Annotated in this window: 52 protein-coding genes (1 of these 52 running past the window's edge); 18 read left to right on the plus strand and 34 right to left on the minus strand. The window is 61.5% G+C overall.

Features of this window, described 5'->3' with window-relative positions:
* The 6 genes from ACFSM5_RS10720 to ACFSM5_RS10745 all read left to right on the plus strand — a co-directional run.
* Positions 1-821, plus strand: an 821-nt coding sequence (locus ACFSM5_RS10720; protein WP_379876362.1) for an ABC transporter permease, incomplete at its 5' end; no start/stop codon positions are given.
* Positions 818-1,696: an ABC transporter permease gene (locus ACFSM5_RS10725; protein ID WP_379876363.1), complete on the plus strand. Its 879-nt coding sequence runs from the start codon at positions 818-820 to the stop codon at positions 1,694-1,696. The genes ACFSM5_RS10720 and ACFSM5_RS10725, both read left to right, overlap by 4 nt.
* A 10-nt stretch (positions 1,697-1,706) precedes the next feature.
* The gene (locus tag ACFSM5_RS10730) at positions 1,707-2,690 is read left to right on the plus strand and encodes an ABC transporter ATP-binding protein (protein ID WP_379876364.1); all 984 of its coding nucleotides are present in this window, start codon (positions 1,707-1,709) and stop codon (positions 2,688-2,690) included.
* A complete protein-coding gene (locus tag ACFSM5_RS10735; RefSeq protein ID WP_379876365.1) occupies positions 2,687-3,703 on the plus strand; it encodes an ABC transporter ATP-binding protein in 1,017 nt (338 codons plus the stop codon). The genes ACFSM5_RS10730 and ACFSM5_RS10735 overlap by 4 nt, the downstream gene beginning before the upstream one ends.
* A 16-nt stretch (positions 3,704-3,719) precedes the next feature.
* The gene (locus ACFSM5_RS10740; protein WP_379876366.1) at positions 3,720-5,288 is read left to right on the plus strand and encodes an ABC transporter substrate-binding protein; all 1,569 of its coding nucleotides are present in this window, start codon (positions 3,720-3,722) and stop codon (positions 5,286-5,288) included.
* A gap of 99 nt (positions 5,289-5,387) precedes the next feature.
* A complete protein-coding gene (locus ACFSM5_RS10745) occupies positions 5,388-7,289 on the plus strand; it encodes a CocE/NonD family hydrolase (RefSeq protein ID WP_379876367.1) in 1,902 nt (633 codons plus the stop codon).
* A 119-nt stretch (positions 7,290-7,408) separates the two neighbouring features.
* Here the strand turns inward: ACFSM5_RS10745 and ACFSM5_RS10750 are convergent, their stop codons facing one another.
* Complete coding sequence (locus tag ACFSM5_RS10750) at positions 7,409-8,752, minus strand: hypothetical protein (RefSeq protein ID WP_379876368.1); 1,344 nt, start codon at positions 8,750-8,752, stop codon at positions 7,409-7,411.
* Positions 8,753-8,878: 126 nt separating this feature from the next.
* Here ACFSM5_RS10750 and ACFSM5_RS10755 point away from each other — a divergent pair, with 126 nt between their 5' ends.
* From ACFSM5_RS10755 to ACFSM5_RS10765, 3 genes are read left to right on the plus strand one after another with little or no spacing between them, the layout of a single operon-like run.
* The gene (locus ACFSM5_RS10755) at positions 8,879-9,940 is read left to right on the plus strand and encodes an ABC transporter substrate-binding protein (RefSeq protein ID WP_379876369.1); all 1,062 of its coding nucleotides are present in this window, start codon (positions 8,879-8,881) and stop codon (positions 9,938-9,940) included.
* Entirely contained in the window at positions 9,941-10,996 is a 1,056-nt protein-coding gene (locus ACFSM5_RS10760; protein WP_379876371.1) for a FecCD family ABC transporter permease, read from the plus strand.
* A complete protein-coding gene (locus ACFSM5_RS10765; RefSeq protein ID WP_379876372.1) occupies positions 10,989-11,729 on the plus strand; it encodes an ABC transporter ATP-binding protein in 741 nt (246 codons plus the stop codon). Before ACFSM5_RS10760 ends, ACFSM5_RS10765 begins: the two co-directional genes overlap by 8 nt.
* Here ACFSM5_RS10765 and ACFSM5_RS10770 read toward each other — a convergent pair.
* From ACFSM5_RS10770 to ACFSM5_RS10805, 8 genes are read right to left on the minus strand one after another with little or no spacing between them, the layout of a single operon-like run.
* Positions 11,726-12,670, minus strand: coding sequence for an ABC transporter ATP-binding protein (locus ACFSM5_RS10770; protein ID WP_379876373.1), 945 nt, complete (start codon positions 12,668-12,670; stop codon positions 11,726-11,728). The two genes, ACFSM5_RS10765 and ACFSM5_RS10770, sit on opposite strands and share 4 nt — an antisense overlap.
* Positions 12,667-13,674, minus strand: a complete 1,008-nt coding sequence (locus ACFSM5_RS10775; protein WP_379876374.1) for an ABC transporter ATP-binding protein — start codon at positions 13,672-13,674, stop codon at positions 12,667-12,669. Before ACFSM5_RS10775 ends, ACFSM5_RS10770 begins: the two co-directional genes overlap by 4 nt.
* Positions 13,671-15,143 (minus strand): amidohydrolase family protein, encoded by a 1,473-nt coding sequence (locus ACFSM5_RS10780; RefSeq protein ID WP_379876375.1) that lies wholly within the window; start codon positions 15,141-15,143, stop codon positions 13,671-13,673. Before ACFSM5_RS10780 ends, ACFSM5_RS10775 begins: the two co-directional genes overlap by 4 nt.
* Complete coding sequence (locus ACFSM5_RS10785; protein ID WP_379876376.1) at positions 15,143-16,327, minus strand: amidohydrolase family protein; 1,185 nt, start codon at positions 16,325-16,327, stop codon at positions 15,143-15,145. Before ACFSM5_RS10785 ends, ACFSM5_RS10780 begins: the two co-directional genes overlap by 1 nt.
* A gap of 8 nt (positions 16,328-16,335) precedes the next feature.
* Positions 16,336-17,250, minus strand: coding sequence for an ABC transporter permease (locus tag ACFSM5_RS10790; protein WP_379876377.1), 915 nt, complete (start codon positions 17,248-17,250; stop codon positions 16,336-16,338).
* On the minus strand, positions 17,243-18,229 hold the full coding sequence (locus tag ACFSM5_RS10795) for an ABC transporter permease (protein ID WP_379876378.1): 987 nt from the start codon (positions 18,227-18,229) through the stop codon (positions 17,243-17,245). The genes ACFSM5_RS10790 and ACFSM5_RS10795 overlap by 8 nt, the downstream gene beginning before the upstream one ends.
* A gap of 55 nt (positions 18,230-18,284) precedes the next feature.
* A complete protein-coding gene (locus ACFSM5_RS10800; protein ID WP_379876379.1) occupies positions 18,285-19,856 on the minus strand; it encodes an ABC transporter substrate-binding protein in 1,572 nt (523 codons plus the stop codon).
* Positions 19,857-19,873: 17 nt separating this feature from the next.
* Entirely contained in the window at positions 19,874-20,638 is a 765-nt protein-coding gene (locus ACFSM5_RS10805; protein WP_379876380.1) for an aspartate/glutamate racemase family protein, read from the minus strand.
* A gap of 315 nt (positions 20,639-20,953) precedes the next feature.
* On the opposite strand from ACFSM5_RS10805, the gene ACFSM5_RS10810 reads away from it, so the two are divergent.
* The 3 genes from ACFSM5_RS10810 to ACFSM5_RS10820 all read left to right on the plus strand — a co-directional run bounded on the left by ACFSM5_RS10810 (position 20,954) and on the right by ACFSM5_RS10820 (position 22,937).
* Entirely contained in the window at positions 20,954-21,643 is a 690-nt protein-coding gene (locus ACFSM5_RS10810) for a GntR family transcriptional regulator (RefSeq protein ID WP_379876381.1), read from the plus strand.
* 51 nt (positions 21,644-21,694) lie between these two features.
* Complete coding sequence (locus tag ACFSM5_RS10815; RefSeq protein ID WP_379876382.1) at positions 21,695-22,339, plus strand: flavin reductase family protein; 645 nt, start codon at positions 21,695-21,697, stop codon at positions 22,337-22,339.
* 73 nt (positions 22,340-22,412) lie between these two features.
* A complete protein-coding gene (locus ACFSM5_RS10820; RefSeq protein WP_379876383.1) occupies positions 22,413-22,937 on the plus strand; it encodes an SRPBCC family protein in 525 nt (174 codons plus the stop codon).
* 109 nt (positions 22,938-23,046) lie between these two features.
* Here ACFSM5_RS10820 and ACFSM5_RS10825 read toward each other — a convergent pair whose 3' ends face one another.
* Complete coding sequence (locus ACFSM5_RS10825) at positions 23,047-23,565, minus strand: Lrp/AsnC ligand binding domain-containing protein (RefSeq protein WP_465261242.1); 519 nt, start codon at positions 23,563-23,565, stop codon at positions 23,047-23,049.
* A gap of 68 nt (positions 23,566-23,633) precedes the next feature.
* Between ACFSM5_RS10825 and putA the strand changes: the two genes are divergently transcribed.
* A complete protein-coding gene (gene putA / locus ACFSM5_RS10830) occupies positions 23,634-27,293 on the plus strand; it encodes a trifunctional transcriptional regulator/proline dehydrogenase/L-glutamate gamma-semialdehyde dehydrogenase (RefSeq protein WP_379876384.1) in 3,660 nt (1,219 codons plus the stop codon).
* Positions 27,294-27,315: 22 nt separating this feature from the next.
* Here the strand turns inward: putA and ACFSM5_RS10835 are convergent, their stop codons facing one another.
* The 7 genes from ACFSM5_RS10835 to ACFSM5_RS10865 all read right to left on the minus strand — a co-directional run bounded on the left by ACFSM5_RS10835 (position 27,316) and on the right by ACFSM5_RS10865 (position 32,084).
* Positions 27,316-28,566 carry an RNA polymerase sigma factor gene (locus tag ACFSM5_RS10835; protein WP_379876385.1) on the minus strand — a complete coding sequence of 417 codons (1,251 nt, stop codon included), beginning with the start codon at positions 28,564-28,566 and terminating at the stop codon, positions 27,316-27,318.
* Entirely contained in the window at positions 28,563-28,976 is a 414-nt protein-coding gene (locus tag ACFSM5_RS10840; protein ID WP_379876386.1) for a YciI family protein, read from the minus strand. Before ACFSM5_RS10840 ends, ACFSM5_RS10835 begins: the two co-directional genes overlap by 4 nt.
* A 76-nt stretch (positions 28,977-29,052) precedes the next feature.
* On the minus strand, positions 29,053-29,229 hold the full coding sequence (locus ACFSM5_RS10845; RefSeq protein ID WP_379876388.1) for a hypothetical protein: 177 nt from the start codon (positions 29,227-29,229) through the stop codon (positions 29,053-29,055).
* 22 nt (positions 29,230-29,251) lie between these two features.
* A complete protein-coding gene (locus tag ACFSM5_RS10850) occupies positions 29,252-29,467 on the minus strand; it encodes a hypothetical protein (RefSeq protein WP_379876389.1) in 216 nt (71 codons plus the stop codon).
* 125 nt (positions 29,468-29,592) lie between these two features.
* Complete coding sequence (locus tag ACFSM5_RS10855; RefSeq protein ID WP_379876390.1) at positions 29,593-30,006, minus strand: anti-virulence regulator CigR family protein; 414 nt, start codon at positions 30,004-30,006, stop codon at positions 29,593-29,595.
* A gap of 69 nt (positions 30,007-30,075) precedes the next feature.
* Entirely contained in the window at positions 30,076-30,876 is an 801-nt protein-coding gene (locus tag ACFSM5_RS10860; RefSeq protein ID WP_379876391.1) for an aldo/keto reductase, read from the minus strand.
* A gap of 11 nt (positions 30,877-30,887) precedes the next feature.
* Positions 30,888-32,084, minus strand: a complete 1,197-nt coding sequence (locus ACFSM5_RS10865) for an MFS transporter (protein WP_379876392.1) — start codon at positions 32,082-32,084, stop codon at positions 30,888-30,890.
* Between the two features lie 112 nt (positions 32,085-32,196).
* On the opposite strand from ACFSM5_RS10865, the gene ACFSM5_RS10870 reads away from it, so the two are divergent.
* Entirely contained in the window at positions 32,197-33,117 is a 921-nt protein-coding gene (locus ACFSM5_RS10870; RefSeq protein ID WP_379876393.1) for a LysR family transcriptional regulator, read from the plus strand.
* A 54-nt stretch (positions 33,118-33,171) separates the two neighbouring features.
* Here ACFSM5_RS10870 and ACFSM5_RS10875 read toward each other — a convergent pair whose 3' ends face one another.
* The 16 genes from ACFSM5_RS10875 to ACFSM5_RS10950 all read right to left on the minus strand — a co-directional run bounded on the left by ACFSM5_RS10875 (position 33,172) and on the right by ACFSM5_RS10950 (position 50,143).
* Entirely contained in the window at positions 33,172-33,432 is a 261-nt protein-coding gene (locus tag ACFSM5_RS10875; RefSeq protein ID WP_379876394.1) for a DUF2934 domain-containing protein, read from the minus strand.
* Between the two features lie 56 nt (positions 33,433-33,488).
* The gene (locus ACFSM5_RS10880; RefSeq protein ID WP_379876395.1) at positions 33,489-35,099 is read right to left on the minus strand and encodes a sensor histidine kinase; all 1,611 of its coding nucleotides are present in this window, start codon (positions 35,097-35,099) and stop codon (positions 33,489-33,491) included.
* A gap of 157 nt (positions 35,100-35,256) precedes the next feature.
* Positions 35,257-36,000 (minus strand): SDR family NAD(P)-dependent oxidoreductase, encoded by a 744-nt coding sequence (locus ACFSM5_RS10885; RefSeq protein ID WP_379876396.1) that lies wholly within the window; start codon positions 35,998-36,000, stop codon positions 35,257-35,259.
* A complete protein-coding gene (gene manD, locus ACFSM5_RS10890; RefSeq protein ID WP_379876398.1) occupies positions 35,988-37,196 on the minus strand; it encodes a D-mannonate dehydratase ManD in 1,209 nt (402 codons plus the stop codon). Before manD ends, ACFSM5_RS10885 begins: the two co-directional genes overlap by 13 nt.
* A 71-nt stretch (positions 37,197-37,267) precedes the next feature.
* Positions 37,268-38,557, minus strand: coding sequence for an ABC transporter substrate-binding protein (locus ACFSM5_RS10895; RefSeq protein ID WP_379876399.1), 1,290 nt, complete (start codon positions 38,555-38,557; stop codon positions 37,268-37,270).
* A gap of 51 nt (positions 38,558-38,608) precedes the next feature.
* Positions 38,609-39,376, minus strand: a complete 768-nt coding sequence (locus ACFSM5_RS10900) for a FadR/GntR family transcriptional regulator (protein WP_379876400.1) — start codon at positions 39,374-39,376, stop codon at positions 38,609-38,611.
* 12 nt (positions 39,377-39,388) lie between these two features.
* On the minus strand, positions 39,389-40,456 hold the full coding sequence (locus ACFSM5_RS10905) for an ABC transporter ATP-binding protein (RefSeq protein ID WP_379876401.1): 1,068 nt from the start codon (positions 40,454-40,456) through the stop codon (positions 39,389-39,391).
* Between the two features lie 5 nt (positions 40,457-40,461).
* Positions 40,462-40,797, minus strand: coding sequence for a hypothetical protein (locus ACFSM5_RS10910; RefSeq protein ID WP_379876402.1), 336 nt, complete (start codon positions 40,795-40,797; stop codon positions 40,462-40,464).
* A 1-nt stretch (position 40,798) separates the two neighbouring features.
* Positions 40,799-41,653, minus strand: coding sequence for a DUF6772 family protein (locus tag ACFSM5_RS10915; protein WP_379876403.1), 855 nt, complete (start codon positions 41,651-41,653; stop codon positions 40,799-40,801).
* Positions 41,650-42,510 (minus strand): carbohydrate ABC transporter permease, encoded by an 861-nt coding sequence (locus tag ACFSM5_RS10920; protein ID WP_379876404.1) that lies wholly within the window; start codon positions 42,508-42,510, stop codon positions 41,650-41,652. The genes ACFSM5_RS10915 and ACFSM5_RS10920 overlap by 4 nt, the downstream gene beginning before the upstream one ends.
* A complete protein-coding gene (locus ACFSM5_RS10925; protein WP_379876406.1) occupies positions 42,500-43,387 on the minus strand; it encodes a carbohydrate ABC transporter permease in 888 nt (295 codons plus the stop codon). Before ACFSM5_RS10925 ends, ACFSM5_RS10920 begins: the two co-directional genes overlap by 11 nt.
* Positions 43,388-44,514: 1,127 nt before the next feature.
* Positions 44,515-45,492, minus strand: a complete 978-nt coding sequence (locus ACFSM5_RS10930; RefSeq protein ID WP_379876407.1) for a TniB family NTP-binding protein — start codon at positions 45,490-45,492, stop codon at positions 44,515-44,517.
* Between the two features lie 27 nt (positions 45,493-45,519).
* Complete coding sequence (locus ACFSM5_RS10935; RefSeq protein WP_379876408.1) at positions 45,520-47,523, minus strand: Mu transposase C-terminal domain-containing protein; 2,004 nt, start codon at positions 47,521-47,523, stop codon at positions 45,520-45,522.
* 11 nt (positions 47,524-47,534) lie between these two features.
* Complete coding sequence (locus ACFSM5_RS10940; protein WP_379876409.1) at positions 47,535-48,209, minus strand: hypothetical protein; 675 nt, start codon at positions 48,207-48,209, stop codon at positions 47,535-47,537.
* A gap of 11 nt (positions 48,210-48,220) precedes the next feature.
* Positions 48,221-49,567 carry an AAA family ATPase gene (locus tag ACFSM5_RS10945; RefSeq protein WP_379876410.1) on the minus strand — a complete coding sequence of 449 codons (1,347 nt, stop codon included), beginning with the start codon at positions 49,565-49,567 and terminating at the stop codon, positions 48,221-48,223.
* Positions 49,568-49,957: 390 nt separating this feature from the next.
* Positions 49,958-50,143 carry a hypothetical protein gene (locus ACFSM5_RS10950; RefSeq protein WP_379876411.1) on the minus strand — a complete coding sequence of 62 codons (186 nt, stop codon included), beginning with the start codon at positions 50,141-50,143 and terminating at the stop codon, positions 49,958-49,960.
* Positions 50,144-50,160: 17 nt separating this feature from the next.
* Here ACFSM5_RS10950 and ACFSM5_RS10955 point away from each other — a divergent pair, with 17 nt between their 5' ends.
* The gene (locus ACFSM5_RS10955; protein ID WP_379876413.1) at positions 50,161-51,465 is read left to right on the plus strand and encodes a Fic family protein; all 1,305 of its coding nucleotides are present in this window, start codon (positions 50,161-50,163) and stop codon (positions 51,463-51,465) included.
* Positions 51,466-51,480: 15 nt separating this feature from the next.
* Here ACFSM5_RS10955 and ACFSM5_RS10960 read toward each other — a convergent pair whose 3' ends face one another.
* Positions 51,481-51,870 (minus strand): helix-turn-helix domain-containing protein, encoded by a 390-nt coding sequence (locus ACFSM5_RS10960; protein WP_379876415.1) that lies wholly within the window; start codon positions 51,868-51,870, stop codon positions 51,481-51,483.
* Between the two features lie 304 nt (positions 51,871-52,174).
* Here ACFSM5_RS10960 and ACFSM5_RS10965 point away from each other — a divergent pair, with 304 nt between their 5' ends.
* From ACFSM5_RS10965 to ACFSM5_RS10975, 3 genes are all read left to right on the plus strand, one after another.
* Positions 52,175-52,855, plus strand: a complete 681-nt coding sequence (locus ACFSM5_RS10965; protein ID WP_379876416.1) for a hypothetical protein — start codon at positions 52,175-52,177, stop codon at positions 52,853-52,855.
* A gap of 59 nt (positions 52,856-52,914) precedes the next feature.
* Positions 52,915-53,343 carry a hypothetical protein gene (locus ACFSM5_RS10970; RefSeq protein WP_379876417.1) on the plus strand — a complete coding sequence of 143 codons (429 nt, stop codon included), beginning with the start codon at positions 52,915-52,917 and terminating at the stop codon, positions 53,341-53,343.
* A 272-nt stretch (positions 53,344-53,615) separates the two neighbouring features.
* Positions 53,616-57,671: the 5' portion of an AAA family ATPase gene (locus ACFSM5_RS10975; RefSeq protein WP_379876418.1), read on the plus strand. It continues 69 nt past the right edge of the window; 4,056 of the gene's 4,125 nt are visible here — the first part of the coding sequence; its start codon is at positions 53,616-53,618; its stop codon lies off the right edge, out of view.

Raw genomic sequence — 57,671 nt, forward strand, 5'->3', positions numbered from 1 at the left:
CGCTGGGGCTCGACAAGCCCTTGCACGAGCAGTTCCTGACGTTCCTTGGCAATGCTGCGCAAGGCGATCTCGGGACGTCCTTCGTGTTCAATCAGCCGTCGATCTCGCTGATCCTCAACCGACTGCCCGCGACGCTGGAACTTGCCATCGTTGCCGTGCTGATGGCGCTGGTGGTCGGCATTCCGCTGGGCATGCTGGCGGGCCTAAAGCCCGGCTCGCTGCTGGACGAAAGCGTCATGACGGGCTCGATCCTCGGCTTCTCGCTGCCGAACTTCTGGCAGGGGATCATGCTGATCATGATCTTCTCGGTCTGGTTGGGCTGGTTGCCTTCGACCGGACGCGGTCAGGTGGGCGAGATCTTCGGGATCCAGACGAGTTTTGCCACCTGGGACGGCATCCGGCATCTGCTGCTGCCCGCCCTTAATCTCTCGCTCTTCAAGCTCGCCCTTGTCATCCGCCTGACGCGAACTGGCGTGCGCGAAACCATGCCGCTGGACTTCGTGAAATTCGCCCGTGCCAAGGGGATATCCGAGCGCCGGATCGTCATGGTGCATGTCTTCAAGAACATCCTGATCCCGCTCGTCACCGTGGTGGGCCTCGAAATCGGCAGCCTCATTGCGTTCGGCGTGGTGACGGAGACGATCTTCGCCTGGCCGGGTATCGGCAAGTTGCTCATCGACTCGATCATGCGCCTCGACCGCCCGGTGGTGGTGGCCTACCTGCTGGTGATCGTCGCCCTGTTCATCTTCATCAATCTGGTGGTCGATATCCTCTATTCGATCCTCGATCCGCGCATTCGCCTGGGCGGAGGCGCACGATGAGCGACTCGATTTTCAAGAAGGCCGCGAGCGGCATTCTGCGCAGCCCCAAGGCCACTATCGGCGCCATCGTCTGCCTCTTCCTGCTGCTGGCGGCTTTGATTGGCCCCTGGCTGGTGCCGCAGGATCCCTATGATCTGGCTGTCCTGGATATCTTCGATGCCAAGATGAAGCCGGGCGAGGAAAGCCAGGCGGGTTTCACCTTCTGGCTGGGCTCCGATACTCAAGGCCGCGACATGCTGTCCGCCATGGTCTATGGGCTGCGGACCAGCCTTGCCGTCGGTGTGCTGGCGGGCCTCTGCGCGCTGCTGGTCGGGACCACGCTGGGGCTGGCAGCCGCCTACTTTGGTGGCCGGGTCGATGCGCTGATCATGCGCGCGGTCGATCTGATGTTGGGCTTCCCCACCATCCTCGTCGCTCTGATGTTGCTGGCGATGCTGGGGCAGGGGGTCTGGAAGGTGATCCTGGCGCTGATCCTGGTTCAATGGGCCATGTTCGCCCGTGCCGTGCGCTCGGCAGCCTTGGTGGAAAAGGGCAAGGATTATATCGAGGCGGCGAACATGTTAGGCCTCTCCAAGCCCCGCATTCTCTTTGGCCATCTGCTGCCCAACTGCCTGTCGCCGCTGATCGTCATAGGGACGTTGCAGGTGGCCAACGCCATCTCCGCCGAGGCGACCCTGTCCTTCCTGGGCATCGGTCTGCCGATCACCCAGCCGTCATTGGGGCTGCTGATCGCCAACGGCTATCAGGTCGTGATGTCGGGTCAGTACTGGATGAGCGTCTATCCCGGCCTGCTGCTGCTGGCGCTCGTCTTCTCCATCAACATCGTCGGCGACCGCCTGCGGGAGGTGTTCAACCCCCGCCTGGGCGAGCGTTAGGAGGCGGGCCATGGCTACGTTAGTCGTCGAAGACCTCCAGACCCACTTCTTCACCAAGAAGGGTGTCGTCAAATCGGTCGATGGTGTCAGCTTCACCGTCGATAAGGGCGAGATCCTGGGGCTTGTCGGGGAATCGGGATCGGGCAAGTCGATCACCGGCTTCTCGATCCTGGGTCTGCTGGATGATCCCGGCCGCGTGGTCGGGGGCAGGATCCTATTCCAGGGGCAGGACCTCGCGAAGCTGCCCGAAAAGGACATGCGGGCCTATCGCGGCAAGCGCATCGCGATGATCTTCCAAGACCCGATGATGACGCTGAACCCGGTGCTCTCCATCGAAACCCAGATGGTGGAGACGCTCCAGGCCCATGAAAACATCAGCCGCAAAGATGCCAAGGCCAGGGCGCGCGATACGCTGGGCATGGTCGGCATTCCGTCCCCCGACGAGCGGCTGGCGTCTTATCCGCACCAGTTCTCCGGCGGGATGCGTCAGCGCGTCGCCATCGCGATTGCCCTGTTGCATCGCCCGGAACTGATCATCGCGGACGAACCGACAACGGCGCTGGACGTCACCATCCAGTCGCAGATCCTTTACGAGATGCAGCGCCTGACCAAGGAATTCGGCATGGCGCTTATCTGGATCAGCCATGATCTGGGTGTCGTCGCGGGGCTCGCCGACAAGGTCGCGGTCATGTACGCAGGCTCTATCGTCGAAAGCGGCACGGTGGATGAGGTGCTGGACCGCCCGGTCCATCCCTATACCATCGGCCTGATGGGGGCGATCCCGGCCAATCTGCCCCGTGGTTCCCTGCTGCGGCCGATCCCCGGCATGGCGCCGCCGCCGCTGATGCGCCCGTCCGGTTGTTCTTTCCGCGAACGCTGCCCGGCGGCGACCGAGGTCTGCGCTTCTCCGCTGACGACGGATGCCCTCGGGACGCACACCTGGCGTTGCTTCCATCCGCAAAATGCCCATCCGGATAATGGGAGGGCAGCATGAGCGCCGTTCCGCTGATCGCGGCCAAGGGTCTGTCCCGCCGCTTCACCAAACATCTCGACTACGCGGAAAAGCTGGCGAACCTCGTCGGCGCGAAGATCCAGGAAGAAACGGTTCACGCCGTCACCGACGTGGATATCGAAGTCCATCAGGGCGAAGTCGTCGGCCTAGTGGGCGAATCGGGCTGCGGCAAGTCCACGCTGGGCCGCCTGCTGACCGGCATCCTGGCGCCTAGCGACGGCGATATCTTCTGGAAAGGCCGCTCGGTCCATAGCCTCTCGAAGGCCGAGAAGACCGATATGCGCCTTGCGGTGCAGATGATCTTCCAGGACCCGATGTCGTCGCTCAATCCCCGCAAGAAGGTCATCGACCTGATCGGGGAGGCGCCGCTGGTCCATGGGCTCACCACCCGCGCGGGCCTTGAGGATTATGTGGTGGAGATCATGGCCAAGGTCGGCCTCGATCCCTCCTACCGCGACCGCTATCCGCATCAATTCTCGGGCGGGCAGCGTCAACGTATCGGCATTGCCCGCGCGCTGGCGGTGAAGCCGCAGCTGATTGTATGCGACGAATCCGTCGCGGCCCTCGATGTTTCGATCCAGGCGCAGATCCTCAATCTGTTCATGGAGCTGAAGCAGGACTTCGGCCTGACGTACCTCTTTGTCAGCCATGACTTGGGCGTCGTGCAGCATATCTCGGACCGGGTGGTGATCATGTACCTGGGCCGGGTCATGGAAAGCGCGCCTGCGGGCGAATTCATGGAGCAGCCGAACCATCCCTATACCCAGGCGCTCTTAAGGGAACTGCCGAGTGTCACCCAGCGCCGCCGGGCCTTTACGCCGATCAAGGGCGAGATTCCCTCGCCGCTGCATCCCCCTTCGGGCTGCCTGTTCCATCCGCGCTGCCCATCTGCCTTTGAGCGCTGCGGGGCCGAGGTTCCGGCCCTCCGCGCCATCCACACCAGTCACGCAAGTGCCTGCCATCTCAATGATATTCCGGCAAAAGCCGCGAGCTAACCCAGGGGAACTCACGATGAAAACGATGACCTACGCCCTCGCACTTTCCGTCAGCTTGCTCGCCCTTGGCGCGAATGCCGCCGATCTGGTGATCGGTTCTTCGACCGAACCCTCGGCAATCGATCCGCAGTTCTCGCGTACCGGCAACAACCAGAATATCGCGATGCAGATCTTCGACCGTCTGGTGCAGCCGGACGCCAAGCTGGGCATCAGCCCCAGCCTTGCCGAAAGCTACAAGAATATCGACCCGACCACCTGGGTCGTGAAGCTGCGCGACGGCGTGAAGTTCCACGATGGCAAGCCCGTCACCTCCGAAGACGTCATCTATTCGATGACCCGCGCCAAGGATGTGCCGAACAGCCCGGCGCCCTTCTCCGGCAACGTCTCGGCTATTGCTTCGATGAAGGCCATCGACAGCCTGACCGTCGAATTCAAGACCAAGGCCCCGTCGCCCGATTTCATGGATCAGGTCGGCTTCGTCTACATCATGCAGAAGGCGATTTCCGACGGGAAGCCGATCACCGAATTCAACAATGGCAATGCCGCCATCGGCTCCGGCCCCTATAAGTTCAAGGAATGGGTCCCGGGCGGTCAGGTCGTGCTGGAAAAGAACGCGGCCTACTGGGGCAAGAAGCCTGAATTCGACAAGGTCACCATTAAGTTCATCTCCAACACGGCTGCCCGTGTCGCGGCCCTGCGCTCGGGCGCTGTCGACATCATCGACGCGGTGACCCCGGAAGATGCGGCGACTCTGTCTGCGGCTGGCGGGATCAAGCTGCATTCGATCCCCTCCGCCCGCCTGATCTATCTGGCGCTCGATATGGTGCGGGACGAAACCCCGTTCGTCACTGACGCAGCGGGCAAGCCGCTGACCCCGAACCCGCTGAAGAAGCTGGAAGTTCGTCAGGCGCTGGCCAAGATGGTCAATGCCCAGCTGATCGTCGACCGGATCGTCGGCGGCGCGGGGCAGGTGGCAGCTCAGTTGGCGCCGGTTGGTGTGGCCGGGTCCGATCCGACCCTGAAGCAGCTGCCCTATAACCTGAACGAAGCCAAGAAGATGCTGGCCGATGCCGGTTATCCGAACGGCTTCGGCATCACCATCCATTCGTCGAACGACCGCTTCCCCGGCGATGGCGATGTGGCGCAGGCCCTGGGTCAGATGTTTGCCCGCGGCGGCCTGAAGGTGAACGGCGTCGTCACCCAGCCCTATAACGTCTATGCGGGCAATGCCTCGAAACAGAGCTTCTCGGCCTTCGTCTTCTCCATCGGCACCACGACCCCGACCACCGGCAACAATCTGCGCAACGTCTTCATGACGGCAGACAAGGACGCCGGTACGGGTTCTTTCAACCGCATCAAATATTCGAACCCCGCCTATGATGCGAAGGTGAAGGAAGCCCTGTCGGAATTCGATACCGCCAAGCGCGATGCCCTGTTGCGCGAAGCCACCAAGATGGTCTTCAGCGACCTGCCGGTGATCCCGCTCTATTGGCCGACCGCCGTCTGGGCGTCGAAGGACACTATCGAGTATGAGGCGAACATGTCCGAAGACACCTCGGCGGCCCTTGCCTCGCTGAAGAAATAACGAGACCCCGGAGGAGCCCCGATCTCCCTCGAAAAAGGTGCTCCAGCACGGCTGGGCGGGCCGCTCCCTCGGCCCGCCCGCAACCAAAGGCTACCCATGATGAGCGAACCCTCTCTGCTGCCCGCAGGAGAGCAGATCTCCCCTGACGTCTATGTCTATAGCGATGTGATGGTCGTGATGCGCGACGGCGTGCGTCTGGCGACCGATATCTACTGGCCCGCCCAGGACGGCAAGCCGCTGCCGGGGCCTTTCCCGGTGGTGATGGAACGCACCCCCTACGGCAAGACCGAGAAGTCGCGCTCGGAAGTGGATGCCGGGATGACCACCCCGCGCGCCCGGGCCGAGCTTGGCAGCTATTTCGCCAGGGCGGGCTATATTGCGGTCTATCAGGACTGCCGGGGCCGCTATAAATCCGAAGGGGAGTTCGTCAAATATCTCTCCGATGGCGCGGACGGTTATGACACCTGCGCCTGGATCACGGCCCAGCCCTGGTGCAACGGCAAGATCGGCACCATGGGCCTGTCCTATGCCGCCCACACCCAGGCGGCGCTGGCGACCCTCAATGCGCCGGGCCTGACCTGCATGATCCTGGATAGCGGTGGCTTCTCCAACGCTTTCACCTGCGGCATCCGGCAGGGCGGGGCGTTCGAGCTGAAGCAGGCTACCTGGGCCTATAATCAGTCGCAGGAAGTCCAGAGCGATCCGCTGGTGATCGGCGCGCTGGAAGCCGAGGACATCAAGGCCTGGTTCCAGGTCATGCCCTGGTCGGAAGGCCGCTCGCCGGTGCGCTGGGTCCCGGAATATGAAGCCTATCTGCTGGATCAGTGGCGGGCGGGGACGTTCGACGAGCGCTGGAAACAGCCGGGCATCTATCTGGCGGGCGCCTATGACACCTTGCCGGATCATCTGGCGGTGACCGTGATGTCCTCCTGGTACGATGTCTATGTGCCGACGACCATGGAGAATTTCGCGGGCATCGGCCAGAACGGCCGCCGCCCGGTGAAACTGATCATGGGCGCTGCCCTGCATGGCAACCGCAATCACACCTATGCCGGTGACGTCTCCTTTGGCGATGAGGCGACGCTCGACGGTCATATCGCGGAAAACTGGCTGGCTTATCGCCGACGCTGGTTCGACCGCTGGCTGAAGGGCATCGATAATGGTGTCGATAGCGACGCGACGGCGCGCTTGTTCCTGATGGGCGGCGGGTCGGGGGGCAAGAACAAGGACGGACGTCTCGATCACGGTGGCCGCTGGATCCAGGGCACCGACTGGCCGCTGCCCGAAGCCGATCCGATGGTGCTGCACCTACATGCCGACGGACAGCTGTCGTCGGAGAAGCAGGCGCGTGGTGCTGCTCAGATCACCTATGACTTCGATCCTAACAATCCCGTTCCGACTATCGGCGGTTCGCTGACCTCGGGCCAGCCGGTATTCGAGGGTGGTGGTTTCGATCAGCGCGAGGCCGAGCAATTCTACGGCTGCAAGACGCCGGGCCTTCCGCTGTCGGCGCGTCCGGACGTACTGTCCTTCGAAAGCGCGCCCCTCGACGAAGACATGGCGGTGGTCGGGCCGGTGGAGGTCGATCTCTGGGTGTCGTCAGACATGCCGGATACCGACTTCACCATCAAGCTGGTCGATGTCTATCCGCCCTCCAAGGATTATCCAACGGGCTATAGCCTGATCATCAGCGACGGCATCTTCCGCTGCCGCTATCGCAAGTCGTTCGAAAAGCCCGAACTGCTGACACCGGGTGAGGTGTTCAAGATCACGGTGAAAGGCTTTGCCACGGCGAACCTCTTTGCCAAGGGTCACCGTATCCGCCTGGATGTGTCGTCGAGCAACTTCCCGAAGTTCGACGTCAATCCCAATACCGGCGCGCCGGAAGGCACGGGGCGGACGAAGAATGTCGCCCGCAACAGCGTCTATCTGAACGCGGACCAACCCTCGCACCTGCGGCTGTCGGTCGTTCCGAACGGCAAGCTGAAGTATCTGGATTAATCGGAGACCTCGTCATCCCGGACTTGATCCGGGATCTCCTGTGGCAGCACGCCCCCGCCCGTCCACACGAGACCCCGGGTCAAGCCCGGGGTGACGAGTTTTTTGGGAATTACAGGATTCTAGAAAGACGCCTGACGCTCCGGTTCCACCGTCAGCTTCGAGGGCAGGGCGCCGGCGCGCTTGGGTCCGCTGTCGCGGCCTAATTTCATCAGGCCCAGGCAGATATCCCGCACCAGACCCTGCTGATGGGGGCCATGGTCGGGATAGCGCACGAGATTGTCGCCCGCGTGCATGAAGACATAGCCGCCCATGCCGCTGGATGTGGGATATTGCCACAGCCAATCGGCGGGTTTCGGGTCTTCGGCCGATCCCACATCGGTCAGCCAGATCGCGCCGTCGGGCATTTCGGTCCAGCCACGGGCATATTGGCCGAAGATGCCCTGCCAGCCGTCGAAGTCCCGGTCCATGTTGGAGAAGAAACCGAAGCGGTCGTCCCGCACCCGGACTTTGATATTGGAAAAGGGGCGTGGCGGCACAGCCTGGAAGGGCGAGAGGAAGGGGAGCCAGCAGACGGCTGGCTGGCTGCAAAGAATGAGATGCCCGCCGCGCTCTAGGAAGCTCAGGAACTTCTTCTGCTGGGTTTCCAGGAAAATCTCGTCGGTATTCTGCGGCAGATAGATGATGTCGCTGGTGGCAAAGACCGCGTCGTTCAGTTCGTAGAGCGGATGGAAATTCACGCGTCCGCCGGTCCCTTCGAAGCTTTCCGCCAGCCCGTCCGGTTGCCATTCCTGCGGGCTGTCCATCGACTGCAGATAGGTCATGGTGAAATCGCTGCTATCCCGCTCAATCACCAGTTCCCGGTTCAGCCAAGGGTAAAACGCCTCCAGGAAGCGGGTGGTGGCAGGCATGAAGCGTTCGCCGTTATGGCAATGGGGATCGAGGGTCGTGACCAGGATCCGCCCACCGTTCGGCAGCTTGTCGAAATCCAGGAACAGGCTGTGGCTGTCGTCATCGAGATTAAGGATGGAGCGGGCGTTCGCACGATGCTCGTAGACGCCTTTCCAATGCCAACTCATGTCGGTCAGAGAGATGTTCTCGCACATCGGGTGCTTCGGTTCGGGCTGATGGATTTCCAGGTAAGGCCTGGGCTTGGTCCACCAGAGCCAATCCTTGGTATTGATCGGCTGCCATTTGAGATCGATGCCCTCGATCCAGTCGTCGATGCCCTGGGCGCAGAAGGCGATCAGGAAACCGCCCTGGGCCACATAGGCATTCAACTGGTCCGCGATCCGGCGCAGCGATGCCCCGTCGGAGGAATCCGGCAGCACGACAGCATCGTACTGCGAGAGATCGTAGGACTCGATTTCCCGCAGATAGATCATCTGGTCGAGATAGCGTGAAAAGTCGCGATAGCTGCGGATCTGCGATGAATTTCCCCAAGTGATATAGGCAATTTTCTTCATGGGGAACCTGTCCGGCAATTTTGTGGGTTTTGCATGCTTGAGCGAAGCTAAATGCCATTGACTTTGATAGTCAATCTCATTTGATATCTCGCCATTCTCAACTTAACGACAGAACTGGGGCTACTCATGAAACGCTTCCTTCACGCGGGGATCAGCGCGGTTGCGCTGCTGGCTGCTGCAAGCGGTGCCGGGGCGCATGAATTCAAAGATCAGGCCGGCAAGCTGATCCAGCTTGAAAAGCCGCCCCAGCGTCTGGTGACCATCGTGCGCGCCGCGCCCACCGTCTATTACGCAGCCGACCGCACCACCGATCATTTCGCAGCCGTGAACAACGACTCGATCAAGCAGATCGCGACCGGCATCCAGGGTGACCTGATCCCCGAACTGCTGAAGCTGAATGGTTCTGCTGCCCAGGATGGTTTTGCCCCGAATGTCGAGGCGATCCTGGCGGCAAAGCCCGATCTGGTGATCCAGGCGGGACATAACCCGAAGTTCATCGAGCCGCTGGAGCGCGTCGGCCTCAAGGTCGCGATCTGGGCCTGCTGCACCGAAGAGCAGCGCCGCGACTATATCACCCTGACCGGCGCCATCTCCGGCAATCCCGAACGCGCTGCGACCATCCGGGCGCTCGAAGATGCGTCCAACGCCAAGATGCAGAAGGCCTTTACGGGTCTGGCCGAGGGCAAATTCACCCGCATGATCGAAGTCGACCAGTTGGGCGATCAGATCCGGGTCGTCGCCAACAGCTCGCGCACCTATGCGCTCTCGGGTGCCAAGAACCTCGCGGCCGACACCAGCGGCGAGTGGTGGCGTACGGTCGACGCCGAACAGATCCTGGTCTGGAACCCGGAAGTCATCATCATTCCGGCCTCGGCCCTCGATCTCGATCCGTCGGCCTTCTATCGCCATCCGCTGCTGGCGGGTGTCGATGCGGTGAAGAACAAGCGGATCTACAAGATCCCGAAATTCAACCGCTCGCCGGATCTGCCGGAGGTGTATCTGACCGCCGTCTGGCTGGGCATGCTGGCCCATCCGGAAAGCGAGACCGCCAAGACCGCCTTCCGCGATCAGGTGCGCGACGCCTATGACACCATCTATGGCCGCAAGCCGACGCCGGACCAGATCAATAAGATCCTGGAAGTCGATCAGAACCAGGCCTCCAAGGCCTATGCTAAGCTGTTCCTCTAAATGACGGCTGCTGTCTCAGACGGGGCCGTGCGCCGCCGCAAAGGCGGACTGGCGATCTTGATCCTGCTGGCACTGCTGGTGGCGGGGGCGCTTGCCTCCGTCACCGTCGGCCGGTATGAGCTGACGATCCTCCAGGTCGCGCGGATCCTCTGGGACAATCTTGTGCCGGTGGCCAATCCCGATTGGACGGCGGCAGAGGAAAGCGTCGTCGAACTGATCCGGCTGCCACGCATCCTCGCCGCCATGATGGTCGGCGGCGGGTTGGCGGTGGCCGGGGCAGCCTTGCAGGGGCTATTCCGCAATCCGCTGGTCGATCCCAATATCATCGGGGTCACCACCGGCGCGGGCTTTGGCGGCACACTGGCCATCCTGGCGGGCTTGAGCGGTTATTGGCTGCTGGTGATGGCCTTTGCCTTTGGGCTGGGCAGCGTGGTGATCGTGAAGTGGCTGGCGAGCACCAAGGGCCGGACATCGATCCTGGCGCTGGTGCTGGCGGGTGTTATCGTCTCGGCCTTTTTTGCCGCCGCCATCTCCATCGCCAAGCTGCTGGCCGATCCGTTCCAGAAACTGCCCGCCATCACCTATTGGCTGATGGGCAGCCTTGCCTCCACCAGCTTTGCCGATGTCGCGCTGATGGCGGTTGCCATCGTTCCGGCCACGGCGGTGGTCTATGGGCTGCGGCACCAGATCAATGTCCTGTCGCTGGGCGAGGAGAAGGCCCGCGCGCTGGGCGTGCCTGTCGCGCTGCTGCAATGGACGATCCTGGGCGCAACCGCTGTCATCTCTGCTGGTGTGGTTGCCAATTGCGGCGTCATCGGTTGGGTCGGGCTGGTGATCCCCCATATCGCCCGCGCCATCTCCGGTCCCGATCACGGGCGCCTGCTGCCGGTCGCGATCATCCTGGGTGCGATCTATATGCTGCTGGTCGACACGCTGGCCCGCACCCTGACGACGGCGGAGATACCGGTGGGCATCATCACCTCGCTGATCGGGGTGCCGGTCTTTGCGATCCTGATGCGGCGCCTGCAGGCCAAGGGGGGCTGGCGGAATGATTGAGGTCAAACGGCTCTCGCTCGCCCTCTCGGGTAACCCCATTCTGGATGGCTATGATTTCACCCTGCCCAAGGGCGCGGTGCTGGCGATCCTTGGGGCCAACGGGATCGGCAAGACCAGCCTGATCAGCTGCATTGCGGGCTTGAAACGTCCCGATGCCGGTAGTGCCAAATGCGGCGGGCAGATCGGCTTTGTGCCGCAGCTGGTGGATGTCGCCTTCGATTATTCCGTGATCGACATGGTGCTGATGGGCCGCGCGCGGCACATGGGGCTGTTCGGATCGCCCAAGGCCGCCGATTTCCGCATCGCGCACGAAATGATGGAGCTTTTGTCCATCAGGCATCTGGCAGAGCGGTCGTTCAATGCCTTGAGCGGTGGGCAGCGGCAGTTGGCGACCATCGCCCAGGCGCTGGCCTCGGAATGCGAGGTGCTAATCCTGGACGAACCCTGTTCGGCCCTCGACTATCGCAATCAGGCCATCGTGATCGAGACGCTGGCCCGCCTGCGCCGTGACCACGGCATGACCATCGTCTTCACCAGCCATACGCCGCAGCATGCGCTGGAGATTGCGACGCACGTCCTGCTGATGCATAGCGGCACCAGCTTCGACTTCGGCCCCATGGCTGATGTCCTGACCGAGGATAACCTCTCGCGCCTCTATGGCGTGCCGGTCCGGCAGGCGCACTTCGAAGGAAGCGGCGCCTATACTTTCGCGCCGCTCCTGACCTCGCTTTAAGCCGCCGCCCGGTGGCAGGCCACCATGGCATTGTCCACCAGACGGGGCAGCGGAGTTGTGGCCTTGCAGCGTTCATCTGCCATCGGGCAGCGCGGATGGAAGGTGCAGCCCGGCGGCGGGTCGATGGGGTTCGGCACCTCGCCCGACATCGGCTGGCGGTCGCGGTTGGGGTTTTCCAGATCCGGGATCGTGTCCAGCAGCAGCTTGGTATAGGGGTGCTTGGGGTTGGCGTAGAGCTCGTCCGCCGGGGCCATCTCGACGATCCGGCCCAGATACATCACCGCCACGCTGTCCGACATATGCCGCACGACCGACAGATTGTGGCTGATGAAGACATAGGTCAGCCCCAGGTCACGTTGGAGATCGCGCATCAGATTGAGGATCTGCGCCTGGACCGAGACATCCAGCGCGCTGGTGGGCTCGTCACAGACCAGGAACTCTGCTTCGGTTGCGAGGGCGCGGGCAATGGAGATGCGCTGGCGCTGGCCGCCTGAAAACTCGTGGGGGTATTTTTCGCCATCGGCAGGGGCGAGACCAACGAGTGTCAGTAGTTCGCCCACCCGGTCGAGGGTCGGCTTGCCCTTTTCCCGTAGCTTCAGCGTGCGGATCGGCTCTGCCACGATATCGCGCACCCGCCAGCGCGGGTTCAGGCTGGAATAAGGGTCCTGGAAGATCATCTGGACGCGCACGCTCTTATCCAGCGTTACGGTCCCGCCGGACGGCGGCATCAGTCCCACGAGCAGACGGGCGACGGTTGACTTGCCGCAGCCGCTTTCCCCCACCAGCGAGACGGTCTTGCCCTTCGGGACCTGGAAGCTGACGCCATCGACAGCCTTCACCACCTTCTGATCGCCGCCATCGAGCAGGCGGGTCAGCAGGGGCGGGGTGAGGTCGAACCAGCGGGTGAGGTCTTTGACCTCCAGCATCATCTCGGCACTCATGCGCCGGTTCCTCCCTGGTGAAGCCAGCAGGCCGCTGATCCTTGGGTGCCTGCGACGGGCATGGGATCAGGACGCTCGGTCTTGCAACGTGGCCCGCTTGACGGGCAGCGTGGATGATAGGCGCAGCCATCGGGCATGCTGGCAAGGCGCGGCATGGCGCCGTCGATCTGGCTCAGGCGGTCCACCCGATGCTGAAGGGCGGGGATTGAGGCCATCAGGCCAGCCGTGTAAGGGTGGCTGGGGCGGCGGATGACATCCATCACCGGCCCGATTTCCACAAGGCGGCCTGCATACATGACGGCGACCCGGTCGGCGGTTTCCGCGATCACCCCCATATCGTGGGTGACCAGCATGACCGCCGTGCCTTTTTCCCGGCAGAGGCGTTTCAGCAGCGCCGTGATCTGCGCCTGGATCGACACGTCGAGAGCGGTGGTCGGCTCGTCCGCGATGATCAAGGTCGGATTGGCGGCGAGCGCCAGGGAGATGACGACGCGCTGACGCATGCCGCCGGAAAACTCGTGCGGGAACTGGTCGACGCGATGCTCAGGCGCTGGAATGCCGACCTGACGCAGCAGATCGATGGCGCGGGTGCGTGCGACCTGGGCCGAGCAGCCGTCGTGATAGCGGATCGTCTCAATCAGCTGCTGGCCGACGGTGAAGAGCGGATGCAGGCTGGTCAGTGGATCCTGGAAGATCGCGCCGATTTTGCGACCGCGCAGCTTGCCACGCTCCTTGGCAGGTAGATTGTCGATCCGGCGGCCTTCCAGATGGATCTCGCCCCCCGCCACCCGGCCCGGCGGCTCCAGCAGGCCGATGACGGCCATGCCGGTCAGGCTTTTACCAGCGCCGCTTTCGCCCACCACGCCCAGGATCTCGCCTGGCTGGATGTCGAAACTGACGCCGTCGATGGCTTTCAGCACCTTGTCACGGGTCGGAAACTCGATTTTCAGGTCGCGCACCGACAGGACGGGCGGGGCGTTCACTGGTTTCAGGGCGACGCTCATGCAGGCCTCCGTTCAACCGGATAGGCTGTGGAGAAAATCTCGGACACCGGGGGATGACCGAGGGTGCGTTCGGGATATTTTGCGATGAGGCGGTCGAACTGTTCCTGGGCGCGCATCTGCATGGCGAGGTGATCGACACCGGGCAGCACGCCGTCCCACATCACCATCCGGCCATTGATGATCACATGGCGGGCATCGCGACCGCTGGCATTCAGCATCAGGGTCTGGATCGGGTCGATGACCTGGCCGATGCGATCATGGGCAAGATCCCAGACCACGATATCGGCCTTGGCGCCGGGGGAAAGGCGTCCTAGGTCGGGGCGGCGCAGGGCTTCGGCCCCGCCCAGGGTGGCGGCATCAAAATAATCTTCGGATCGCACAACCCCGGTCGAGCGCTCGATCACCCGATTGAACATCATGCCGACCTGACAGTTCAGCAGCATATCCGCCGGCCAGGTATCGGTGCCGAGGCCGATCTTGAGGCCCATGGCCTTATAGCGGGAAAAGCTCTCGATGCTCGATCCGTGACGGGCAGAAACCAGCGGGCAATGGACGATGCTGGCGCCGTTATCCCGCATGATCTCCAGATCCCGGCCCGGCCGGTCGATGCGGCTCGACCCAGAGACATAAGTCGCATGGGGCAGCAGGGCGCGGTCGGACAGGAAGCCGAGGCTTTCCAGCCATTCCGCCGGGCTTTTGCCGTGCAGGGCGAGGACCGTGTCATATTCGATCTTCGACTGATGGCAATGCAGGCGCACCGGGATATCGAGATCTTTGGCAGCGGCAGCCGAGCGTTTCAGCAGTTCCGGCGTGCAGGTCTCCACCCGGTCCGGCGCCAGCATCGCTTTGATGAGGCCTCCCGCGCGACCTTCCTGGGTTTTGGCAAAAGCGATAGCGGCGTTCAGTTCAGCCAACCCGCGCGGCTCGTCGAACATCGTGCCGACGGTCCCGTCTTCCTCGACCACGAAGTTGCCGGTGCGGTAGGCGGGGCCGAGGTAGACGCGCAGGCCCAGATCGATGGCCGCATCGGCGGCGGCCTCGAACTCACCCACCGTCTCGCCCCAGGCGCGATAGAAGAGCGAGGCGATGGGGAGGGCGGTAGTGATGCCGTTGCGGATCAGTTGGGTGAAGGCATAACGCTTCTGGAAGGCCAGCTCGTCCGGCGAATACATCTCGTAAGGCCCGCGCTCGATATAGGAGCGCGGCCAGATACGGCCTTTCTTGGCGGGGGGCTGATTGTCATACCCGAGGACGGTGGTATCGAGGTCCGAGAGCGCGTCGAGGTCGATGAACCCCGGCGCGATCAGGCTCATGCCGCAGTCGATGCGGCGCGCGACCTCACCCGGATAGCCATGGCCAACAAAGAGGATGCTGTCGCCGTCATAGACCACTTCCCCCTGCTCATAGAGCCGGTGGCGGCCATCGACATTGCCCAGCACCCAGCGGGCCGTGAGAAGCGTCGCCGTCATCAGGGCGCAGCTTTCAGACAGGCACCGTCGCGGGCAACCACTTTGCCGTGCTTGAAGACCAGCGCGCGGGGCGCCCGATTGACGATGGCCTCGGCAATCGTCTCACCTGCCACGACAACCAGATCGGCCTTGTCGCCGACTTTGAGGCCATAGCCGTCGAGCATCATCAGTTTGGCGCCGCCGTAGGTGACGACTTCCATGGCGATATCCAACTCGTCATCGCGGCGGAAATTGTTGCGCAGGCCGACCAGCATCGCGCGTTCCAGCATGTCGGCATTGCCATAGGGGCCCCAGGTGTCGCGCATGCCGTCGGTGCCAGCGGCGACGGTGACACCGGCATCGCGTAGGCGCTTGACCGGCGGGCAGGGGCGACCGGCGGGGCCGGTGGTCACGATGGCGATGTCATTCTCCGCCAGTCCTTCGATCATGCGGCCGACATAGGCGTCGTCCGAGAGGCCCAGGCAGAAGGCGTGGCTGACCGTGACCTTGCCCTTCATGCCCAGCGCCGCCGTGCGCTCGATGATCAGCTCCATCGAGAAGGCGCCAAGCTCGGCCGGTTCATGCAGATGGATATCCACCATCTTGCCGTACCTGTCGGCCAGGGCGAAGACGGTGTCGATATGCAGGCGCGGGTCACGCTCGATGCTGGAGGGATCGATGCCGCCGACGCATTCGACGCCCATCTTAAGGGCTTCTTCCATCAGCTCGACCGTGCCGGGGCGACCTAGCATGCCACTTTGCGGGAAGGCGACAAAATCCATGGTGACGATGTCGGCATACTCGTCCCGGCTGGCCAGCACCCCTTCAACGCCTTTCAGGCCATGGACGGTGTCGACATCCACATGGCTGCGGATATGGGTCGAGCCTTTGGAGACCGACTGCACGATCTGGCGTGCCGACTGGCGGCGGCTGTCGATGCCCAGCACCGACTTCATCTCGCGCTCGTTATCGATCTTGTCGATCAGGCGCGGGCCGACCTCGTTCTTGTACCAGGGCATGCCCAGCAGGGTCTTATCCAGGTGGGTATGGGCTTCGACCAGGCCGGGCAGGAGGATCGCGCCTTTGCCATCTTCTGTGGTGTCCCCGGTCAGATTCTGGCCGAAGCCAGCGATCTTGCCGTTTTCGATCTTCACGTCTGTCGCGGCGCCTGCCATGGGACGCACATTCTTCAGAATAAGAGACATCGAAACCTCTAACGCAGCTTGGGATTAAGGGCATCGCGCAGCCAGTCACCGACCAAATTGACGGCCAGGACCAGCAGACACAGGTAAGCGGCTGGGAAGATCACCACCCACCATTGCCCGGAGAAAAGATATTGATTGCCGATCCGGATCAGCGTGCCGAGCGATGGTTCCGTCGGCGGCATGCCGATACCCAGGAAGCTCAAGGTAGCCTCCACCAGGATCGCGAGGCCGATATTGAGCGTCGCGGTCACTAGAACCGGGGTCATGGTGTTGGGCAGGATATGGCCCAGCATGATGCGCCAGGGCTTGACGCCGATCAGCTTTGCCGCCTGGACATATTCCTTGCGCCGCTCGACCAGCGTCTGGGCGCGCACGGTGCGGGCATATTGCACCCAGTTGGTCAGCGAAATCGCTAGCACCACAATGATGGAGGTCGCAGCCTCCCGAATGCCCGGCGGCAGTACCTGACGGAAGACGGCGGTGACCAGGATCGCGACCAGGATGGTGGGGATCGAGAGCAGCGTATCGCCAACCCGCATCAGCAGACTGTCGATCCAGCCGCCGAGATACCCTGCGGCAAGACCGAAACTCACCCCGACCACCAGCGACACGACGACAGTTGCCAGCCCGATCATCAGCGAGATGCGGCTGCCATAAAGGATCGCCGACAGGATATCGCGGCCCTGATTGTCGGTACCCAGCAGATAGCCCGGCTCGCCTTCCCCGGTCCAGACCGGTGGCAGTTCCGCATTCATCAGATCGAGCTGAGCCAGATCGAAGGGGTTCTGCGGGCTTAAGATCGGGGCGAACAGGGCGGCTGCGAAGATGATCAGCAGAATGATCGCCGAGACCAGCGCCTGGGGATGCCGCTTCAGGCTCCACCAGAGATCGCCGCCGAAGAAAGCGCGGATCGCCTCAGCCATGACCGCCTCCTGCCGCTGCGCCCCGCAGCCTGGGATCGACGACGCCATAGAGCAGGTCGACGATGGTGTTGAGGGAGACGAAGATGAAGGAGACCAGCACCAGATAGGCCGCCATCACCGGGATATCGACGAAGGTCACGGCCTGGATGAACAGCAGCCCCATTCCCGGCCACTGGAACACCGTCTCGGTGATCAGGGCGAAGGCGATCAGATTGCCGATCTGCATGCCGGTGACGGTGACGACCGGCATCAGGCAGTTCCGCAGGGCATGGCGAAAATGGACGATCCGGTTCGGCAGGCCGCGCGCCTTGGCGAATTTGATGAAGTCCGTGCGCAGGGTTTCCAGCATCTCCGCCCGCACCAGCCTCATGACCAGGGTGATCTGGAACATCGCGAGGGTAAAGGCAGGCAGGATTAGGGCGCGCTGGCCCGACGTCGTCAGGAACCCGGTCGACCAGAAGCCGAGATCCACCACCGTTCCTCGCCCGAACGACGGCAGCAGCTTAAGGCCGACCGAGAAGATGAGGATCAGAAAGATCCCAACAGCAAAACTGGGGAGCGACACCCCGACGATGGACAGGAACTGTAGAGACTGGGCATAGAATTTCTGTCGATGGATGGCCGTCAGTACGCCAAGCGGCAAGCCGATCACCAGGGACAGAACCGTTGCCACCAGCACCAGTTCCAGGGTCGCCGGGAAACGCTCCATGATCAGCGGAAACACATCCTGCTGATTACGATAGGAGATGCCGAAATCGCCGGTCGCGGCGTTGGTCACGAACTTGGCGAACTGCACCCCGACGGAGGCATTGAGGCCAAGACGTTCGCGCAAGGCGTCGCGCTGGGCCTGGGTCGCCTGTTCGTTCAGCATCATGTCGACGGGATCGCCGACGAAACGAAAGATCAGGAAGGCAAGCCCCGCCACGGCCAGCATGACGAAAAGGGCATTGCCGAGGCGCCGGATCAGGAAGGACAGCATCGGGAAACTCCTGGGCAAAGGATGGGAGCGGCGCAGCCGCCCCCATCATCCGCGATTACTTCATCCGGGTCAGCCAGAGACGCGGCTTGTTATCCGAAAGCTGCACGATGTCCGTCACATCCTTGGAGGCAGCCCAGGCCATCGGCTGCTGATGCAGCGGCAGGAACATGTGCTGGTCCTTGGCGATCTGCAGGGCCTTCTGCATCATCGGGATGCGCTTGGCCTGATCGAGTTCCTGGGCCGAATCGTCGGTCAGCTTGTCGATTTCGGCATTGCCCCAGCCACCCCAGTTGAAGACGCCGCCAGCGCCCGACTTGGTATGAACGACCTGGATCAGGATCGAATAGGCATCGATCATTGGCTCGTTCGCCCAGCCCAGCGTCGTGATGTCGAATTCACCCTTCACGCGCTTGGGGTTCATCAGGCTGCGCGGACCGGACGTGATCTGCGGCTTCAGGCCCACGCGCGTCCACATGGCGGCGGCGGCCTGACAGAGTTCTTCCTCGTTCACGTAACTATCGGTCGAGCAGAGGAAAGAGAAGCTGAAGCCGTTGGGATAGCCGGCTTCCGCCAGCAGTTTCTTGGCGGCATCCGGGTCGAAGGGCAGGCGCGGCTCATGTTCGGGCGCGTAGCCGGGGATGGCTGCGGCGACCAGGGCGCCGGTATTGCGCGACAGGCCGCGCATCGCTCGCTTCTGCATCGCGTTCATGTCGAGCGCTTGATAGAGCGCCTGCCGGACCTTAATGTCTTTCAGCGGGTTCTTGTCCTTGACGTCGCTGTCGACCAGCTTGTCGCCGAAGTTCATGGCGAAGAAGACGGTCCGCAGTTCGTTCGCCAGCAGAACCTTCAGGTTCTCAGCACTCTCCAGACGGCCGATATCCTGCAGCGGGGCCATGTTGGTGAAGTTGATTTCGCCCGACAGCAGGGCTGCCACGCGGGTCGGGGCCGAGGAGATCGGAATGAACTCGATCCGGTCCATGTTATGCTTGGGCTTGTCCCACCAGGTCGGGTTGACGGACATCACGGTCATGGCGTCCGGGCGGCGGCTTTCCACCTTGAAGGGGCCGGTGCCGTTGGCATTGTGGGTCGCATAGCCTTCAACGCCCTTACCGGCATCTGTCGGCAGTTCGCTGTTGTTGGCCTTCAGCCATTCGGCGTCGAAGATATAGATGTTGGTCAGATCGTTCAGCAGCAGCGGATAGGCGCCGTTGACCTCGATCTCCACCGTCAGATCGTCGACCTTCCGCACATCCTTATAGGCGGGCAGATTGCCCTTGAGCGGCGAGGTGTCATGGGTCGCGCGCTTGATCGAAGCGACGACGTCATCGGCAGTGAAGGGATTGCCGTTATGGAACTTCACGCCGGGCCGCAGGGTGAAGCGCCAGACATTGCCCTTCACTTCCCAGGAGGTCGCGAGGGCCGATTCGATCTTGAGGTTGGCGTCATACCGCACCAGCCCCTCATAGACGTGGTTGAGGAAGGCCAGGGTCGTGGTTTCGCCAAAGGAATAGGGATCGAGCGACGCGATATCGCGATGCCCACCCCATTTGATCGTCTTGGCGGGAGCGGTGGTGGCAATGCCGAAGGCGGCAACGCCAGCCAGAAGGAACGCTGTCACTCTGTTCATCGAACCGGTCTCCTCGTTTAAGCGCGTGTGTGGGACAAGAGGCTGGCCAGGGCGGGGCTGAGCCCCTGACTGGCAAGCGGGGGGACGGGGGCATAGCTGCCGCGCCGTGCCTTGCGGGGGGCGAGTTGCGCCAGGGCAGTGGCTTGGGCGAGGGCCGCCTCAAGACTGTCGACCAGCGGTACTTCGACCGAATCCTGAAGTTGAGCGGCCAGCCCCGAGAGGGCGGCGCCGCCGATGATCACCACTTCCGCGCCATGGCGGTCGATGGCGGTATCGATGGCCGAGCGCACGGCGGCGCGGGCTTCGTCGGGCCTGTCGGCAAGATCCAGTGCGCGGCCAGGCACTTTGACGATCCCGGCAAGCCGTTCATCAAGGCCGATGCCGCGCAGATAGTCTTCCAGCATCGCAGGCCAACGCTCACCAACCGTCACGATGCCATAGCGGCTGCCCAACTGAAGGGCGGATAGGACAGAGGCTTCGGCCATGCCGACAACCGGGCAGGGCATCAGTTCGCGGGCGGCGGCAATGCCGGGTTCGCCGAAGCAGGCGATGATCGCGACCGAAGGCTCGGTTCCTTCCGCCAGCGAGCTAGCCAAAGCCTCTAGGACTGCATGGCCCGCGACGGCGCAGGCGCTGCGGCTGGCAATATAGTCGGAGCCGAACCCGGCGGTGATCCCTCGCACCTTACTTCCGGCAGGCAGCCGTGCCTGTGCCAGAGCCGTCAGGCGTCCGGTCAAGGCATCGGTCGTATTGCCGTTAACAAGCAGGAAATGCGAAGGCATCGTCGGTCCTTGTCATAAATCGTATACGATAAGAGCATACAAAAATCCGTTCAGCAAGGGGCGTGCCAAACGAAAACCCGACGATGTTGATGGAAAATTTCCCCATTATGGTGCCGATAGGCTGAAAATTGTCCGTGTGGTCAAGATTTCACGGAGCTTGCTGCTCAATTGGCGGGCATCATGTGCCTAATCTGCTTCCATATTGTATACGATTCTAAGATGTGCTCTGCTGGAGAAAGCGGTGGACGTGCTGAACCGTTTGGATACAACGATGGATACCCACAGGCATGACTGCGATTGAACCGAGGGCCGTAGATGAGCGAAGAGCAGAACAGCACCAGTTCGCGCGGCGACCGGGTTTATCGTGCCTTGCGGCAGGCGATCATCGAACAGGCGCTGTTGCCGGGCGACAAACTGCCGGAGGATGTGATCGGCGAGCGCTTCGGGGTCAGCCGGACCATCGTGCGCTCTGCCTTCGCGCGGCTCTCGGCGGAGGGGCTGATCGATCTGGTGCCCAATCGCGGGGCGGCCGTCTCGCGTCCCAGTCTGGACGAGGCCTACGACATCTTCTCCGTGCGCCGGGCGCTGGAGCGCGAAGTGGCGCAGCGGCTGGCCGAGCGGATCTCTCCAGAGGACCTCGCCACCCTCAAGAACCATGTGATGCGCGAACAGGCAGCCGAAAGCCCGCCCGAAGCCATTCGTCTGGCGGGCGAGTTCCACACCATGCTGGCCGAAATCTCCGGCAGCGCGGTGCTGGCGCGTTACGTGAACGAGCTGGTGTCGCGTTGTTCGCTGATCCTCGCGCTCTATGGCCGCCCGCATTCCAGCGACTGCGCGATCAACGAGCATCTGGAGATCTGCACGGCGCTGGCCAATCACGATGCCACGACCGCCATCCGCCTGATGGACGAGCATCTGACCGCCGTGACCGACCGCGCCCTGCTGCCCGATGCCAAGGGGCGCCAGCGCGATCTGCGCACCATCCTCGGCCGCTATACCGCCTGACCCCAGCTGGATGCTGGCGGGGAGGGCTTCCTCTCACCCCGGTGTCCCGCCATGACTGAGCGTACTTCTTTTGATTTCGAGGCCTTGACGGGTCGCGAGCGCTATAAGCTTCTCATCGGTACCGTGGTGCCGCGCCCCATCGCCTGGATCACCACCCGCAGTCCCGAAGGCCGGGTGAATGCCGCGCCCTACAGCTTCTTCGGCGTGCTGTCGGCCGATCCGGCCATCGTTGCGGTGGGGATCGAGAATAGGGCCGATATGTCTTTCAAGGACACCGCGCTTAATATCCGCCTGACCGAGGAATTCACGGTGAATATCGCCAGTGCCGATCTGGTCGATGCGATGAATGTGACAGCGGTGGCTTTTCCACCGGGAACGGACGAATTGGTCAAAGCCGGGCTGACCGCTATGCCCGGCCATAAGGTCGGTTGCCCCTATATCAAGGAAGCTCCTGCCGCCCTGGAATGCCGTCGCTTCATGACGGTAGCGGTCAGCAAATCGCGGGAGATCGTTCTCGGCACCGTGGTGGCCGCCCACTACAAGAGCGAGATCGTGGATGCCGAGCGGCTCTATGTCGATCAGATGGGCATCGACGCGCTGGGGCGGATGGGCGGGCACGGCTATGCCGGGACCCGCCAGCAGTTCGATCTGCCGACACCCTCGCTGACCGATTGGATGGCCCAGGCCGGGGAATAAAAAACTTCTGCCCGCTGTCGGTTCGGCGGAAATCCGTTCGTCCTTGGGAAAACCGCTTCCAAGGAGACGCCCCATGTTGACGACTATCTTGATCATCGCCGCTGCCGTGGCGGGTTTTCTGGCTTTCATCGCCACCCGCCCGAACCAGTTTCGGCTGGAGCGGCGGACGACCATCCATGCCCCCGCCGATAAGATCTATGAGCTGATCGCGGATTTCCGCCGCTGGCAGTCCTGGTCGCCTTACGAGACCAAGGATCCGGACATGGTCCGCAGCTTTGACGGCGCTGCCCAGGGCTTAGGCGCTGTCTATAGCTGGCAGGGGGACAAGAATGTCGGCGAAGGACGCATGGAGATATTGGAGGCTGCCCCCGCCCGGCGCCTGCTGCTCAGCCTCGATTTCTTCAAGCCCTTCAAGGCCAGCAACCACGCCGAATTCACCCTAACCGACATCGGCGATGGCGTAACGGTCACCTGGGCCATGTTCGGCCCGGTGCCCTTCTTCTTCCGCATCTTCCACCTCGTCTGCAGCATGGACGGCATGGTCGGCAAAGACTTCGAGGCCGGGCTGGCGAAGATCAAGGCGACGGCCGAGGGGTAAACGTTTCAAAAAGAGGCTCGTCACCCCGCACTTGATGCGGGGTCTATCCGAGGCGGTCCGGCTTGAGAGGGATCCCGCATCAAGTGCGGGATGACGAGCATAATTTGGCTCACAAACTCAACGGCCCGTTGTTTTTGACCTCTTCCATCACCGCGTAGGTGCGGGTTTCTTTTACGCCCGGCAGCGACAGCAGGATCGAGCCCAGAAACCGGCGGTAGGTGGTCATGTCGGGCAGGCGGGTTTTGATGAGATAATCAAAGCCGCCCGCCACCATGTGGCATTCCAGAACCTCCGGCGCGCGGCGGACGGCCTGGGCGAATTTGTCGAAGACGTCGGGGGTGGTCTTGTCCAGCAGCACCTCGACAAACACCAGCAGGCCGTAGCCCAGCTTCTCGGGAACCAGCCGCGCGCCAAAACCTTCGATATAGCCGTCCTTCATCAGCCGCTTCAGGCGCTCGCCCGCCGCTGTCGCCGATAAACCGATGCGCTCGGCCAGTTCGATGTTGGCAATCCGCCCCTCTGTCTGGAGAATATTCAGGATTCGCCGGTCAATTTTGTCGAGTTCGCTCATAATTCTCTGTCTCAAGCCAATTTGACGAAGCTTTATCCGGCAGATCGGCAAAATCAACCGTCGATATCCGCCTGTACCTCGCCTAGCCTTCGGAAAACCCTTCGCCAGCAGGATGGTCTTCTCAGATGAGCGTTGCCCCCTTTGCCGATTTCGCCCCGCCCGTCAGCGCCCAGAGCGAGCTGCGCCAGCGCATCACCGCCGCTTACCGGACGCCCGAGACGGATCTGCTGCCTGGCCTGATCGAGGCCGCGACCCTGCCCGCGCCGATCCGGGAGAAGGCCGCCAAGACCGCGCGCAAGCTGGTCGAAGCCCTGCGCGCCAAAAGCACCGGCGCCGGTGTCGAGGGGCTGATCCACGAATATTCGCTCTCCAGCCAGGAGGGCATCGCGCTCATGTGTCTGGCCGAAGCGCTGCTGCGCATTCCCGACCGCGCCACCCGCGATGCGCTGATCCGCGACAAGATCTCGACCGGCGACTGGCGCAAACATGTGGGCCATAGCCCGTCTATGTTCGTGAATGCCGCCACCTGGGGTCTGGTCGTCACCGGCAAGCTGACCGGCACTGTCAACGAGAACAGCCTCGCCTCCGCCCTGACCCGAATCGTTGCGCGGGCGGGTGAGCCGGTTATCCGCAAGGGCGTCGACGTTGCGATGCGCATGATGGGCGAGCAGTTCGTGACCGGCCAGACCATCGAGGAAGCCCTCGACAACAGCCGCAAGATGGAAGCCAAGGGCTTCCGCTATTCCTATGACATGCTGGGCGAGGCCGCGACCACGGCCCATGATGCCGAGCGCTATTTCAAAGACTACGAGCAGGCGATCCATGCCATCGGCAAGGCATCGGCCGGGCGCGGTGTTTATGAAGGCCCCGGCATCTCGATCAAGCTGTCGGCGTTGCATCCGCGTTATTCGCGGGCGCAGATTTCCCGGGTGATGAGCGAACTGCTGCCGCGCGTCAAATCGCTGGTGGCGCTGGCCAAGAGCTACGACATCGGCCTCAATATCGATGCCGAGGAATCGGACCGCCTCGAAATCTCCCTCGATCTGCTGGAAGCCCTCTGCTTCGACCCCGATCTGCAAGGCTGGAGCGGCATCGGCTTTGTCATCCAGGGCTATGGCAAGCGCTGCCCGGCGGCCATCGATTTCATCGTTGATCTCGCCCGCCGTAGCCAGCGCCGCATCATGGTGCGTCTGGTCAAAGGCGCTTATTGGGATGCAGAAATTAAGCGCGCCCAAGTCGAAGGCCTCGACAGTTTCCCGGTCTATACCCGCAAGATCTACACCGACGTTGCCTATATCGCCTGCGCCCGCAAGCTGCTGGCGGCCCCCGATGCGGTCTTCCCGCAGTTCGCGACCCATAACGCCCAGACCCTGGCGACGATCCTGGAGATGGCGCCCGGCTCCTACCATCGCGGCCAATATGAGTTCCAGTGCCTGCACGGCATGGGCGAACCGCTCTATGAGGAGGTCGTCGGCCTCGAAAAACTCAATCGACCGTGCCGCATCTATGCCCCGGTCGGGACTCACGAGACCTTGCTGGCCTATCTCGTCCGCCGCCTGCTGGAAAACGGCGCCAACAGCTCCTTCGTCAATCGCATCGCCGATGAGGCTGTCCCTATCGAGGAACTGATCGCCGACCCGGTCGAGCTGGCGCAGAAGGTCATCCCGGTTGGCGCTCAGCACGCCAAGATCACCGGCCCGCGCGATCTTTACGCCGAACGGCCCAATTCCGGCGGCATCGATCTTGCCAATGAAGCCACCCTCGCCAGCCTATCCGAGGCGTTGAAGGCTAGCGCTGCTATTGCCTGGAAGGCAGAGCCCGCTCTGGGGACCGGCACCGCCCGCGATGTGCTGAATCCTGCCGATCATCGCGATAAGGTCGGCGTTACCGTCGATGTCGATGCAGCAACAGTTGAGGCAGCCTTCACCCGGGCTGTCGAAGCCGCCAAGGGCTGGGCCGAGACATCCCCCGCCGACCGCGCAAACTGGCTGCTGAAGGCCGCCGATATCATGCAGGCGCGCATGCCGACGCTGCTGGGGCTGATCGTGCGCGAGGCGGGCAAGTCGCTTCCGAACGCCATTGCCGAGGTTCGCGAGGCCATCGACTTCCTGCGCTACTACGCTGCCCAGGTGCGCGACGGCTTCAAGAGCGAAACGCACAGGCCGCTGGGTCCGATCGTCTGCATCAGCCCCTGGAATTTCCCGCTGGCGATCTTCGCCGGGCAGATCGCGGCGGCGCTGGCTGCCGGGAACGTCGTGCTGGCAAAACCGGCAGAAGAGACCCCGCTGATTGCGGCCGAAGGCGTGCGCATCCTGCATGAAGCCGGAATTCCCGCCGCCGTCCTGCAACTGATCCCCGGCGCGGGCGAGGTTGGTGCCGCTCTGGTCGGCAATGTCGCGACGGCGGGTGTCATGTTCACCGGCTCGACCGAAGTTGCCCGCCTGATCCAGAAGCAACTGGCCGGTCGCCTGTCGGGTAACGGGCAGCCGATTCCGCTGATCGCCGAAACCGGCGGCCAGAATGCGATGATCGTCGATAGTTCCGCCCTGGCCGAACAGGTGGTGGGGGACGTCATCGCCTCGGCCTTCGACAGCGCCGGTCAGCGCTGTTCAGCCCTGCGGTTGCTCTGCCTGCAGGAGGATGTGGCCGACCGTACGCTCCATATGCTGAAAGGCGCGCTGAAGGAGCTGTCGATTGGCAATCCGGATCGCCTCGCAACCGATATCGGCCCGGTGATCACGGCCGAAGCCCAGGAGAATATCGAACGGCATCTTGCGGCCATGAAGGCCAAGGGCAATAAGATCGAGCAGAGCATTCTGCCCGTCGAAACCGCCCGTGGGACTTTTGTGCCACCAACGATCATCGAGATCGGCAGCATCGCCGATCTGACGCGCGAGGTCTTCGGGCCGGTGCTACATGTGATCCGTTTCCAGCGCGAAAACCTCGACCAGTTGATTGATGCGATCAATGCCACCGGCTATGGCCTGACCTTCGGCCTGCATACCCGCCTGGATGAGACCATCGACCATGTCACCAGCAGGATCGAAGTCGGCAACGTCTATATCAACCGCAATGTCATCGGCGCCATCGTCGGCGTGCAGCCGTTCGGTGGGCGGGGCCTGTCGGGTACCGGCCCCAAGGCGGGCGGTCCGCTCTATCTGCGCCGTCTGGTGTCGGAGCGTCCGGCCCAGGCTTTGCCGGGGGCCAGGACCCCGATCCGCAGCCCGCTGGCCCAGACCTATCGCGACTGGCTGATCAGCCGGGGCGAAGCGGCCCTGGCAGCCCGTGTGCAGACCTATATCGACCTCTCGCCCCTGGGGATCGAGATGGAACTGCCGGGTCCGGTGGGCGAGCGCAATCTCTACAGCCTGCACCCCCGTGGGCGTCTGCTGCTGGTCCCCGCTTCCCGCGAAGGGTTGCTGTTGCAACTGGGCGCGGCGCTGGCAACCGGCAATAGCGCTCTGGTCGACACCCAGGCCGGTGCCGATGAATTGCTTCCCGAGCTTCCCGCTGATATCCGCCGGACGGTGGAAGCGGTCAGTGACTGGGCCAGCGCAGGGCATATTTCCGGCGCGCTGGTCGAAGGGGACGATCTGCGCCTGATCGCTGTCAATCGCCGGATCGCGGAGCTAGGCGGCCCCCTGGTGCTGACCCAAGGAACCTCGACCGACGGGTTGATCGGCGGCAGTGTGGACTATTGCCTCGACTGGCTGATCGAGGAACGCTCCACCAGCATCAACACGGCCGCAGCGGGTGGTAACGCCAGTCTGATGACCATCGGATAGTCCTGGCGCCTGTCATCCCGGATCAGGTCCGGGATGACAGGCTTAGCTGATCGAGGTGCGATCTGATGTGTGCCGCCTCGGCCGGGGTCTGGGCCAGGGAGATGGCGCAGTTGAAGGCCTCGCGTGCTTCTTCTGCGCGGTCAAGCTGTTGGAGCAACGCGCCGCGTAGGCCATGGAAATAGAAATATCCTTCCAAAGCCGGGCGCAGCGGATCGACCATGGCCAGGGCGGCTTGCGCGCCATGGACCTTCATGGTTGCGACCGCGCGATTGAGGGTGACGACGGGCGATGGCTCGATCCGTTCCAGCACGCCATAGAGCAGGTCGATCTCTGCCCAGTCCGTCTCGGCCGCTGTGGCTGCACGGGCATGGAGGGCAGCGATGCAGGCCTGCACCAGATAAGGCCCGCGTTGGCGATGCCGGATCGCCTTGTCGATCAGGGCCAGGCCTTCGGTGATCATCACCCGGTTCCACAGCCCCCGGTTCTGATCATCCAGCAGCACCACGTCTCCTGTCGCATCGAAGCGGGACGACGTGCGGGAATGTTGCAGGAGCATCAGGGCCAGCAGCCCCATGATCTCCGGTTTGGCGGGGTAGAGCCGCAGCAGCAGGCGCGCTAGCCGGATAGCCTCATCACACAACGGCGCGCGTTGGTTGGCTTCATTGGCGGCGGCGGAATAGCCTTCGTTGAAGACCAGATAGACCATCGCGGCAACGGCGCCCAGGCGTTCGGCGCGCTCCACCGGCCCCGGCGCTTCAAAAGGCACGTTATTGGCGGCGACCTTGGCCTTGGCGCGGGTGATCCGCTGCTCCATCGCACTCTCCCCAACCAGGAAGGCGCGGGCGATCTGCTTGACCGACAGGCCGGAGACGATCCGCAGGGCCAGGGCGATCTGCTGAGTCGCGGGCAAGTCCGGATGACAGCAGATGAAGAGGAGGCGGAGGATATCGTCGCGATACTGCCCGCCATCCAGCCGTTCAGCGATATCGGCTTCGGCATCGGACAGGTCCGAGAGAAGCTCTTCGGGCGGAAGCTCGGTGGTTTTGGCGCGGCGCCGCACGCTGTCGATGGCGACATTGCGCCCGACGAAGATCAACCAGGCGGTGGGATCGCGCGGCGGGCCCTTCTGCGGCCAGGTTTTGAGGGCTTTGAGGCTGGCTTCCTGGAACGCCTCCTCGGCTATATCCAGATCGCGGAAATAGCGCAGCAGCGCCCCCAGCACCTGGGGCCGGGCGCCGGTCAACGCGGCATCGATCCAGGCCAGATCGGTCATTGTGTTGGCCTACCGCCCGTTGGGCTGCTTGAGGCCGTGTCACGCGTCACGTCATTGGGGCGGAAGACCATGAGGGGGCGCAGCTCGAACGCCCCGGCCGATCCGCTGGCGGCGGCCAGCTCCTTGGCGACATCGGTGGCGTCTTCCAACGTCGCGCAATCGACGATGTAGAAGCCCAGCAGTTGTTCCTTGGTCTCGGCGAAAGGGCCATCGAGGATCAGCGGTGTCGGGCCTTTGCGGATTGTGGTGGCGGCGGTGGTGGGGAGCAGACGGGCCACGGGGCCGAGGCGCCCCTGGGCCTTGAGCTTTTCCTGCACGGCGATGAGGCGTTCCATCACGGCGGCGTCCTCTTCCTTGGACCAGCCGTGGACAACCTCTTCATTGTCGTAGCAAAGGATGGCGTAGAGCATCGGTCGTTCCTCCAGATCGATCACAGGACGAACGACTATGCCCATTGCCGACAGATGGGCCGAAATATTTTATCGCTCAGAAGCCGAAGCAGGGGTCGTTGTCGCGGCCGACCGCCAAGGCGACAATCACGCCAGCAAGGCCCAACGGGGGGGTATCATCCTGATCACAGGCTCTAAAACAGAACTCCAAAGGCCCGCGATCTTCTATCGGATGGGCCTCGATCTCGATCTGATGCGGCGAGAATTCAGACATGGCCGTGATCCCTTCATAGAGATCAGGCACCCATGGGGGCGGGCCAGGCCACTTCATATTCATCCTGATCGACGGCGCGCAGGACGGCAGCATCGGCGCCGAGGTTGCGCATGGTCAGGGCGTCATTCAGGGCGGCGCTATAGGCTTGCTCATAGGACGCGAAAAGCTGTTCGGCCCGGTTGACGATAACTTTCCACTGCTTTTCAGCGGGGGCGACGAAGAAGAGGTAGCCGGACATCGGGGAAGCCTTTCGACTGAGGGTGACCGTTTCTTGTGTGCCCTCACTCTGCCCGGATGCCGCAGGCTGGAATATTCAGCCTGTCGGTTAAGGCCCTCGGATTAGCTGCGATCTAAACCAGCGGATTAAGCCAGAACTCCCCGCAAGACATCCAGGATCAGCCCACTGCCGACTTCGATCAGCAGGACGTCGCGTCCGGCTACGATCCGCAGATATCGGTCGTCGCGATGGGGGAGGCGACCCAGCAGATCTCCCGGCAGATAGCGCTTGGCAATACCCGGCGGCAACGGCTTGCCGCGGGCGAGGTTTTTGGCAATGCCCGGTGGTAAGGGCTTTCCGGCAGGCTGACTGCGATAATAATCGGTGATGATCTTGGCCTCGTCGGCACCAAAGCGGATGTCGAGAGACAGGGATAAGCCGCTCTCGCCGCCTCCTCCCTTGCCGGGATTATCCTTGTGTCTCCCCTTGCCGCCGGGGTCTGCCAAAGCGGTGCCGCCAAGGACAATGGCGATACCTAGAGTCAGGATGGTCAAGCGCATGATGGGGCCTCCTTTGCGGCAGTATGGTGCCGCAAAGGAGGCGGAATTGTGAAGCTGGACCTTGATCTGTCAGTCCCAGATCGGCGCCAGGCCTGGCGGGCTGACTATCCGGCCGTCAGGGCGGGCAAGATCATGAATTTTTCTCATGTCTTCTGAGCTTAATTTGAAGTCGAAGATGGCAGCATTCTCGGCGGCGCGTTCCTCGCTGACCGTCTTGGAAAGGACGGTAACGCCATCCTGTTGCACGAGCCAACGCAGGACGATCTGAGCAATCGATCGGCCATGATCTGCTGCAATTTTTCTAATGACTGGATCAGCCAGAACCTTGCCATCCGCCATGGCGTAATAGGCGGTGAGGGTCATGTCGGCCTTATGAACCGCTGCCAGGACCGGGGTCTGGTTCAGATAGGGGTGATATTCCACCTGATTGACGCTAAGCGGTATCTGGCTGAGGCTAATGGCTTTGGTCATTAGGTCGGTCGAATAGTTGCTGACACCGATTTGCCGCGCCATCCCCGCCTGCTGCACGGCATTGAGGGCAGCGATCTGGTCAGCCAAAGGCACCGCTTCGCTGGGCCAATGGAGCAGCAGCAGGTCTACATAGTCCGTCTGAAGCTTGGCGAGGCTTTCTTCGACCGAACGTCGGAAACTGTCGGTTTTGAAATTATCCACCCAGACCTTGGTGGTCAGAAACAGGTCGGCGCGATCTATGCCGGAGGCTTTGATACCATCGCCGACCGCCTCTTCGTTGCCATAGATCTGCGCGGTGTCGATATGGCGATAGCCAAGGTTAATGACGGCGGGGACCATGCGGCGGACGTCATCGCCGCTCATACGGAAGGTGCCGAAGCCGAGTTTGGGGATCTGCATCTCAGATATCCTTAGTGCGAGAGAACGGGGGCGGCATCGGTCGGCAGGGGCTTTGCCCGGTCGAGGCGACCGCTCCAGAGGGTCAGAACCAGGGCGCTTGCGACCAGAATGCCGCCGACCCAGGGGGTGGCCGGCAGACCAAGGGGAGAGGCGACGACCAGCCCGCCGATCCAGGCCCCGGCGGCAATCCCAAGGTTGAAGGCTGCGATATTCAGGGCGGAGGCGACATCCACCGCCCCTGGCCGATGCAGCTTGGCCATCTGCACCACATAAAGCTGAAGGCCCGGCACATTGGCGAAGGAAAGGAAACCAAGGGCGGCGAGGGTGATCAGCGCCAGGATCGGCATTGGCGCAGTAAAGGTGAAGATCACCAGCACCAGGGCCTGGGCCGCGAAGAGACGCACCAGGGCTTTCACCGGATCGCGGTCCGCGATCTTACCGCCCGCAATATTCCCAAAAGCGATGGCTAGACCATAGAGCGCCAGCACGAGGCTGACGGTGGAGGCTGCAAAGCCGGTCACTTCCTGCAGCATAGCGGCGAGGAAAGTGAAGGTGACGAAGGTGCCGCCGTAACCTAGGGCTGTCATGGCGAAGACCAGCAGCAGGCGGCCGGAACCCAGGACACGCACCTGATCGATCAGCCGGGCGGGCGGCGCCTTGGCGATAGTCGCGGGCAGGAGGGCGGCGATCCCGGCAAAGGCGATCACACCCAGACCGGCGACCGCCCAGAAAGTCGCGCGCCAGCCGAGCATCTGGCCGATCCAGGTCCCCAGCGGCACGCCGGTCACGATGGCGACGGTCAGCCCCATGAACATCATGGCGATGGCAGAGGCGCGGCGGTCTTCGGCGACCAGTCCGGCTGCAATTGTTGCGCCGACCGAGAAGAAGACACCATGGGCAAAGGCGGAAACGACCCGCGCCGCCAGCAGCAGCTCATAGGTCGGGGCCAGGGCGGCGGCAGTGTTACCCAGGATGAACAGCGCCATCAGCCCCAGGAGCAAGGGCTTGCGTTCGATCCGGCCGGTGAGGGCCGTCAAAATCGGGGCGCCGAAGGTGACACCGAGAGCATAGACGCTGACGATCAATCCGGCGAGCGGCAGGGAGATCTGAAGATCACCCGCGACCATCGGCAGAAGACCGACGATCACGAATTCAGTGGTTCCTATCGCATAGGCGGCGATGGTGAGGGCAAAGAGAGCAAGCGGCATGACACCGATCCTTGGGGAAGAAGAAATCTGATCCGGAATATCGGTCGCCGCCGCTTGCGCGATAATTGGTAATATCGGATCATCATCTGTGAATTGAATTCAAGGATCGGTGATGGACAATCGGGCGGGCGAGATGGAGGTCTTCGCGCTGGCGGCGGAGCAGGGCAGTTTCTCGGCCGCCGGGCGACGGCTGGGACTGTCGCCATCGGCGGTCAGCAAACTGGTCAGCCGGATCGAGGATCGGTTGGGAACGCGCCTTCTGATGCGCTCCACCCGTGCGCTGACCCTGACGGCGGAAGGCGAACTCTACCTGGAGCGCGCCCGCAGGATTCTGGCGGAGATTGCCGAGGTCGAACGCTTGGTTTCCAGCGGCGCCGAGGCGGTGCCGCGTGGGCGTCTGCGGGTCAATACCGGTGTCGGCATCGGCGTACGCTGCATCGTGCCGTTGGTGCCGGAATTCATGGAACTCTATCCCCAGGTCGAACTAGACCTGTCGCTGACGGACAGCATGGTCGATCTGGTGGAGGAACGGGCCGATATCGCCATTCGAACCGGGCCAATGCGCTCTTCCACTTTGAAGGCGCGGAAGCTTTTCGAAAGTCCGCGTGTGATCGTGGCCGCGCCCGCTTATCTCGCCCGTCATGGCACGCCGCAGGTGCCTGGAGATCTCGATCAGCATAACTGCCTGCGCTTTAATTTCCGCCGGGCACAGGACGACTGGCCGTTTCGCGATCCGATGACGGGGGCGGTGGAGATGCGGGAGGTCTTTGGAAATTTCCTCGCGAATAATGGCAGCACGGTCCGGCAGCTATGCCTGGAGGGGCTGGGTTTGGCGAGGGTCGGACGTTTCCATGTGGAGGCGGATATTCGTGCAGGGACCCTGGTGCCGCTGCTGGAGGAATTCAACGGCGGCGACATCGAGGTGATACATGCCGTCTATGTCGGGCATGAACATTTGGCGACCCGTATCCGCGCCTTTATCGATTTTCTGGCGGCGCGGGTGGGGAAGACTGCTGAGATTAGCTTTAACTGAATCTGTCATCCTCGGGATCGACCCGAGGATGACGATGAACAAAAACGGCGGCGCTCACCCGGCCTTCCAGGTTTGCGACCGTTCGGTCAGTTCGGGAAAATCGACCTGATTATTCTGGGGTTCCAGGGGGGCGAAGGTTACGCCGTCCCGCTTGATCGGGACTTTGGAAATATCGGCATTTTCTTCAAGCGCAATAACCTCGATCGCGCGATCCCAGAACTGCTCCGAACTGCCGCTCGGCTTCCCTTCCTGCACCCAGATGGTATAGGCGCATTCGGCGATCCGCTCTTCCTGAGGCGTTTTATAGTCGGCCATGATCGGCACCTCCCTGGAGTATTAACCCCTGACGGTGCCATGCGTTCCCGTTGGCCTTAAGCAGGGGGCGGGGCGAGCGGAATATCGATCTTGCAGACGACACCGGAGGCGAGATAGTCGAGCGAAACTTCCATATCCCGCTTGAAGCCACGCAGGATAAGTCGGGTGCCGAAGCCGGTTTGGGTCGGGGTCGAGACGATCGGACCGTTTTCTTCCCGCCAGCTGAGGTGCAGCAGATCGGGAGTGCTTTCATCCAGGCGCCAGGCGATGCGCACACTACCATCGGCAACCGACAGCGCACCGTATTTGGCGGCATTGGTCCAAAGTTCGTGCATGACCATGGTGACCGCCAGGGCCTGACGCGGACCGATACGCAGCTCTGGGCCAGAAATGATAAAGCGGGTTTCCTGGCCGCCCACGGGGGCCGTGACGGTGCGGATGAGTTCGCCGATCTCGGCACTTTCCCAGCGATCCTGGGTTAGGATGTCGTGGGCTTTACCCAGGGCCTGGATGCGGCCGTTGAATTCGCCCAACGCCTTTTCAGCCTCCGGCACCCGACCGATACTGGTGGCGGCCAGGGCCATGACGGTCGCCAGCGTATTCTTCACCCGATGGGACAGTTCGTTCATCAGCAGATCGCGATCCTGCTGGTGCAGCTGCAATTCGTCCATCATCCGGTCGAGATCGCCACCAAGGGCGCCAAGTTCGCCCGTATCCGACGAGAAGCCGGTGCGGACATCCACCTCGCCCGCCCGCCAGCGCTGGATGGTGGTCATCATGGTCTTCAGGGGGCGGCCAAAGGCCCGATTGGCGGTGAACCAGGTGGCAAGCAAAGCTAGAAAGGCGCTGCTCAGTGCGAGGGCCAGACTGACACGGCTGGTGCGCCAGACGGCCTCATAGCTCGCCTCCTGCGACAGGCCGACGCTGACATAGAGACCGCTGTAGTCCTTGGGGATCGGCACGTAACCGACGACGCGGCGGGTGCCGTCCTGGCTGGTGATATCTTCGGTGCCGGGGCCGGGGGCTGTCAGCAGGCGCAGATAATCATCCATAATCCGGGTGCCGACGAAGCGACCGGCAGGTTCGCGCGCTATGACGATGCCGTTATGGTCGGCGACCGCCAGCGACCCTCCTTCGGGTAAGGAGCGGCTGGCGATGAGTTGGCCGAATTTATCCAGATCCAGCCCGGCGACCAGAATACCGGTGGCGACGCCCTTCGGATCCCGCATCGCCATGGCGATGGGCAGCATCGGCCGGTTCATGCCGCGATCGATGATATAGCCGCCGACAATCGGACGGCGGCTATCGAGGGCGCGCTGGAAATAGCTGCGGTCGCCTATATTCAGGTTGAAGTCGGGACCATTGAAACCGCAGCGATAATGCCCTTGGGTGTCGGCCACCATCATTCCGGCGAGCAGCGGCACATTGGGCTGAAGGCGGATCAGATAGCGGGCGCATTCGTTCTTGTCGAAATTGCGCACGCCATCCACTTCGCTGACCGCGATCAGAAGGTTCTGCACGCCTTCGAAGATGCGCTGGATTTCTGATACAGCGAGATTGGCGTTGCGAAGGGCGAGTTGCCGCACCTCTGCCTCGCGGGCTTTTCGGAAGCTATATTCGCTGTATCCCAGCACGCAGAACAGCGGCAACAAACCGGACAGCGTCAAAAGGATCAGTCTTCCGCGCAAGGACGCTAGGCGATCAATTGCCGACTTTCGCACTTCAACGGGTCCTGACCGGGGGGAAGACCGCTATCCTAGCAGCTTTGGCAGCCAAGGGTTGTAAAAACGCAAATGTCCCCGACGCTTAATGACCGCAAGCGCTTCAGGCGATGTGCCAGCCGCCGTCCACATAAAGGCTCGCGCCATTGATATAGGATCCGGCGTCCGAGCAGAGCAGCAGGCAGGCCCCCACACAATCCTCCGGCGTGCCTACACGGCCTGCCGGAATCTGGGCCGCGACCCGGGCGGCATACTCCGCATCCGCCAGAACTTCCGCGTTGCGGTCGGTCGAAATGGCACCGGGCGCGAGGTTGTTGGCCGTGACGCCCTTGCCTGCGACTTCTTTGGCAAGCGTGCGGATCAGGCTGGTCTGAGCATTTTTGGAGGCGGCATAGAGAGCAAGGCGCGGATTCGGCTTTGCCTCCTGGATCGAACCGATGGAGACGATCCGACCCCAGCCGCGCTCCTCCATCCCCGGCACCAGTTCCTGCATCAGGATCAGCGAGGCGCGGACATTGACCGCCCATTGCCGATCCATCTCCTCCACCGGCAACTCCCGCCAGTCGAAGCGTTTTTCGTAGGAGGCGTTGAGGATCAGGATATCGAGCGGCCCGGCTTCCTTTGCGATGGCAAGGCAGGCGTCCGGGTCGGCGAGATTGCCCGCCACGAAACGCGCTTTGCCGCCCAGCGCTGACAGCGTTTCTGTCGCTGCAGTCGAGGGGGTGATGCCATGGACGATTACCTCGGCCCCCGCCGCAGCAAGGCCGAGCGCGATGGCCCGGCCGATGCCGCGGGAGGATCCGGTGACGAGGGCGCGGCGGCCCTGGAGATTTCCTACCAATGCCACAGGGTGCCATCCTCAAGGCGGTTCACGGGCAGATAGGCGGGCTTATATTCGTATTTTGCCGCCAGTTCTTCGTCGATATCGACGCCATGGCCAGGGGTGTCGCCGGGGATGAGGTAGCCATTCTCGAACTTATAATCGTGCGGGAAGACAGCATCGGTCTCTTCGGTATGGCGCATATATTCCTGGATGCCGAAGTTCGGGACCCAGATGTCGAAATGCAGGGCCGCGCCCATGCAGACCGGCGACAGGTCGGTCGCGCCATGGCTGCCGGTGCGCACGTGATGCAGGGCGGCGAAATCTGCGATCCGCCGCAGATGGGTGATACCGCCCGCATGCACGACCGTGGTGCGGATATAATCGATCAGATGTTCCTGGATCAGGGTCTTGGCATCCCAGATCGTGTTGAAGACCTCGCCAATCGCAATCGGGGTCACGGTGTGCTGACGCACGATGCGGAAGGCTTCCTGGTTCTCACCCGGCACCGCATCTTCCATCCAGAAGAGGCGATAGGGCTCCAGCGATTTGCCCAGGCGCGCAGCTTCGATGGGGGTCAGGCGGTGATGCACGTCGTGCAGGAACTCATGCCCGTCGCCATAGGTGTCGCGCAGTTTCTCGAACAGTTTTGGCGTGTGGGTCAGATATTTTGGCGTCGACCAGACATTCTCGGTCGGCAGCGCCGCATCGGCGGGCTCGTAGAACATCTTGTCGCCGGCGACACCGTACGTCGAGGCTAGGCCCGGAACGCCGCTTTGCGCGCGGATCGCCTTGTAGCCCATGTCGATATATTTGCCGACTTCATCGACGGTTTCCGCAATGTCCTTGCCGTTGGCATGGCCATAGACCAGCACGCCCTCGCGGCTCCGCCCGCCCAGCAGCTGATAGAGCGGCATGTTGGCGGCCTTGGCCTTGATGTCCCAGAGGGCGGTATCGACCGCGGCAATCGCGCTCATCGTCACCGGACCCCGGCGCCAGTAAGCCCCGCGATAGAGATACTGCCAGATATCTTCGATCTGATGGGCATCGCGGCCGATCAGGCAGGGGATCACGTGATCCTGCAGGTAGGAGACGACCGAGAGCTCGCGCCCGTTCAAGGTGGCGTCCCCGATGCCGTAGATCCCTTGATCCGTCTGGATTTTCAGGGTCACGAAGTTGCGGCCGGGGCAGGTGACGATGACTTTGGCGCTGACGATCTTCACGGGGCGTAATCTCTCTTGATTGGATAAAAGGGACTTCAGCGGGGCACCGCCGAAGTCCCTCTAGAGGAGGCTTAGCGGGCAGCGACCAACGGTTTCACACGTTCGATGGTGCTGTCGACAGCCTCTTTGGCGCTCTTGCGGCCCAGGACGGCAGCCTGGGTTTCTTCGACGAAGATGGCTTCGGCGCGGCTGGCTTCGGCAAAGGCCGGGTAGGTGGCGCGTGCGTTGGAGAGCGCGCGCGACTCCGTCTCGGTCGTCGGCACGGCGGCGGTAAGAGCCGGGTCCTTGTAGGTCGACACACGCACCGGGCCGTTGCCGTTGCGGGCGGCGCCCAGTGTGTTGGCCTTGCTCGACATGGCCTGAATGAAGTTCCAGGCCAGTTCCTTGTTCTTGGAGTTCTTCAGAACCGCCATCGACCAGAACTCAACCGCTGCCGCCATCGGCTTGTCGCCAAGGGTCGAGGAGACGGGCAATTCGGTCGCCTGAATCTTGCCGGGGAAGCGCGACTGTTCGGCATTATTGAGCTGCGCCCAGCGGGAGAAAGGCAGCATGGTGAAGGCCGCGCGGCCCTGCTGCATCCAGGTCACCTGATCGTCGTTCGAGGTGGCGGCGAAATTGCGGGGCAGGGCGCCTGCTTCCATAAGTTCGCGCAGGGTGGTCAGCGCCTTGACCACGGCATCCTTGTTCGGGATCACCTGATAATCCTCGGTGATGAAGTCACCGCCATAGGCACGGGCGAACATCACGGGGATATAGGCGAGCGTGCCGGACAGCACACAGCCGATGACCGGGGCGCCGTCTTCGCGCTTGAAGGTCAGCATCTTGGCCGCTTCCACCAGCTCTTCGAGCGAGCGGGGGACCGACACGCCCTTGGCCGTCAGATATTCCTCGTTATAGAACAGCCCGTTGGTCGCATGGCGGAAGGGAACGGCGAACAGATTGCCCTTCATGGTCATGGCCTTGACCAGACCCGGTGCGAAATCGCCGAAATCCTCGACCGGGAGCTTTGCCTGATAGGGGGTCAGCGGCTCGAACAGGTCGGCGACGGCCGGGACCGCGCGGCCATTCAGCAGGAAGCCGATATCGAAGTCGGACTGACCGAGGCTGGCTTCACGGAACAGGCGATCCTGCAAGGGGCCGATATCGAAGGTCGACCAATTGACGGTCGCGCCGTTGGCGCCGCGCCAAGCTTCGGTCAGGTCGCCCGCCTTGCCGGTGGTCAGCGAATTCTGATGCACCTTGTGCGACAGGATATTGAGTGTCTTGGCACCTTGGGCAAAAACGCTGCCGCCAAAGCCCATCGCCAGGGCCGACCCGCCCAAGGTTGCCAGCGCCGAGCGCCGATTCATCATAAAGCCCATGATTTCCTCCTCCTGTAGGCGGTCGATGCCGCCTGTTCTTGTCGGTACGCGTTATTCCTCACGCTGGCGGAAGAGCGAGCGCAGCACGCTCCAGCCAGCATCGAAGTGGGTTTCCATTGCCTGGACGGATGCGGCTTCATCGCCTGCCGCCACGGCCTTGTAGAGGTCTTCGTGACGCTTCCAGGTGGCGGCGCGATCCAGCGCCGGGCCATGGGTGCGGGCGTTGAAGACGGTCACGATCTCTTCCAGGATCGGGCGCAGTGCCTGGATCTGATAGACCAGCATCGAGTTATGGGTGGCCCGGGCGAGGGCAACATGGAAGTCGAGGTCGGCCTGCACCCAGGCGGGCTGATCGTCGAACGCCGCTTTCATGCGCTGGAGCGCATTGTTGAGAACGTCCAGATCCTCGGGTTTGCGGCGCTGGGCTGCGAGGCGGGCGCACTGGATTTCCAGGGCGTAACGCAGCTCGACCGCATCACTCATGCCATAGTCGGTGGAGCGCACGGCGAAGCGGTGAAAACGCTCCAACGGCTCAGTGGTCAGGCGCTGCACGGTGGTCGCGCGCCCTTGCGCCGAATGCAGCACCCCCATGGCGCCAAGCTGGCGTAGCGCCTCGCGCACGACGGGTTTGGAGACATCGAAGGCAGCGGCGAGATCGCTTTCAGAGGCGAGTGCATCGCCCGGCTGAAGATCGCCGCTCAGGATGGCCTGGGACAACCGATCCAGCACCCGGTCGACCAGGCGGCCGCGTTCAACCTTCTCCGGCAGGAACTCCGATTTCCGTTCGGGCTCGCCGGGCTTCTTTGCTGCAAAGGACATCTCGGTCTCCCTTTAGGCCGCGCGGACGGCGTCGCCGGATTGATTGAACAGGTGGCAGCGCTCGACGGCGGCGGTCAGCGCCAGACGCTCGCCCACCCGGATGGGATGTTCGGCATCCACTTCGACGGTGGTCAGCCCTTCGCCCTCAGTTTTGAGATGCACCAGGGAGCGGGCGCCGAGCTGCTCCACCACCATCACGTCGCCCGACAGGATCGCCGGGCCGTCTGTCGGCACCAGATGTTCGGGGCGTACGCCCAGATGCACCGACTCGCCGTTCGCGATGCGCGAGGCCTGGGGCAGGGCGATGCTATTGCCATTGTCGAGGGCGATCTCCGCCCCGGCAGCCTTGCCCTTCAGGATATTCATGGTGGGGGAGCCCATGAACTGCGCGACAAACAGATTCTTCGGTCGGGCATAAAGCTCCATCGGGCTGCCGACCTGCTCGATCCGTCCGCCGTTCAGCACCACGATCTTGTCGGCCAACGTCATGGCTTCGACCTGATCGTGGGTCACATAGATCGTCGTGGCGCCCAGTTCCTTGTGCAGCCGGGCAATCTCCACTCGCATCTGCAGGCGCAAAGCGGCATCGAGGTTCGACAGGGGCTCGTCGAACAGGAAGGCCTTGGGATTGCGCACGATGGCCCGGCCGATGGCGACACGCTGACGCTGGCCGCCCGACAGCTGCTTGGGTTTGCGGTCCAGCAGGTGATCCAATTGGATGGTGGCGGCGACGGTGCGCACCTTGGCGTCGATTTCCGCGTTCGGCAGCTTGGCCATCTCCAGACCGAAGGCGATGTTCTGATAGACACTCATATGCGGGTAGAGCGCATAGGACTGAAACACCATGGCGAGGCCGCGCTCAGCCGGGTCCAACTCGTTCACCCGCTCGCCATCTATGCGCAACTCGCCGTCCGACGCCTCTTCCAGGCCCGCGATCAGGCGCAGCAGGGTCGATTTCCCACAGCCCGAGGGGCCGACAAAGACGACGAATTCCTTGTCCTCAATGGTGAGGTCGATGCCGGGAATGGTGACGACATTGCCGAAGCGTTTGACGATCTTTTCGAGTTCCAGACGCGCCATCGTCGTCAGCCCTTCACATGCCAGGTGCAGATAAGCGTGATCGCCCGGTCGGCCGGGATATCGGCGGCGACACGCAGCCAGTTCCCGAAGTGGGAGACGCGGGCGAAGCTGACGGCGCCCTCGGCATTCGGCAAAGCGAAGCGGGTGCCTTCGTCGACCCAGTTGAAGCCGTCGGCAGAAATCTGGATCCGCGCCTCGCAGGCCAGCGGCCCTTCGATCCCCAAGGCACGGACGAAGACCACGGCCTCATAGGCCCATCCGGCCTCATAGGGCTCGCAGGCGCTGGGGCCGCTCCAGCGTTCGTTGCGGGCGACAACGGCGGTTGCGCTCTGGTTCAGCATCTTACAGCGCTCCCGACAGGCAGACTGAATCGAGGTAGAGGAAGGCGCGCTTGTCGGTATCCGTCTCGACGAAGGCCGCGAAGTTGAGCATGCACCAGAGGTTCCGCATGGCCTTCATGCGGATGGGGGCAAAGCCACTGACGTCGAAGTGACGGTCGTTGCACTGGAAGGCCAGGGCCTTCATCTCCGCCAGATCGAAATCGAAGCGGAAATAGTGCCAATTCACCTTGGTCGGGATCTCGTTGTAGCAGAGCTTCTGCGCGCCGCCCGCAAGGTCGATCCAATCCTCGTTCATCAGATGGTCGTGGCTGACGGTCTTATTCTCCGTCCCCAGCGGCACGACGCTGGTGGTGCGGTCCTTATATTGCCACTTCTGGATATGCTCGCCGTCCTGGGCATTGAGGAAGCGCAGGTGCGGCATCACTCGTTCGCCATTCGTCGTCTGATCGCCCGACTGCAGATCGAACAGGAAGCCCACGGACCGCACATCGGTCTCCGATAGTCGCATCTCGGTCGCTTCAGGCTTGAAGGTCGCATAGAACTCAACCCGGATCGGCCCGGCATGGCGGAAGGTCAGGCGCTTCAGGCTGGCGGTGCGGGCGCCCTTGACCGGGCGGGTCGCCAGCTTCAGGGCATAGGTGCCGTCCATCGAGCCATGGCTGCCCGCATCCCAGTGGGAGAGGGAGGAGAGCATGGGCGAGGTATGCTGGGCATAGCCCGGCAGCATGCTGTCGAGGCTGTCCTCGTAATTCCCGACAAGCTGGGTCCAGCCGCAGATGCCGCGGTCGAAATCATCGAAGGCCAGGATGCGCGGCAGGGGATCGAAGCGCGAGAGCAGGGGATCGGGGCTGGTCATTTTACGGCACCGGCAGTGAGGCCTGCGACCAGATGCTTCTGGGCGAGGACGACAAACAAAAGGATGGGCAGCAGTTGGACGGTGGAGGCGGCGAACAGCACGCCCCATTCGACGCCGTCGAGCGATCCCATCATTTCCGACAGGACGAGCGGCGCGGTCTTGGCCTTGGTCGAGGTGAAGACGAAGGCGAACAGGAACTCGTTCCAGGCATAAACGATGATGAAGACGGCGACCGCCAGCATGCCCTGGCCCGACAGCGGAACGATGATCCGCCGCAGGATGGTGGCGCGCGAGGCTCCGTCAACCAGCGCGGCTTCGTCCAGCTCCTTGGGGATCTGGTCGATGAAGGTGCGCATGATGAAAGTGCCGAGCGACACGAAGAAGGTGGCATAGAGCGCGATCAGAATGCCGTGGGTGTCGTTCCAGCCCAGCCAGTTGATGACCGGGAACAGCGGCAGGGTGATCACGATGGGCGGGATCAGGCGGATGAAGATCAGGAAAAACGCGCTGCCCGCCAGCGCTTTACCCTGGAAGCGAGAATAGGCGTAACCGGCCAGGGTGGAAACCGCGACCCCCAGGATCGTGGCGCCGACCGTGACGATCAGACTGTTGCCGAGCCCCTGGAAGAAGGCGCTCCAGCGGGTGAAGAGCGCGATGTAATGGTCGAAGGTCGGCGTGAAGGCCCAGACCGGCGGCACCGCGAAGATATCGATATTCGGCTTCAGCGACGCCATTGCCATCATCGCGATGGGAAACAGCGACCAGAGGATCAGCACGGCGACAGCCAGCACCTTGCCGCTATTGATCAGCAGCCTGCGGCGGGAACGTCTTTTGAGGGCGGCGGTGTTAGCGGGCATGGCTGGCCTTCATGTCCTTATGCAGACGCCAGAGGTAGAAGGACGCCAGCGCCAGCGACGCGATCACCATCAGCCAGCCGGTGGCGGCTGCCGATCCGAAGGCGTTGTAGCGGAAGGCCTCGAGATAGAGGTACAGCGCCACCACTTCGGTCGAGCGGGCGGGGCCGCCTTGGGTCATCAGCCAGACTTCCGAGAAAAGGCGGAAGGCGAAGATGTAGCGGAACAGCATGGCGATCAGCATCGCAGGCGCCAGCAGCGGCAGGGTGATGCGGCGGAACTGCGCCAGCGGCGGAGCACGGTCCATGCGGGCGGCTTCATAGAGGTCACCTGGGATCGCGAGGCGCGCTGCATAGAGAATGATGAAGGTGAAGGGCAGATGCAGCCAGATCGACAGCAAGGCGACGACGATCAGCCCATGCAGCGGCTCAACAGCCCATTCCAAGGGCGGCAGACCCAGCCAAGTCAGCAGCATGGTGGCGCTGCCGATATCGGGATCGAACAGATAGCGCCACATGACCACGGCGGAGACTTCGCTGACCGCATAGGGCGCGAGCACAATGGCCAGCAGGAACCGCTTGCCGCGCAGGCCGCTGGCAAACAACTGCGCGAGGCCCAGGCCCAGCAGCAGTTCCAGATGCACGACGATCAGCACGACGATCATGGTGTTGAGCAGCGCGCGCCAGAAATAGCCGTCGGACAGGACCTTCGTATAATTGGCAAAGCCGACGAAGCTGGTCGCCGATCCATAGGTCGACGCCTGGAAGCTCAGCCACAGCACATAAAGACCCGGCAGCACGATGAGGCTGAGGATCAGCACGTGAACGGGCGCAATGAAGCCGAACGCCGTAAGGCCTTTGCCGCCAAGGGAGCGGGGCACGCGGGACGCCATGAACAGTGTGGGCCTCCACGGTAACTCGCAATCCCGCGTCCCCTAACTAATTGAATTTAGGTTACGATTTTAAGGGCCTGAAATGGGTCTCTGCAAAATCGGTGGGAGGAACGCTGCAATAGCTCCAAAAACGCGGGAGGTTGCTCGCAGCAATATTGGTCGCAGACATAAAAAACGGCACCCGATGGCACCGTTTTTAGACCAGTTCGTCGATTGAAATCAGATTTCACCTGCGGGCAAATCCCATCTGATCCAGTGTTTCGGTATGCGCCCTTCGACAGGGATGTCAGACCTGGGGTTTGGCGTTCCATCTGCGACCCAATCTCGGTGGATCATGGCTTGCCATAGTTGACCGATATGCAATCGGTTGGGTGCATTAGTCTTACTTATATTCCCATATACTATTTTCGAGTAAAGCTCGGACGGTTTGCCTGTGCTCCATCCTAAACCAACATCAGCGCCCAAACCCTTCCGCGAATTCAAAAACGGATGCCGAGGGTCCAGATAGTCCCAGCCCTCTCGGACCATGCAATCGAAAGCGTGGGCGAACTGGAGTTCTAGCGGATTGGCGGGGATATGCTGCAAAGTTTCATCGAAGCTGCCTCCGCATTTCCGGCATTCGTTGCCAACGAGGGCATTCCATTGAAGACGGTCTCCGCACCTACATTTTCCAACCGGCTGCAATTCGTGGTCACCACATGCGTTCACCAGTCGGCAGTCCATGGACCGGGCGATCAATTTTCGATCTCGCCAGCAGATTGGGCAAGTTCGCGGGATGGTACTGTGAAAGATGTCAGCAGAAGGTGCCAGTTTGCCATGCTGCACCCGCCCATTCGGGTCCGCTAAGTTTGAGATAGCTAGAATGGATTGCTGATCCTGCCCCGACAGCCGGACTGCATCTTCGACGGTTTCGGCCAATTTTATGCCGAAGATAGATCTCTCTTCGCGACCCGCCAGCATCGTCGAAAGTTTCCGATACCCATTCTCTCTGGCCAGAGCGATGAGATAGCCAGCGAGGCTGGTGCCGGGTTCGGGGTCAAAAACTTGGGTCAGGCGGTTTTGAAGCCTCTCAAGCTTTAGTCGGCGAGCCCCTCCATGTACGCCCCTGGGCATAGCTAAGCCCCCCGCTTCTTAGAGGTCCGGACACGCCCGGCTTCTCGCTGCATCTCGGCCAATTCCTCGACCGAGATCAGAAACGGATTAAGGCGACCATGCCCGGCTATGCGGTTCTCGGCCCAGGCAGCGGCCATATCCTGGATACCCACAACCGCCGGGCCATCACCCTCCTCGAACCGCTCATTGGCGATCTCAGCAGCATGGGCCAGGAACTTCCCGACCTTGCCGGTCATGCCATCCGTTGCCGCATGCAGACGCCGCAGCATGGTCTCTGAGAGGAGGTCTTCGAACCGGACCGGGGTCTTATCCAGGAACAGCTCGATAAACGTCAGATACCGCTCCAGATCCTCGCTCGATACCAAGGCGAACGGTTCGAGCTTCACCATGTAGCGGGACCGGCTGATCAACTGATCGTTCTTGGCGAGGATATCCTCGATATTCGGGGTCCCGGCGATGACGAACGGGCAGACACCCTCGGTCAGGAATCCTTTGATCCAATCGGCGACCTTATAGGCGACGCTCTGGCTGGTCTTATTTTCGATGAGCTGCTGGAATTCATCCAGGAACACGATCTGCACAGCCTGCTTCTCCAGCAGCGTCTTGACGCGGTGGATGAGATCATCCTTGGTGCCCTTATCCCAATCCTCCGCCCCCAATGCCTTCAGGATCTGGCGGAGCACCGTCAGGATATTGGCGTTCCCGGTTTCCTGGATCTCGATATAGAGGTAATCCCGCTGGATGCCCTTGCCGGGCACATCCTCAACCCGGCCATCCTTGATGAACTGCTGGATGGCACTGGACTTACCGGAATGGGATTCCCCCAGCACATAGCCGCAGGGCATTAACTGGCCCTTCCGGCTATACCGGACGATCCGGTCCAGCATCATAAAGACACGGTTGCTCTGGGGCGTCGGGATATAGATCTCGCGGATATCGTTGACGAGATCAGCATTCAGGGTGGGGACGAGCTTATTCATGGCTGGGTATCCTTTCGGGGTCTGAAATTATTTGCGGGTATTGGCGGTGCGGAGGGTGCCCATGCCGTGCTTACCGGCACGGTCCGATAGCGGGGCAACGGGCCGCTTGGGGTTCAGGACGACATCGGGAGACAAGGTGGTCGGCTCAGTGGCATCGGGCAGGACTTCCCGGTCGAGGTCGGCCTTGAAGTTGGACTTCTTCGAAAGCTTGCTGTTGCGCGCTTCTTTTTCGGCCTGAGCACGCAGCTTCAGACCCTTGGAGGCGACTTGGCCGGTGGCGGCACGACGCTCCTGCATGACGCGGGCGAGTTCATCGATGGAATAGTCGTTCTTTGCCATTTCCCGCATCAGCGCACGACCGGCCCGATGGCTTTTCAGGGTACGGCCGTTGGCATAATCGTGACGGACGGCCAGGACCGGTTCGTAACGGTCGGTCTGCGGGTCGAGCACATAGATCTCGCCCAGGTCGTACCGGTTGACGCGGATGCGGACGCGGTCATGACCAAGACGCATCAGTTCGTTGAGGTAGCGGCTGTTATAGAAGAGACCTTCGAATTCGATGCCCTTCTTGCTGATCGTCCGGATCTCCGGGATCATCATCAGGACGGCAAGGTCAGCATCGGAAGGCGGGGGTTCGACCCCATATTCATTGACCTTCTGCTGCCAGACCTTAATCGGCCGCATACCCAGCAGGCCACGATGCGGGGTCTGAGCATACTCCTTCACGATCCAGGAGATCAGAAGGCGGTACATGTCGGAAAAGAGGATCGCCGCGTTCTTGACCGGGTCGAGATCGCCCTTGTCTTCGATGCCCGAGCGAGTGGTGCCGGGCAGACGATTGAAGAACTTCTCGGACACGGTCCGGTGCCAGCGTTCGATCTTGCCCTTGTATTCGGGGCTGTTCACCGGAGCGTAGTCGAGGATCAACCCAAGCTCCGCCGCAGAGTCCTGCAACTGCTCGGAATGGAATTCCTTGCCGTTATCCATGACGATCCGTTCGGGCAGGCCGTAGCAGGGCCATTCCGCCCCGATCAGCCCCGGAGCGAAATCCTTCGGCCGGATCATATTGTAGAGGCAGGCCATCATCGCTTCGGCTGACGGGCCTTCGAAGCCGACATGGATGCCGACGATCATCCGGGTCGCCCGGTCGATGGCGGTGGTCAGCCAGGGGCGGCCGATAGGCAGGTGGGTCTCATCGTCCAGCACGATGACGTTGGCACGGGTATGGTCGATCTCGACTGCTTCCAGGGGACGCTCGGCATAGGGCGCACCATGGACATACTTGTAGTTCTGGTTGGCGGCGAGTTCGCCCAGACGGGCCTTGTCGCGCTCATAATCGGAGATCAGTTTGATCATCCGCCGCACGGTGGTCTCGGACGGCGGCTTTAAGCGCTCATCTTCGGGCAGACCGTCATTCCACTGGTTGACGGCATCAACGACCGCCTGATGCGTCTCCGCCATGCTGCCCTGTTCGAGGGTCATGTAGGTGGAGGCGATGGCCTCTTCGATCATCCGCTGCACTTCGGGATGCAGGATGCTGGAGCGGCTGCCGCGCTGCTTGATCATCGGCAGCAGAGAGCGGATATCGCGGGCACCGTTCAGACGCCAGACGCGATACCAATCGTAGAAGGTCCGCCAGCTCGGCGGCCCCTTCAGGTCACCATTGTCATTGGCAATCTGGAGCAGGAACGGCTTGAGCTTCTTAGAGATCGGCAGACGGCCGCCCATATTTTCATAGGCCCGGATATACATGAGGCGGCGGCGGGCTTCGGACTGAAGCTTTTCATCAAAGCTGTCGAAGCTCTTACGCATCTGCTCGATGCGCGCTTCCGGCTGGTTTTCGTCCGCTTTGATGCGCACGAAAAGACGCTTGCCGATCAGCTTGACGATCTCATCGTCGGACAGGAATTCGGCTGCACCGTCCTTATCCGACACGAAGTACCACTTCTCATCGGGCGTCCGCATGTGGACGCGATAGGTGCGGCCCTTGATCAGAACCAGTTCGTGCGTGTTCAGATTGATCTTGGTCATGTGATTGCTCCTTAGCGGGCGGGGTTGAGGCGAGGGGAAACGACGGTTTCGTTCGAGAACGGACCGGTAAAATCGACGGTGAAGAGGCCCTGGTGGACCCCATGGGCGAGAGCCCGCAGGCCGTCAGCGCGATGATGGAAATTGCCCAGCAGATCGCCGACCGTCTGGGGCAGGCAGGACGCCATGGTCTGGATGTCCTGGATAATCGGGGAGGTACGGGCCAGAGGCTTCCGGCAGTACCGCCAGAGCAGCTTCAGGGTGGCCAGCCGATGACCGGACCGGATCATTGAAGCCGTCCACACCTCGTAGCGGATCTTCTTGCGGGCATAGGCAGCCGCGATTTGCTCGAAGGTCTCGACCAGTTCCGGCTTGTCGAGGGCCTTGTCCGGCTTGCACTCGACCATGATCGTCTCGCCGTCTATCTGGATACGGAAGTCAGGAGTCGTCTCGGCGATCCCGTGAGGGGTCGGATACTGAAGGCACTCGGGCTGTGCCTCGAACGAGGTGATGTTCCAGGACATTTCCATGATGAGGGCAGCGTCCGCCTCGATGTGGCTTTCCCAGGAGACGAGGCCGCCCATCTTGTTGGAGGGGTGAAAGCCAACCGGATGGACCGGGCTCTCGATCACCACGCGGCGGACCGGATTTCCGGCGATGTAAAAGCGGGAATATTCTTCTTCAGCCATGGATCAGCTCCTCAGTTCAGCAGGGTGGAAATGGTCTGGGGCACACAGGCCAGAGCGGCCTCAATCGCCCGCTTCAGGTCACGGATCGACACGCGACCCTTGGCGAATTCTGACCGCAAAAACTCGATGGCTTCCGGCTCCAGGTGGCCGGGCAGATCAGCGGTCAGCAGTTCGATCAGGGCATCGAAATGCTCAGCGGTCGGGCTAGGAAAAGGGATGACGGTCATCCGGCTTAAGAGGGCCGCAGACAGCCCTTCAAGGCTGTTGGCGGTTGCCATCCAGGTGATCCGCGAGAGGTCCACCGGAGAGGCCGCATAGCCATCGACAAACCGGGACGCACTCTCCCGCTCGATGAAGTTCAGCATGGCCGCCTGGACATCGCCGCCATTGCCGGAGATGTGGCCGCGCTGAGCTTTCTCGATTTCATCGATGATGAGCAGCGGGTTAGCGATGCCAGACCGCAGGATAAGATCCAGCGGGTAAGAGGGCGTGGCGTTGTGCCAGCCCCGAGCGGTCCCCAGCATCAGCCGGGCATCGCTCATACCCGCAAAGCTTAGCGTCCGGTTGGGGACGCCGGACCACTCGGCGAAACGCTGACAAAGCCGGGTTTTGCCGCAGCCGGGCTCACCAACCAGCAGCATCGGCCGCATCCACATGACCGAATCTCGGGCATGGGCCAAGATCACGGCCTTGACCATCGTGTCGATGGCCGCCTCGGCCCAGGGGAATTCAGTCTGGAGCCGCTGCCGCAGGATGGACGGGTTGGGAGCCGGGATCAGGGGCAACTCCCCGGCCAAGGCCTTCAGGAGCTTATCGGTGGTCGGCTCAAGCAGGACCCGCATGCGCAGGGTCGAATAGATTTCGACCTCGGGCTCTTCCGGTTCCGGCCGGACAATCGTCGCCATCTCCTGCTCATCGGCAAAGCGATAGAACGCCGACTGGATGGCTTTGCGGGCCGGGAATTCGGAACTTGGATCGAAGTTCTGAAAGTCCGGGTCTCTACCCAGCCGGGTCCATTCCCTGGCCAGTTTTAGGTAGGTCTCGACGTTTGGGTTCTCGGGGTTCTCGCGGGCATGGCGGAAAAGCTCGCTGCCGATAGCCACCATCGAGCGCTGATCGCCACATTGGGCTGCCAACAGGGTTGTGGCCGTCTCGAACTCGTATTCCAGCTCCGGCGTGGAGGTCACCCGGCCGATGAAGAATTGCGGTTTGTTTTCGCGGCGGCGGTTGGCGGGTGCCGGAATCGACTTATCGGTCAGCTCGATCACGAGCTGCTTCAGCTCCTGAAGGACCGGGACCGTGTGCTTCGCCGGGTGTTCCAGGTACAGCCAGAAAATTGGGGGAATTGGTTCGGTCATATCGGGCAGGCCTCCGGCGTTGCCGCCAACCGGGCTCACCGGCAAGCGGGCTATTTCAGGCAAAGCAGGGGCGTTACGACCGGGCTAGAACCGGCCGAATGCGGCTTTCTGGGGAAGAAAAGAGGCTCTACTTAATAGAGTAGGTGTCGATTTTTGGAGACTCATTCACCTTATCGATAACCATTATCGAGCCTCCAGGCACATATATCGCAATTATTGATGAACAGTCCGATTTCAGATCGCAGACATATACATATGTGCAGTGGATCTTATCTCGCTGTAAGTCGCCAGATGCGACGCATCAACATGACTAATAGTTTCATAGAGCGCCGCTTACGTCAATATTTTCTTATTTAATGCTTGACATTTGGAAATGAATACATTCCCGCCTCAATCTTCCCCAGAGGAAGATTTCGAGAGGGGGAACATTTTTTGCAGGTTTTTTCCCGCAGATCGACGGGCGAAATCGCGTCCTTTTGTCAGGATATTTGCGGACTTGAGCGGGCTGGTGGGTGATGAATGAATATGAATAAATAGATTGCCAAAAATTTTTTGCTCCGGCAGGGTGCCGGGCATCCTTTTTCGAGGTCGATTTGGCTGCTGCCGAGATAGAAGCGCTCGATGTGCGTTCGCGCACGGTCGTCATAACCCTGGTGTCGTCCAAGGCTGAGCTGACGACAATCCAGCTCCGCAATCGGCTGGCCAAGGACGGGGATGAGATCAGCCAGCCGACGATGTCGCGGCTGCTGACGCGGCTTATCAAGATGCGGTTCGTGAAGCGTCAGGGCACGACCAACGGCGCAACCTATACCGCTTCGCGGCTCGCCAAGACGCGGGTCAGCGAATACCAAAAGCTCAACAGGCAGATTGAACTGGATGCGCGCTCCGTTGCGCCCCAGAGCCCGCCGCCCAGGCCGTCAGCTCCGCCTCCGGTTCCGTCCTTGCCGCCGAGGGTGACCACGGACTCGGAGCAAGATTTCATCAGAGAGAGCGTTAAGCGCGAAGTCGCGATCATAGAGATGATCCGAGCCGAGAAGACACAAAAGGCAGAGGAAGAGCGGCTTCGGTCCGAGGAGCGGGCTCGGTCTCATCGGTACGTCAGGTTTTATGTGAAGCAGCGATCTCGACCAATGTTCATGATCGATGACGACACCTTCCTAAATCCAGCAATGAACTGGTTTCCTGACGAAATCCGCCCTTATGACGGAGCCTTGAAGGATGTCTCGCCGAAGGACTTCGAGGATATTCGCCTGTCTCTCATCGCAGACGAATGCTGGAACATTCATCAAGGCATGTTTGAGGGCCTGACCCAGGAGGTCGTGGAGGAGGCGATCCGACAATCCAGAAAAAATTATCGGATCTCGGATGAACTCTACCTGCGGCTCGTAAACTATAAAGAGGCCAGCCTGTATGCCTTTTCGGCCGTCAGCCCCGGTGAGCCTATAACGCCTTCGATGCTGCTGGGCGCTCACGAGATTCTGTTGAGGGGACTGCCGGAGGCTGGCCACGGTCAATTCAGGACCCATCCCGAAGAACAGATCGAACGCTTCATCGACAAGCATTTAAGATTTGTCCATAGCCGAGCCGAAAGCGCCTTTCAGCGGGCCTTCATCGTCTATTTCGCGCTTTGTTACCTTCGGCCTCTTTCATCCGGCGGTGAGGTCATCGCTCGGATGTTCAGCAATGCGATCCTGCTATCCGAGCGGCGGCCGCCAATTTTGTTCCAGGGGTTTGATCTTGACGATTTCTGGATCGACATATGCCGTGCTGGGCGGATGCCATGGAACCGTCCCGAGAAGGCTGCGGCTCTCTTCACCAGCGCATATCACGCCACATACGCTCGATGGCTGACCAAAACCCAAGCACCAAAGAAGATAGAGGCTCGTTGGGGAGGCTGATCTCTAGCCTGACCGCTAAGGCCCCTGAAGCTCTTCGGCGGGCGGTGGCTGGAGCCGGTGCAGCAGCCTGACCTGATCGACCGCGACCTTTAATGAGCGGGTGTCCAGGCGGCGGGCAACGGTCAGAAGTTCCGTGATCAGCCGGTCGTCTTCTGTGGGGGTCGGCTTGGCACGGTCGGTCGATGCCGGGATGAGATCGATCAGCTCTAGGTCCATGGCCTTGGCGATCAGTTCGAGCTTTTCGACAGAGGCGGCCGTCATTGCGCGCTCGATATTAGACACGGTCTCTGGGGCTAAGTCCGCTCTATCTGACAATTGCTCCTGGGTCATGCCGAGGGCAGTCCGATGTTCCCGGATGCGCTTCCCAATCTCTGCGAAAACCTTGGAGGACGGCTTCTTGCTCATCGCCAGATCGTCCTTGATTTAAGGTTTGAAATTAACGACCCCAGGGATTGATTTTTTAGGCATCAGAATCTTGATGCTTTTTCTACGCGCGGCTTTAAATTAGATGGGCAGCCCGCTCCCCAATGGCATCAGGCAGGGTCGGCCAAATGGCAGACGCCAAGCTCAAGCGTGCTTGCTAGATGGAGCGAGCTGGTAATCAGTAGGACGCCCCAGGGTGGCATTGTTCTTGCCAAGCTGGAGCCAAAGGTGCGTACCCAAGTTATTTTCATCTTCGGTCTGATTTCGATTCTGAGGGTATAGGGTCATGCTCGACACATTGGACCGGGGCGTTGCGGCGCTCTATGCGGCCGCCGGACAAGAGGAAGCCTGGACAGTGGCTGCCGCTCAGTTGGCGGATGCCCTGAAGTCGGCCGGTGGAACCCTGTTGGTCTATAACCGTGCCAACGCTCGAAAGTGGGTTATGTGCGAAAGCACCATCGGTCCAGAATTTCGAGATCAGTATTTCTCTGACTTTGTGGATGATAGCCCGACCCACGGGCTGTTGCGCCGGAGCCCGGTCGGAACCATCGCCAATGTCGATGACCTGCTGCCGGAAGCCAATTTCCGGGACACTCGGATGTATCGCGGCTTCCTGAAGCCCTTCGGCTTGGGCCGCATCATGTCGGCCCATGTTGCACGTTCCGACGATGAGATGATCGCCGCCGCCTTTTACCGATCAGCCAGCCAAGCCCCCTTCAGCTCGACCGACATGACGGCCTTCAGAATGTTGGCCCCTCATATCGGAAGAGCCATTCGACTTGGAAACCAAATGGCTGCCTCCTCGGCGTTCAATAAGCTCTCCCTCGCCGCCCTCGACCAGAACGGGACGGCCATCATCTTTGATTTTGTAATCAATAGTCCTAGAAACAATACGTGGCTTAGTACCGCAGGCTTTCAGCCGCCTTCAAGCCGGTTTATTCCTGTCTTTCAGCACTTCCTCGATTGACGCGCAGGTTGCAGCAGGGCTCAGTTTTAGGTGCCTTTTGCATAACCAAGGATGTGCTCATGTCGCCACGCGAACAGAACAGGCCGTCGAGGTTTATGGTCTCGCTCAGGGCCTTAGCGAGTCCCATGCCGCTAATTATGACGGTCCTGTTTGTGTTGACGGTCTTGGGCGGCATTAGTGCGCGCATGACCTGGGTGACCTGGAACGCCTACGTCTATTGGATGGGCTTCGTGCCGGCAATAACCTGCTTAGTCCTTTCCGGGCCGTTCTTCCTTTGGTGCGTCGAGCGCTGGGATGCGACCTACAGCCGACGGGCATTCGGGTCTTGGGTTGTAGAACCGCATGTCCGAAAAAGGGGGCGTCGTCGCCCCTCGAATGACTTCGCGGCCTTGGCCAATTTCGTGAAGGCCCACAGCCAATCGCATATCGTGATCTGCGGCAGTTATGCGGGTGCTTGGAAGCGGTTGACGGGTGTTGAGAGTTTTTAGAAATTCCGACCCTGAGGTGTGCAATTTCCAGCGCTCCTATCTCCTGCCGTGGATCTACCTGTCCACGATCATTTGCTTCGGGGGGCCGGAACTGCTCGTCGCCATCTGGGTAAGCCTCCGGCGAGGCGGTGGCTTCAAACCCATCATCGTGCGGCTGAGCCGAAGGATCGCGGCATTTCATCGCCAGGCCGTCGAGATGGCGTGCCCGTTGGTCCGCCAGCCGTATTCGCTTGGCTCCCCCGTCTCAGTCTGAGTTTTCCTTTGGTGCTTCGATGACATACGGCCTTCCTGATCTTCCTCCATCTTCTGATGAGGTCGCCGACAAGCTGCCGGACCTGGATACTATCGAGAAGGCAAAGATTGAAAGCCTTAGAGCACAGGCTCTAAGGGGGTCGGAAGGGCTGCTGAAGTGGCCGACAATTTTGCCGGACGGCACAGAAATCTCTCGGCCAGAATTGGGAGCTATCCAGGCCAACTTCGATTCGGCACCGGTGACGACGACGGCGCTTCTGGGGCCGCCCGGCGCCGGGAAATCAGCTTTCATGGCGCGTCTGAGCCGGGATCTGCTGGCTAAGGGATGGTCGGTTCTGGCGATCAAAGCGGACCAGCTGCATCCCGACGTTAAGACTGAGGCTGATCTACAGAAGGCATTGGGTTTCGCAGAGTTTCCAAGCACGGTGATTCGGCAGATGTCCTTGCTGGGCCCAGTCGTGCTCCTGATCGACCAGCTGGATGCTTTGGCGTCCATCCTGGATCGGCACACCCAACGGCTGGATGTCCTGTTGGCACTGGCCCGGTCTGTTAAAGCGCAGCCGCGGGTCCATGTTGTGATGTCATGCCGAGCGTTCGAGTTCTCTCATGACACCCGCTTGGCCGCGCTGTCGGCTGAGCAACTGACATTGGAGCTACCGACGCTGGAGCAGGTTGCGCCGATCATGCTGAAACAGGGCATCGACATCGGTAACTGGCCCGACGATGCCAAGGAAGTCATCCGGTCCCCCCAGGCGCTGGACATCTATCTGAAGTTAGCACCTACGCTGCATTCGGAACCGTTTCGAAGCTATCAGACGCTTCTGGAGCGTCTTTGGTCAGAACGGGTGATCAAGGGCGCCAAGCCCAAGGAAAGTGAAGCTCTCGCAGCGAAGATCGCCGCGGAGATAGCTGATCAGGAATCTCTTTGGCTGGGCAAGGCTCGCTACGAGCATGAGGAAGGTTTCGATGAGCTGCTGGCTGCTCGCATTCTTGTTCTATCGAGCGATGGTCTGAGCGTCGGATTCAGCCACCAAACGCTGTTCGAGCATGCTCTAGCCCGAGGGTTCGTGCGTGAGAGCGGCTCTCTTTCGGAAAAGGTTCTCAAGAGCCAGAGTTCGCTATTCCTACGATCCAGAATATGGGCCGCTCTGGCCTATCTCCGTGCCGCCGAGCCTGTATCTTATGCCAAGGAGCTTTGGCAGATTTGGGACACTCAGGGTCTTCGTTCACACCTGAAGCTTCTGCTGATTGATTTTGCGGGCCAGCAGCGCGACCCGAACGATATCGAAAAACAATTGATGGTTGATGCTCTAGCGATGCCAGAGCATCGGGAAGCTGCTTTTTCGTCGATGGCTGGCAGCCCCGGCTGGTTCCGAATCCATCGGGCCACAATTGCCGCCGAGATGCGCGGAAAGAATTCGGTACTTATGGTTCGGTTGCTGTTGCCGGCTTGGTCGTTTGCGCCGACCGAGGTCGAGCAGTTGGTGCTGCAGCAATGGTCGATTGAAGGTTTTGAGAGGCAGGTTTGGTCGGTGATCGGACTGGCGCCTCATTGGTCGCCAGCCATCGTCAATCTCGCAACTTCTGTGATCGCGTGCGGCAACATTCCGATGGGCAGCGTCGAATCCTACGTTGCGACCTTGGGCGTCGAGCAGCCTCAGGAAGCGTTACGGCTGGTTCGTGCCCGGCTAGATAAGGACCTTGAGAGGGCATCGGTTGAAGCCCGGCGCAGGGCAGAAGAGCGGCCGGCCGAGCCCAGCGAGGACATGGCCGCGCAGATCGTTTGGCGCCTGGAGCATGACCGTAAGAAGCCGGTGGAGGACTTGCTTGATTCAGGCAAAGACTTCTACGTGTTGCCGGCTCTGGTCGAGAGTCAGCCAGGGCCTTATGCCGAAACCCTTTGGCCTTGGTTTGATGCCGTTTTCACCCGTCTGAAAGAGCTGGTGGAGGAGGCGCCGCGGTGGGGTTTTGCCCTGCCATACAGCGGCAACTTCGACATCGAGGCCGATGGCGGCACCGGTTGGCGTAGCGAAGGTCTCATTGGACTCTTCAGCCTGTCGTTAGAGCTACTTGCAAAACAGGATAAGGCCGCGTTCCAGGTATGGCTGCGCCGCCTGTGGGATTATGATGTCTGTGTTGTTCAGCGGATCTTGGCGAATGCCCTCGCGAGCGACCAGGAACACTATGCGGATCTGGCGTTGGAATTCCTGACGACAGACTATCGGCGCCTGATGTTGGGCTCGACCGGGAATTCTTTGAGCACGACATCCCGACTGATCAGGGTTTCCAGCCCTCTTTGGAGCCCGGAACAACTGGCAGCCTTTGAGCGGTGGGTCTGGGCTTTCGAACCGGTAGTCGATCCAGAATTCCCCTCTGAAACTCGGGAAGAATTCATCCGCAATATGCAGGTCCGGGTGTTCTTTGCTTTGCCAAAAGCGTTGCGAAGTTCGGCAATCGAGACACTGTTGGTGCCGGAAGAGCCACCTCCGATTCATCGACCTTCAGCGGATGAGGCGACACCGTCCATTGGTTCGCTCGTCTCCAGCGAGGAGATGGTTGCGATGACCGATGACGGAATTCTGGCGCTGTTTAATGAGGTCCCTTATCGCACCGGCTCGGAACATCCCAGGGAGGTCTTAAAGGGAGGCAATGATCAGCTGTTCCAGGAACTCGTGGAGTTCGTCCAACGAGATGTCGGGCGTGGCATTGCGATCATTAACCGGATGGATCCCGTCATCGCTCAGCGTGCAGTCGGACTGGCTTTAGAAAAGCTTGCTCAGGATAAGGTGGACCCGAAGATCGTTATGGATCTTTTCGCGCAGACGTCGGTACGCGGTTTCAATAGCGGTGAGTTCCGCCGGTCGGCGGCCTACGCTATCGAGAGGATAACGGAGAACGGTATTGAGCCGACCGAGGCCGTCTTGGAGGTCCTGGAAGGGTGGCTGCAGGAACCCTTGATGGTCGAAGGCCCGCAGCAACCGGCTGAAGAAGAGTCGGATGATGTTGAGGAGTTTGACGAGGTCTTCCGGGAGCTGAACCCTCCGCCAGCCGCTCAGAGCTATAATGGACATAGCCCTCTGTGGGGGAACGGCCTTATTGGTTCGGACCCAGGGAAGATGTTCCCAATCGTCTTCGCCCTAGCGCAGGCTCGACTGCAGCTGAAGCAGGTCGAACGGCTCATTGGGTCGCTGACGTCATTCTTGGCGCAGTCGAAAGACTTGAGCGTGTGGCAGTCGATGTTACGTTCATTCTGCTTTCCAGACTTTTGGGCCCAACCTGAGGTCGCCAAGCCCTTCCTCAGGGCGCTTTTCCAGCACCAACCTGGCTTACTCGGCACTGAAGGGGCCGCGCAGCTTCTGGCCCATGCGCAGCAGTGGGCTCCCGATGTTGTCGGTGAAATCCTCGTTAATTGGCCTTTGCAGAAATCGGAAGTGGCCCAGGTAGCTTATGGGGAGCTTGTTGGGCTCGCTTACATGCTCCATCCGGACCTGGCCTGGGTTCAGGAGCGGTTTGCCGACATCCTTGCCCAACCGGCTGCGTCCTTGGCCCGTGTCGGGGCTGCAAGGAGCGTGGCACATGCTTGGCCAGTCCCGGACTATCGGGAACGAGCTATTGCTACCCTAGCTCAGCTTCTGGAACGGAACGAAACGTCGGTTTGGCAAGCCGCGTTGGATTTGTTCCGTCTTATCGAAGAACTATCCGCCGACCCGCCGACGGCGCGGCTCCTTCAGCTGGTGGCCGTTAGCATCGAGCACATTGACGATTTCCAGGATCTCTTTCTAGTCGAGCGGTTGGGGGATTTCCTGCCGGCTGAGGCCCGCACGATCGCTCGAATTGTCGAAGGACTGGCCCGAAAGGCGGTAGACCCCAACTTCGGCCTAGATGGGTCCTATAATAGTGTCGGGGATCTTTTCAATTTGGCCTACACCCTTCATAGGCTTGAGCCGACCAAAGATGACGGAACCAGGATCTTCGAGATCCTGCTGCAGGCTGGTGATTTCCAAGCCGGTGACAGCGTCTATACCCTTGATGGCCGGTTTAAGCCTCAGCACATCCCTAGCCGCGTTCGCCCACGC

The sequence above is a fragment of the Lacibacterium aquatile genome (assembly GCF_042683105.1).
In the GTDB taxonomy this organism is placed as follows: Bacteria; Pseudomonadota; Alphaproteobacteria; order Elsterales; family Elsteraceae; genus Lacibacterium; species Lacibacterium aquatile.

Bases quoted from the DNA above. Each gene is read 5' to 3' on its own strand.
- ACFSM5_RS10725 (WP_379876363.1), top strand. From the start codon at position 818: ATGAGCGACTCGATTTTCAAGAAGGCCGCGAGCGGCATTCTGCGCAGC.
- ACFSM5_RS10730 (WP_379876364.1), top strand. From the start codon at position 1,707: ATGGCTACGTTAGTCGTCGAAGACCTCCAGACCCACTTCTTCACCAAG.
- ACFSM5_RS10735 (WP_379876365.1), top strand. From the start codon at position 2,687: ATGAGCGCCGTTCCGCTGATCGCGGCCAAGGGTCTGTCCCGCCGCTTC.
- ACFSM5_RS10740 (WP_379876366.1), top strand. From the start codon at position 3,720: ATGAAAACGATGACCTACGCCCTCGCACTTTCCGTCAGCTTGCTCGCC.
- ACFSM5_RS10745 (WP_379876367.1), top strand. From the start codon at position 5,388: ATGAGCGAACCCTCTCTGCTGCCCGCAGGAGAGCAGATCTCCCCTGAC.
- ACFSM5_RS10750 (WP_379876368.1), bottom strand. From the start codon at position 8,752: ATGAAGAAAATTGCCTATATCACTTGGGGAAATTCATCGCAGATCCGC.
- ACFSM5_RS10755 (WP_379876369.1), top strand. From the start codon at position 8,879: ATGAAACGCTTCCTTCACGCGGGGATCAGCGCGGTTGCGCTGCTGGCT.
- ACFSM5_RS10760 (WP_379876371.1), top strand. From the start codon at position 9,941: ATGACGGCTGCTGTCTCAGACGGGGCCGTGCGCCGCCGCAAAGGCGGA.
- ACFSM5_RS10765 (WP_379876372.1), top strand. From the start codon at position 10,989: ATGATTGAGGTCAAACGGCTCTCGCTCGCCCTCTCGGGTAACCCCATT.
- ACFSM5_RS10770 (WP_379876373.1), bottom strand. From the start codon at position 12,670: ATGAGTGCCGAGATGATGCTGGAGGTCAAAGACCTCACCCGCTGGTTC.
- ACFSM5_RS10775 (WP_379876374.1), bottom strand. From the start codon at position 13,674: ATGAGCGTCGCCCTGAAACCAGTGAACGCCCCGCCCGTCCTGTCGGTG.
- ACFSM5_RS10780 (WP_379876375.1), bottom strand. From the start codon at position 15,143: ATGACGGCGACGCTTCTCACGGCCCGCTGGGTGCTGGGCAATGTCGAT.
- ACFSM5_RS10785 (WP_379876376.1), bottom strand. From the start codon at position 16,327: ATGTCTCTTATTCTGAAGAATGTGCGTCCCATGGCAGGCGCCGCGACA.
- ACFSM5_RS10790 (WP_379876377.1), bottom strand. From the start codon at position 17,250: ATGGCTGAGGCGATCCGCGCTTTCTTCGGCGGCGATCTCTGGTGGAGC.
- ACFSM5_RS10795 (WP_379876378.1), bottom strand. From the start codon at position 18,229: ATGCTGTCCTTCCTGATCCGGCGCCTCGGCAATGCCCTTTTCGTCATG.
- ACFSM5_RS10800 (WP_379876379.1), bottom strand. From the start codon at position 19,856: ATGAACAGAGTGACAGCGTTCCTTCTGGCTGGCGTTGCCGCCTTCGGC.
- ACFSM5_RS10805 (WP_379876380.1), bottom strand. From the start codon at position 20,638: ATGCCTTCGCATTTCCTGCTTGTTAACGGCAATACGACCGATGCCTTG.
- ACFSM5_RS10810 (WP_379876381.1), top strand. From the start codon at position 20,954: ATGAGCGAAGAGCAGAACAGCACCAGTTCGCGCGGCGACCGGGTTTAT.
- ACFSM5_RS10815 (WP_379876382.1), top strand. From the start codon at position 21,695: ATGACTGAGCGTACTTCTTTTGATTTCGAGGCCTTGACGGGTCGCGAG.
- ACFSM5_RS10820 (WP_379876383.1), top strand. From the start codon at position 22,413: ATGTTGACGACTATCTTGATCATCGCCGCTGCCGTGGCGGGTTTTCTG.
- putA (WP_379876384.1), top strand. From the start codon at position 23,634: ATGAGCGTTGCCCCCTTTGCCGATTTCGCCCCGCCCGTCAGCGCCCAG.
- ACFSM5_RS10835 (WP_379876385.1), bottom strand. From the start codon at position 28,566: ATGACCGATCTGGCCTGGATCGATGCCGCGTTGACCGGCGCCCGGCCC.
- ACFSM5_RS10840 (WP_379876386.1), bottom strand. From the start codon at position 28,976: ATGCTCTACGCCATCCTTTGCTACGACAATGAAGAGGTTGTCCACGGC.
- ACFSM5_RS10845 (WP_379876388.1), bottom strand. From the start codon at position 29,229: ATGTCTGAATTCTCGCCGCATCAGATCGAGATCGAGGCCCATCCGATA.
- ACFSM5_RS10850 (WP_379876389.1), bottom strand. From the start codon at position 29,467: ATGTCCGGCTACCTCTTCTTCGTCGCCCCCGCTGAAAAGCAGTGGAAA.
- ACFSM5_RS10855 (WP_379876390.1), bottom strand. From the start codon at position 30,006: ATGCGCTTGACCATCCTGACTCTAGGTATCGCCATTGTCCTTGGCGGC.
- ACFSM5_RS10860 (WP_379876391.1), bottom strand. From the start codon at position 30,876: ATGCAGATCCCCAAACTCGGCTTCGGCACCTTCCGTATGAGCGGCGAT.
- ACFSM5_RS10865 (WP_379876392.1), bottom strand. From the start codon at position 32,084: ATGCCGCTTGCTCTCTTTGCCCTCACCATCGCCGCCTATGCGATAGGA.
- ACFSM5_RS10870 (WP_379876393.1), top strand. From the start codon at position 32,197: ATGGACAATCGGGCGGGCGAGATGGAGGTCTTCGCGCTGGCGGCGGAG.
- ACFSM5_RS10875 (WP_379876394.1), bottom strand. From the start codon at position 33,432: ATGGCCGACTATAAAACGCCTCAGGAAGAGCGGATCGCCGAATGCGCC.
- ACFSM5_RS10895 (WP_379876399.1), bottom strand. From the start codon at position 38,557: ATGGGCTTTATGATGAATCGGCGCTCGGCGCTGGCAACCTTGGGCGGG.
- ACFSM5_RS10900 (WP_379876400.1), bottom strand. From the start codon at position 39,376: ATGTCCTTTGCAGCAAAGAAGCCCGGCGAGCCCGAACGGAAATCGGAG.
- ACFSM5_RS10905 (WP_379876401.1), bottom strand. From the start codon at position 40,456: ATGGCGCGTCTGGAACTCGAAAAGATCGTCAAACGCTTCGGCAATGTC.
- ACFSM5_RS10910 (WP_379876402.1), bottom strand. From the start codon at position 40,797: ATGCTGAACCAGAGCGCAACCGCCGTTGTCGCCCGCAACGAACGCTGG.
- ACFSM5_RS10915 (WP_379876403.1), bottom strand. From the start codon at position 41,653: ATGACCAGCCCCGATCCCCTGCTCTCGCGCTTCGATCCCCTGCCGCGC.
- ACFSM5_RS10920 (WP_379876404.1), bottom strand. From the start codon at position 42,510: ATGCCCGCTAACACCGCCGCCCTCAAAAGACGTTCCCGCCGCAGGCTG.
- ACFSM5_RS10930 (WP_379876407.1), bottom strand. From the start codon at position 45,492: ATGAATAAGCTCGTCCCCACCCTGAATGCTGATCTCGTCAACGATATC.
- ACFSM5_RS10935 (WP_379876408.1), bottom strand. From the start codon at position 47,523: ATGACCAAGATCAATCTGAACACGCACGAACTGGTTCTGATCAAGGGC.
- ACFSM5_RS10940 (WP_379876409.1), bottom strand. From the start codon at position 48,209: ATGGCTGAAGAAGAATATTCCCGCTTTTACATCGCCGGAAATCCGGTC.
- ACFSM5_RS10945 (WP_379876410.1), bottom strand. From the start codon at position 49,567: ATGACCGAACCAATTCCCCCAATTTTCTGGCTGTACCTGGAACACCCG.
- ACFSM5_RS10950 (WP_379876411.1), bottom strand. From the start codon at position 50,143: ATGCCCGGCACCCTGCCGGAGCAAAAAATTTTTGGCAATCTATTTATT.
- ACFSM5_RS10960 (WP_379876415.1), bottom strand. From the start codon at position 51,870: ATGAGCAAGAAGCCGTCCTCCAAGGTTTTCGCAGAGATTGGGAAGCGC.
- ACFSM5_RS10965 (WP_379876416.1), top strand. From the start codon at position 52,175: ATGCTCGACACATTGGACCGGGGCGTTGCGGCGCTCTATGCGGCCGCC.
- ACFSM5_RS10970 (WP_379876417.1), top strand. From the start codon at position 52,915: ATGTCGCCACGCGAACAGAACAGGCCGTCGAGGTTTATGGTCTCGCTC.